The 57,671-nt window shown below is 49.0% G+C and carries 52 protein-coding genes and 2 pseudogenes (1 of these 54 running past the window's edge); 5 read left to right on the forward strand and 49 right to left on the reverse strand.

What is annotated here, in order from left to right:
• The 14 genes and pseudogenes from ACKTSG_RS01235 to ACKTSG_RS01300 all read right to left on the reverse strand — a co-directional run.
• A pseudogene (locus tag ACKTSG_RS01235) lies at window positions 1–239 on the reverse strand (ISL3 family transposase); the annotation flags it as partial.
• Between the two features lie 76 nt (window positions 240–315).
• Window positions 316–1,230: an IS3 family transposase gene (locus ACKTSG_RS01240; RefSeq protein ID WP_407891172.1), complete on the reverse strand. Its 915-nt coding sequence runs from the start codon at window positions 1,228–1,230 to the stop codon at window positions 316–318.
• Window positions 1,227–1,901, reverse strand: a complete 675-nt coding sequence (locus tag ACKTSG_RS01245) for a helix-turn-helix domain-containing protein (RefSeq protein WP_057707346.1) — start codon at window positions 1,899–1,901, stop codon at window positions 1,227–1,229. The genes ACKTSG_RS01240 and ACKTSG_RS01245 overlap by 4 nt, the downstream gene beginning before the upstream one ends.
• A gap of 142 nt (window positions 1,902–2,043) precedes the next feature.
• Window positions 2,044–2,886: a hypothetical protein gene (locus ACKTSG_RS01250; RefSeq protein ID WP_407891174.1), complete on the reverse strand. Its 843-nt coding sequence runs from the start codon at window positions 2,884–2,886 to the stop codon at window positions 2,044–2,046.
• Between the two features lie 81 nt (window positions 2,887–2,967).
• Window positions 2,968–4,512 carry a bifunctional metallophosphatase/5'-nucleotidase gene (locus ACKTSG_RS01255; RefSeq protein ID WP_407891176.1) on the reverse strand — a complete coding sequence of 515 codons (1,545 nt, stop codon included), beginning with the start codon at window positions 4,510–4,512 and terminating at the stop codon, window positions 2,968–2,970.
• 1 nt (window position 4,513) lies between these two features.
• Window positions 4,514–5,062: a DUF1836 domain-containing protein gene (locus tag ACKTSG_RS01260; protein WP_407891178.1), complete on the reverse strand. Its 549-nt coding sequence runs from the start codon at window positions 5,060–5,062 to the stop codon at window positions 4,514–4,516.
• A 142-nt stretch (window positions 5,063–5,204) separates the two neighbouring features.
• Window positions 5,205–5,390 (reverse strand): 50S ribosomal protein L32, encoded by a 186-nt coding sequence (gene rpmF, locus ACKTSG_RS01265; protein WP_125706895.1) that lies wholly within the window; start codon window positions 5,388–5,390, stop codon window positions 5,205–5,207.
• A 170-nt stretch (window positions 5,391–5,560) separates the two neighbouring features.
• Entirely contained in the window at window positions 5,561–8,167 is a 2,607-nt protein-coding gene (clpB, locus tag ACKTSG_RS01270) for an ATP-dependent chaperone ClpB (protein WP_407891180.1), read from the reverse strand.
• A gap of 198 nt (window positions 8,168–8,365) precedes the next feature.
• Window positions 8,366–8,551 (reverse strand): annotated as a pseudogene (locus tag ACKTSG_RS01275) (lipopolysaccharide assembly protein LapA domain-containing protein); the annotation flags it as partial.
• An 8-nt stretch (window positions 8,552–8,559) separates the two neighbouring features.
• Window positions 8,560–9,342 (reverse strand): SDR family NAD(P)-dependent oxidoreductase, encoded by a 783-nt coding sequence (locus ACKTSG_RS01280; RefSeq protein ID WP_407891182.1) that lies wholly within the window; start codon window positions 9,340–9,342, stop codon window positions 8,560–8,562.
• On the reverse strand, window positions 9,329–10,279 hold the full coding sequence (gene rnz / locus ACKTSG_RS01285; RefSeq protein ID WP_407891184.1) for a ribonuclease Z: 951 nt from the start codon (window positions 10,277–10,279) through the stop codon (window positions 9,329–9,331). The genes ACKTSG_RS01280 and rnz overlap by 14 nt, the downstream gene beginning before the upstream one ends.
• Window positions 10,280–10,577: 298 nt before the next feature.
• Window positions 10,578–12,527 (reverse strand): acyltransferase family protein, encoded by a 1,950-nt coding sequence (locus tag ACKTSG_RS01290; protein ID WP_407891186.1) that lies wholly within the window; start codon window positions 12,525–12,527, stop codon window positions 10,578–10,580.
• Between the two features lie 25 nt (window positions 12,528–12,552).
• Window positions 12,553–13,836: a GTPase ObgE gene (obgE, locus tag ACKTSG_RS01295; RefSeq protein ID WP_407891188.1), complete on the reverse strand. Its 1,284-nt coding sequence runs from the start codon at window positions 13,834–13,836 to the stop codon at window positions 12,553–12,555.
• Between the two features lie 198 nt (window positions 13,837–14,034).
• Window positions 14,035–15,123, reverse strand: a complete 1,089-nt coding sequence (locus tag ACKTSG_RS01300; RefSeq protein ID WP_407891190.1) for a DUF871 domain-containing protein — start codon at window positions 15,121–15,123, stop codon at window positions 14,035–14,037.
• 184 nt (window positions 15,124–15,307) lie between these two features.
• On the opposite strand from ACKTSG_RS01300, the gene ACKTSG_RS01305 reads away from it, so the two are divergent.
• The 3 genes from ACKTSG_RS01305 to ACKTSG_RS01315 are packed head-to-tail and all read left to right on the forward strand — an operon-like array spanning window position 15,308 to window position 18,923.
• Entirely contained in the window at window positions 15,308–16,051 is a 744-nt protein-coding gene (locus ACKTSG_RS01305) for a DeoR/GlpR family DNA-binding transcription regulator (RefSeq protein ID WP_407891192.1), read from the forward strand.
• A gap of 1 nt (window position 16,052) precedes the next feature.
• The gene (gene pfkB, locus ACKTSG_RS01310; RefSeq protein WP_407891194.1) at window positions 16,053–16,970 is read left to right on the forward strand and encodes a 1-phosphofructokinase; all 918 of its coding nucleotides are present in this window, start codon (window positions 16,053–16,055) and stop codon (window positions 16,968–16,970) included.
• 9 nt (window positions 16,971–16,979) lie between these two features.
• Window positions 16,980–18,923 (forward strand): PTS fructose transporter subunit IIABC, encoded by a 1,944-nt coding sequence (locus ACKTSG_RS01315; protein ID WP_407891196.1) that lies wholly within the window; start codon window positions 16,980–16,982, stop codon window positions 18,921–18,923.
• 50 nt (window positions 18,924–18,973) lie between these two features.
• On the opposite strand, the gene ACKTSG_RS01320 is transcribed toward ACKTSG_RS01315, so the two are convergent.
• The 22 genes from ACKTSG_RS01320 to ACKTSG_RS01425 form a co-directional block, all read right to left on the reverse strand.
• Window positions 18,974–19,861 (reverse strand): TMEM175 family protein, encoded by an 888-nt coding sequence (locus ACKTSG_RS01320; RefSeq protein WP_407891198.1) that lies wholly within the window; start codon window positions 19,859–19,861, stop codon window positions 18,974–18,976.
• A gap of 113 nt (window positions 19,862–19,974) precedes the next feature.
• Window positions 19,975–21,762: an excinuclease ABC subunit UvrC gene (uvrC, locus tag ACKTSG_RS01325; protein WP_407891200.1), complete on the reverse strand. Its 1,788-nt coding sequence runs from the start codon at window positions 21,760–21,762 to the stop codon at window positions 19,975–19,977.
• Between the two features lie 46 nt (window positions 21,763–21,808).
• Window positions 21,809–22,900: an MFS transporter gene (locus ACKTSG_RS01330; protein WP_407891202.1), complete on the reverse strand. Its 1,092-nt coding sequence runs from the start codon at window positions 22,898–22,900 to the stop codon at window positions 21,809–21,811.
• A 118-nt stretch (window positions 22,901–23,018) separates the two neighbouring features.
• On the reverse strand, window positions 23,019–23,762 hold the full coding sequence (locus ACKTSG_RS01335; protein WP_407891204.1) for an amino acid ABC transporter ATP-binding protein: 744 nt from the start codon (window positions 23,760–23,762) through the stop codon (window positions 23,019–23,021).
• A complete protein-coding gene (locus ACKTSG_RS01340; protein ID WP_407891205.1) occupies window positions 23,755–25,212 on the reverse strand; it encodes an ABC transporter substrate-binding protein/permease in 1,458 nt (485 codons plus the stop codon). The genes ACKTSG_RS01335 and ACKTSG_RS01340 overlap by 8 nt, the downstream gene beginning before the upstream one ends.
• A gap of 831 nt (window positions 25,213–26,043) precedes the next feature.
• Window positions 26,044–27,828: an ABC transporter ATP-binding protein gene (locus tag ACKTSG_RS01345; RefSeq protein WP_407891207.1), complete on the reverse strand. Its 1,785-nt coding sequence runs from the start codon at window positions 27,826–27,828 to the stop codon at window positions 26,044–26,046.
• Entirely contained in the window at window positions 27,821–29,575 is a 1,755-nt protein-coding gene (locus ACKTSG_RS01350; RefSeq protein WP_407891209.1) for an ABC transporter ATP-binding protein, read from the reverse strand. Before ACKTSG_RS01350 ends, ACKTSG_RS01345 begins: the two co-directional genes overlap by 8 nt.
• 156 nt (window positions 29,576–29,731) lie before the next feature.
• A complete protein-coding gene (locus ACKTSG_RS01355; RefSeq protein ID WP_407891211.1) occupies window positions 29,732–29,950 on the reverse strand; it encodes a YneF family protein in 219 nt (72 codons plus the stop codon).
• Window positions 29,951–30,034: 84 nt separating this feature from the next.
• A complete protein-coding gene (locus ACKTSG_RS01360) occupies window positions 30,035–30,277 on the reverse strand; it encodes a DUF896 domain-containing protein (protein ID WP_407891213.1) in 243 nt (80 codons plus the stop codon).
• Window positions 30,278–30,289: 12 nt separating this feature from the next.
• Window positions 30,290–30,463 (reverse strand): hypothetical protein, encoded by a 174-nt coding sequence (locus ACKTSG_RS01365; RefSeq protein WP_407891215.1) that lies wholly within the window; start codon window positions 30,461–30,463, stop codon window positions 30,290–30,292.
• Window positions 30,464–30,515: 52 nt separating this feature from the next.
• Window positions 30,516–30,872: a 50S ribosomal protein L19 gene (rplS, locus tag ACKTSG_RS01370; protein ID WP_407891217.1), complete on the reverse strand. Its 357-nt coding sequence runs from the start codon at window positions 30,870–30,872 to the stop codon at window positions 30,516–30,518.
• 159 nt (window positions 30,873–31,031) lie between these two features.
• Window positions 31,032–31,439 carry a hypothetical protein gene (locus ACKTSG_RS01375; protein ID WP_407891219.1) on the reverse strand — a complete coding sequence of 136 codons (408 nt, stop codon included), beginning with the start codon at window positions 31,437–31,439 and terminating at the stop codon, window positions 31,032–31,034.
• A 58-nt stretch (window positions 31,440–31,497) separates the two neighbouring features.
• A complete protein-coding gene (locus ACKTSG_RS01380; RefSeq protein WP_407891391.1) occupies window positions 31,498–32,841 on the reverse strand; it encodes a glycosyltransferase family 2 protein in 1,344 nt (447 codons plus the stop codon).
• Window positions 32,841–33,347, reverse strand: coding sequence for a hypothetical protein (locus tag ACKTSG_RS01385; protein ID WP_407891220.1), 507 nt, complete (start codon window positions 33,345–33,347; stop codon window positions 32,841–32,843). Before ACKTSG_RS01385 ends, ACKTSG_RS01380 begins: the two co-directional genes overlap by 1 nt.
• Window positions 33,325–34,161: an EAL domain-containing protein gene (locus ACKTSG_RS01390; RefSeq protein ID WP_407891222.1), complete on the reverse strand. Its 837-nt coding sequence runs from the start codon at window positions 34,159–34,161 to the stop codon at window positions 33,325–33,327. The genes ACKTSG_RS01385 and ACKTSG_RS01390 overlap by 23 nt, the downstream gene beginning before the upstream one ends.
• Entirely contained in the window at window positions 34,161–36,371 is a 2,211-nt protein-coding gene (locus ACKTSG_RS01395) for a DUF3329 domain-containing protein (protein WP_407891224.1), read from the reverse strand. Before ACKTSG_RS01395 ends, ACKTSG_RS01390 begins: the two co-directional genes overlap by 1 nt.
• A gap of 212 nt (window positions 36,372–36,583) precedes the next feature.
• Entirely contained in the window at window positions 36,584–37,363 is a 780-nt protein-coding gene (gene trmD / locus ACKTSG_RS01400; protein WP_407891226.1) for a tRNA (guanosine(37)-N1)-methyltransferase TrmD, read from the reverse strand.
• Complete coding sequence (rimM, locus tag ACKTSG_RS01405) at window positions 37,353–37,871, reverse strand: ribosome maturation factor RimM (RefSeq protein WP_407891228.1); 519 nt, start codon at window positions 37,869–37,871, stop codon at window positions 37,353–37,355. The genes trmD and rimM overlap by 11 nt, the downstream gene beginning before the upstream one ends.
• Before the next feature lie 54 nt (window positions 37,872–37,925).
• Entirely contained in the window at window positions 37,926–38,180 is a 255-nt protein-coding gene (locus ACKTSG_RS01410) for a KH domain-containing protein (RefSeq protein WP_407891230.1), read from the reverse strand.
• An 8-nt stretch (window positions 38,181–38,188) separates the two neighbouring features.
• Window positions 38,189–38,464, reverse strand: coding sequence for a 30S ribosomal protein S16 (gene rpsP, locus ACKTSG_RS01415; RefSeq protein ID WP_054713737.1), 276 nt, complete (start codon window positions 38,462–38,464; stop codon window positions 38,189–38,191).
• 101 nt (window positions 38,465–38,565) lie between these two features.
• A complete protein-coding gene (ffh, locus tag ACKTSG_RS01420) occupies window positions 38,566–40,002 on the reverse strand; it encodes a signal recognition particle protein (RefSeq protein ID WP_407891232.1) in 1,437 nt (478 codons plus the stop codon).
• Between the two features lie 44 nt (window positions 40,003–40,046).
• Window positions 40,047–40,388 (reverse strand): putative DNA-binding protein, encoded by a 342-nt coding sequence (locus ACKTSG_RS01425; protein ID WP_407891234.1) that lies wholly within the window; start codon window positions 40,386–40,388, stop codon window positions 40,047–40,049.
• Between the two features lie 147 nt (window positions 40,389–40,535).
• Between ACKTSG_RS01425 and ACKTSG_RS01430 the strand changes: the two genes are divergently transcribed.
• Window positions 40,536–40,853: a hypothetical protein gene (locus ACKTSG_RS01430; protein ID WP_407891236.1), complete on the forward strand. Its 318-nt coding sequence runs from the start codon at window positions 40,536–40,538 to the stop codon at window positions 40,851–40,853.
• Window positions 40,854–40,936: 83 nt separating this feature from the next.
• Here ACKTSG_RS01430 and ftsY read toward each other — a convergent pair whose 3' ends face one another.
• The 8 genes from ftsY to ACKTSG_RS01470 form a co-directional block, all read right to left on the reverse strand.
• Entirely contained in the window at window positions 40,937–41,932 is a 996-nt protein-coding gene (ftsY, locus tag ACKTSG_RS01435) for a signal recognition particle-docking protein FtsY (RefSeq protein WP_407891238.1), read from the reverse strand.
• 12 nt (window positions 41,933–41,944) lie between these two features.
• The gene (gene smc / locus ACKTSG_RS01440) at window positions 41,945–45,487 is read right to left on the reverse strand and encodes a chromosome segregation protein SMC (protein WP_407891240.1); all 3,543 of its coding nucleotides are present in this window, start codon (window positions 45,485–45,487) and stop codon (window positions 41,945–41,947) included.
• Window positions 45,488–45,498: 11 nt separating this feature from the next.
• A complete protein-coding gene (rnc, locus tag ACKTSG_RS01445; protein ID WP_407891242.1) occupies window positions 45,499–46,203 on the reverse strand; it encodes a ribonuclease III in 705 nt (234 codons plus the stop codon).
• A 158-nt stretch (window positions 46,204–46,361) separates the two neighbouring features.
• Complete coding sequence (gene acpP / locus ACKTSG_RS01450) at window positions 46,362–46,607, reverse strand: acyl carrier protein (protein WP_407891244.1); 246 nt, start codon at window positions 46,605–46,607, stop codon at window positions 46,362–46,364.
• Window positions 46,608–46,663: 56 nt separating this feature from the next.
• Window positions 46,664–47,668 (reverse strand): phosphate acyltransferase PlsX, encoded by a 1,005-nt coding sequence (gene plsX, locus ACKTSG_RS01455; protein WP_407891246.1) that lies wholly within the window; start codon window positions 47,666–47,668, stop codon window positions 46,664–46,666.
• An 11-nt stretch (window positions 47,669–47,679) separates the two neighbouring features.
• The gene (gene recG / locus ACKTSG_RS01460; RefSeq protein ID WP_407891247.1) at window positions 47,680–49,719 is read right to left on the reverse strand and encodes an ATP-dependent DNA helicase RecG; all 2,040 of its coding nucleotides are present in this window, start codon (window positions 49,717–49,719) and stop codon (window positions 47,680–47,682) included.
• A gap of 89 nt (window positions 49,720–49,808) precedes the next feature.
• Window positions 49,809–51,485 (reverse strand): DAK2 domain-containing protein, encoded by a 1,677-nt coding sequence (locus tag ACKTSG_RS01465; protein WP_407891249.1) that lies wholly within the window; start codon window positions 51,483–51,485, stop codon window positions 49,809–49,811.
• A 52-nt stretch (window positions 51,486–51,537) separates the two neighbouring features.
• Window positions 51,538–51,900: an Asp23/Gls24 family envelope stress response protein gene (locus ACKTSG_RS01470; RefSeq protein ID WP_407891251.1), complete on the reverse strand. Its 363-nt coding sequence runs from the start codon at window positions 51,898–51,900 to the stop codon at window positions 51,538–51,540.
• 227 nt (window positions 51,901–52,127) lie between these two features.
• Here ACKTSG_RS01470 and rpmB point away from each other — a divergent pair, with 227 nt between their 5' ends.
• The gene (gene rpmB / locus ACKTSG_RS01475; protein WP_054713751.1) at window positions 52,128–52,313 is read left to right on the forward strand and encodes a 50S ribosomal protein L28; all 186 of its coding nucleotides are present in this window, start codon (window positions 52,128–52,130) and stop codon (window positions 52,311–52,313) included.
• A 50-nt stretch (window positions 52,314–52,363) separates the two neighbouring features.
• On the opposite strand, the gene ACKTSG_RS01480 is transcribed toward rpmB, so the two are convergent.
• The 5 genes from ACKTSG_RS01480 to pknB form a co-directional block, all read right to left on the reverse strand.
• On the reverse strand, window positions 52,364–54,166 hold the full coding sequence (locus tag ACKTSG_RS01480; RefSeq protein WP_407891253.1) for a UvrD-helicase domain-containing protein: 1,803 nt from the start codon (window positions 54,164–54,166) through the stop codon (window positions 52,364–52,366).
• Window positions 54,167–54,349: 183 nt separating this feature from the next.
• The gene (locus tag ACKTSG_RS01485; RefSeq protein ID WP_407891255.1) at window positions 54,350–55,018 is read right to left on the reverse strand and encodes a thiamine diphosphokinase; all 669 of its coding nucleotides are present in this window, start codon (window positions 55,016–55,018) and stop codon (window positions 54,350–54,352) included.
• A complete protein-coding gene (rpe, locus tag ACKTSG_RS01490) occupies window positions 55,015–55,659 on the reverse strand; it encodes a ribulose-phosphate 3-epimerase (RefSeq protein WP_407891257.1) in 645 nt (214 codons plus the stop codon). Before rpe ends, ACKTSG_RS01485 begins: the two co-directional genes overlap by 4 nt.
• 9 nt (window positions 55,660–55,668) lie before the next feature.
• On the reverse strand, window positions 55,669–56,574 hold the full coding sequence (rsgA, locus tag ACKTSG_RS01495; RefSeq protein WP_407891258.1) for a ribosome small subunit-dependent GTPase A: 906 nt from the start codon (window positions 56,572–56,574) through the stop codon (window positions 55,669–55,671).
• A 2-nt stretch (window positions 56,575–56,576) separates the two neighbouring features.
• Window positions 56,577–57,671 carry the 3' portion of a Stk1 family PASTA domain-containing Ser/Thr kinase gene (pknB, locus tag ACKTSG_RS01500; protein WP_407891259.1) on the reverse strand. Its footprint extends 756 nt past the window's final position, so 1,095 of the gene's 1,851 nt are visible here — the last part of the coding sequence; its start codon lies beyond the right edge, outside the window; the stop codon is at window positions 56,577–56,579.

The raw sequence follows: 57,671 nt of genomic DNA on the forward strand, positions 1-57,671 counted from the left end.
AGGACAGGTTGATCTGACGGGCCTTCAACGTGAATATGGGTGAGCTTGTGTCCGTTCTTGTGAAGATCGGGGAAACCGCACTGCGGGCAGTTTGTGAGCGTGTACGTGAGTTCGGCGTGGATCACCATGTATTTCTTGCGGCCAGACCCTTTGCCGTGAAAATCTTCTCGAACGTCTTGAATATTAATATTTGTATCTGTAATTCCAAGCAATTTGCGTGTACCCTCTAATTGAGACATCTATTCCAACCTCGTTTATCTTTTGGTTTGGTCGCTTAAAGCATAACACTGGAGGGAGTAGGTGTTTTTGTGTTATCTAAAAAGGCCTAAAACTTCCAGCGTTGAAGTACTCTTCAACACCAAAAATTTTAGACCCGTTTCTTTGTGCTGAACGATTGTGGCAATTGAAGTATTCAATACCTTCTTCAACCAGTTTCTCGAGTTCTTGGAGAGTCTTAGGCATCGAATGACGATCCATCCAGCGCAATTTGAACTCATTCCACCAACGTTCCATTGGCGCATTATCGAATGGCGTGCCCGGACGAGACATGCTACGAGTTACATCGTAACGTGCAAGAAAATTATTGAAGGCGCCAGAAGTGTAAGCTGAGCCGCGATCCGTATGAATCAATGGATGAACGGCTCCGACACTATCAAATGCACGTTGGAACACTTCGATTTCCGCAGCTGAAGTTTCAGTGACGCTAAGATGGTGTGACAAGAGAAGTCGTCCATAGAGATCAAGAACGCCACTCAACCGAATTTTATATTCGCCGTTTGGACCAAATCTCAGTTCGGTCGAGTCGGACAACCAGACTTTATTAGGCGCATCCGTATCAAAATTTTGGTTTAAGGCATTGTCTTGGATGTATTGCTCACTAGCTTTTTGGCGACTGTGTTTTTTAACTCGAATTTGGCATTTCAATCCAAGTTCTCGCATCACTCGTCGAACCATTTTATGAGTAACTTCAAAAGTAATTGACTCGTCATGCTGAAGGTTGACTAACAGATTTCCAGCACCAATACCTTGATGATGGAAATCAAACCAGTGTTGTGTCCGTTCCTTGAGCCGACGATCGCGGGCTTCCCAAGCCGTTTCTTCTCGCTTTAATCCTTTGTAGTAAGCCTGCCGGCTTACTCCGACAACAGCTAATAACTTGGTAACTGCACCGCGCTTGCCTTGACTGGTCTCTTTAATTGCGAGGTAGGCCTGTCGATGTTGTTTATTCACCCCTTGCGCTGGAGTTCCAGCAATTTTTTTGCGAATTGTTCCACCAATTCTTTGTCTTTGAGCTCAGCTTCGAGCTGGCGAATACGAAGGTTTGCTTTATCGAGATCAGTTAGTTCTGACTCATCTTTGTGGTGGCCACGATTATCAACGAGAGCCTCATAACCGCCATTCTTTGCCTTAAGCACCCAAGACCGTGCTTGTTGATATGAAACTTGAAAATGCTTAGCGGCTTCAGTGTATGAGTGCTTGTGTTTTACCACATACTCAACGACTTCGATTCGCTCTTCGAAAGTTGTCTTCTTACGCATAGTGGGGACCTGCTTTCTGGACGGCGATGCCGTCAAAGGTTTGTCTCCATTATACGTATCAAGCCACGTCTTTGCTTGAGCAACGTTGCGTAATCCATACTTGTTTGCCAAGTTCTCTAGCGTACCTTCGCCATTCAGATAGGCAAAGACAACAGTTTCCTTTAATTCCTTGCTGTAGTGAATATTCTTCCTTGCTTCCTCCAATCCTTCAAGGCCATCTCGTTCGTAACGCAGCGACCAACGTTTAAGTGAGTCCTTACCAATGCCATGTTGTCTTTCAAAAGTGGCTCTGGGTAAATCCGACTCCTTAAATTCCTCGAGCAATTTAAGTTTCTCAAGAGCCGTGAACTTAGATCTGGACATACAAAAATCCCTCCATAATCATCAGATGAATTATTGTATTTCATCTGACAACCATAAAGGGATTATCGCAGTCATCCATCATGACGGTTATTTTTTTTGCGCAACTCACAAAAATAGGACCACAACGGGCCCTATCACGTATTTATTTAGTCACGTAAATAAAGAGATCACTGGTGGAAAAGCCAATATTGAATTTCACGCCATTGCTGGTAATGGTGTCGATGGTCGTCGACCCTTTACCCGCTTTTTTGATCGCTTTGCTAAAGGCTTTGCCGACTTTTTTGGCATCGGCGCCAGTGGCATTGGCGATCAGGCCAAACTGGGTGCCAAAAGCAGTTTTGGCTTTTTTGTTTTTCATGGCTTTAACTGATACCACATCCGTGATCGCGATCAATTGACCATTTTGCACGTTCAAGCGTAATTTACCGCCATTAGTCGACAACACTTGCTTCAACCCATCAACGCTGGTTGGCAATTGGCTGGACTTGGTCGCTTGTTGGGCTTTCACCATCGCCGCTTGCAGGGCTTGTTGTTGCTTGGCATAAGCGGCTTTTTGCGCTGGGGTCATCGTGGCTACGGCATTCGGATCCGCTTTTTGCGCCGCGGCGAGTTGGGCTTGGATATTTTTGGGTAAGGCCATGCCCACAATGGCTTGGTTATATTTGGCCGCGATCGTTTTGTACGTACCAAGCGGTTTTGCCGCTTTGACGCTGACGGATTTGCTTTGCCCATTTGCGCTTAATTTAACCGTTTGTTTTTGGTCGCTCATTGGCACTGTGACCACATAAGACCCAGAGTTGACCTTGCTGGTGCCACTTGTGGTCGGGGCTTGATACTTCACCGTTTTGCTACCGGCTTCGCCTTTGATCACAGCCACCATGCCAGTGGCTTTGTAAGTCGTTTTGTTCGTGGTCAATTGCTTGCCGCAAGCACTTAAGCCGAGCAATGCGGACATCGCAATGGCCAAAAATGCGATTTTTTTCATGTTTCAAACACCTTTCATCGTCAATCTGAATTCAACCATACACTTGTGAATGAAAGTTTTCAATTCAAATGTGACTAGGTGTCACATTTTGGCGACCACCTGAAAATTGTGATCAACAGTCGCCTCGATCACCGGATGTGCCCGTAAATAATCAGCGATCAATTCCGTCATGTCTTTTTGGTTTTCACGGATCACTTTACTTTGGCCAAACATGGCAAAATTGCCACCGCCACCAGCGCGATATTGATTGGCGACGACTTCATAGCTGGCTTGCGGCTGAATCGCTTGGCCGTGATAAGTGAGTGCCACCACCCGCTGCCCTACTGGCCGGCTGATATCCAACACATAATCGATTCCTTGATACATATCATAGTTATAATGTTGCGGCTTGGGATGTTCAAAGCGTGGCGTCACCATCAACTGCCCATTGGCATCCAAGGAGAAATATTCAGCGTTTTGTTCCAAGGCCGCTTTCAGATCCGTACCGGATAACTTCAACACGGCTAGCGTATTGGGATACACATAATTAGTCACCACATCGCGCATGGTGATCGTTTGGTTGAACCCGCGCCCATCATTCGTAAACAGCGCTGTGCCCGAAATATCCGTGCCAGTCGCCGCCATTTGCACTTTGTTGATGAACTCAACATAAGCAGACTCGTGGATGCGCGCTTGCCACGCTGACGTCAGTGACATATCACCATTGACATGACCCAGAGGTGAATCCAGCCAGTTTTCAACCGCATCATTGGTGCCAGCGACTGCTTGTTCAACCGCCGCATGCAAAGGCGCAGTCCCGGTTTTAAGCAATCGAGCGGTGCTGTTGATCACTTGCCAGCCATCAGCGCTGGCTGCAAGATCCAACCCGATCTCCCCAACATTGGCGCCGCGATAACCTGGTTGCGTCACTGGCACGCCATTGACCACCCCAGCTAACTCGCGATGCTGATGGCCGGTGACTAAGGCATCGACGCCTTTGATCTGCGTCAGCTGATAGCCGACATTTTCACCAGTCAGCTTTTCGGTTGGTTGACCAGTCGTCAAGTCCCGTTCAAACCCACCGTGATACGCGATCACCACCACGTCGGCGAGCTGATGCAGTTTCGGCACCCAAGTTTTGGCCGTCTCGACCGCTGAAGCAAACTCGAGTCCTTGAATATTGCTGGGACTTTCCCAATGGGGAATGTAGCTTGTGGTCAACCCCAACACCGCAATTTTGACGCCGCTTTTTTCAAACAACTGATAGGCTTGACCAAAAGCCGGCTGGCCATCACGCAAAATATTGGCACACACGATGGGATAATTCAGTTGCGAAATCGCTTGTTGCAAATATTCGGCACCATAGTTGAACTCGTGATTGCCTAATACCCCAGCGTCATAGCCGACTGCATTATAAGCGGCGGTCAATTTTGTTGGGTCTTGGGCAATGCGCGCGGCATAATAAGCCAGCGGTGAGCCTTGTAGCCAATCACCGTTTTCAATGGTCAATGTGTTGGCATCACGATGTTTTGCCAACACATTGGCGGCTCGCGTCAAGCCAAACGGCTGATGTTGATCACGTTGCGCATAATTTGTCGGCAAGATAAAACCATGAGTGTCACTAGTCGAAAAAATCGTCAGTCGCATGTTATGCCTTCTTTTTGGCCGTTGGCGTCGGGGCAACCGCCGCAACCATTGATTCCACTAACAGTTTCTCTAAGACAGCATTGATCGCCAAGCTGACCATCGCACTTTGGATCTTGGTGGTATCTTCTTTGTTGACTTGATTGATGGTCACGTCACCAGTGAAGTCGGAATTGGCTTGTTGCACTGCGGCAATAAAGGCCAAAATAAACGCATCGAAGGCTTGTGGCACTTGGCGGTCGACTAGTTGGTAATTGATCCCATTGGCAATGGTATCCAAGCTAAACACTGGCTTGAGCATGGCGATCACTAAAATGTTGGCCAGCTGAGCTTTTTGATATTTCTTTTTGATCGGCGCTTTGATCACGCCTTTTTTGACATAGTTATTGACCATGGTCGGCGTTAGCGCATCCAGACCTAATGGCACAATGGCTTCATTGACGAATTGCACCACTTGATCCATATACAGATCAAATTGCGGCAGATCAGACCAGCGTGGTAAGCGCGCTTGTTGCAGCTTCGCTAAATACTCTTGAAATTGCGGTTCAGACATTTGATCACCCTCCGCATTCAGTATACCATGACAACTGGTTTTTGAAACTACCTCCCACACGATTGAAGACACATTAGCCTGAAATGACCCATTTCAGTTTGACGGCACAAAAAAATACCAACCGGCTGGCTGGCATTTTTAATTAAGCGTTAGCGTTGTCGCTTTTGACCACTTGGGCACCTTTGTAGTAACCCTTTGGAGAAACGTGGTGAGAAACGCGATATTCGCCGGTCGTGGCATCAAATTGTAAGTTAGGAACGTTCAACTTGATATGGCCGCGGCGCATACGCTTTTTGGTCTTAGATGTTCTGCGTGCTGGAACTGCCATGGCGGAAAACCCCTTTGTATTAGATTTCTTTTCTACTATACCGGACTAGCCGAAATTTGCAAGACAAAATTCAGCCTCCGATGCATTGGATAGTATGAGACTATCACAGCAACATTTATCTTACTAGAAAATGGCCGTCAAGGCAAGACCTTAACAGCACATTTTCAAGATTACGCCTCAACTGACGGATTGACCTGACTAGAAAACGTTAATTGGCCGGCATCAACGCCTAAGGTCACGGTACTGTTTGGCAAAATATCCCCGGCGATCAACTGCTTCGCCAGTGGCGTTTCGACCACATTGGTGATCAAGCGTTGCAACGGCCGCGCGCCGTATGCCGGTTCATAGCCTTTATCCGCCAGCCATTCTTGCGCCGCTGGTGTCACCGTCAACGTGATGTCTTGGTCTTGCAAGCGAGTATTCAAGTGATCCAAGTCTTTCATGACGATTTTTTCAATGTCAGCCAATTGCAAGGGGTTGAACATGATAATGTCGTCGATCCGGTTCAAAAATTCTGGTTTGAAATGACTTTGGATCATTTGCATCACTTGTTGCCGGCGCGCATCGGTGATCTTGCCATCTTGTTGCATGCCATCAAGTAAGGCTTCAGACCCTAAATTAGAGGTCATGATGATAATGGTGTTTTTAAAGTTCACGGTGCGGCCTTGACTGTCAGTTAAGCGGCCATCATCTAGGACTTGCAGCAAAATGTTGAACACATCTGGATGGGCTTTTTCGATTTCATCTAATAAAACGATGGTATACGGGTTGCGGCGCACCGCTTCAGTCAGCTGCCCGCCTTCTTCATAGCCGACATACCCAGGCGCGGCGCCGACTAAGCGTGAGACGGAGATCTTGTCCATATATTCAGACATATCGATACGCACCATGTGTTTTTCTGAATCAAACAAGCTATCAGCTAAAGTTTTGGCTAATTCGGTTTTCCCGACGCCAGTGGGACCTAAGAATAAGAAACTCCCTAGCGGCCGGCTTGGGTCTTGCAACCCCGCCCGCGAACGCAACACGGCATCAGCAACGGCTTGTACTGCGGTATCTTGGCCAATGACGCGTTGATGCAAGTTGTCGGCTAAGTGGATCAACTTTTCGCGATCGCCTTGCACCAACTTGGCCACTGGGATCCCAGTTTGCCGCGAGATCACCGCCGCGATCTCTTGTTCAGTGACAGATTCTTGCACCAACCAAGCGTCTGGGCGATCGGCTTTTTCCAAGTCTTTCAATTCTTGTTCCAATTGCGGGATCGTACCGTGTTGCAGACGCGCCGCAGTTTCGAGATCATATTTGGCTTGGGCATCCTCCAGCTCGTGTTTGGCTTTGTCAATTTCAGATTTCTTGGCGTTGACTGCGTTGATGTCTTTTTTCTCAGCGTCCCATTGGGCTTTAAGGCGATTGGTTTCTTCTTTCAAGTCAGCCAATTCATGTTGTAATTGGGCCAAGCGCTTCAACGACGCAGGATCGGATTCTTTGGATAAAGCTTGCGCTTCGATCTCCAGTTGCATTTGTCGCCGTTCGGCCACATCTAACTCCGTCGGGCGCGAATTCATTTCCACATTGATATTGGCGCTGGCTTCATCTACCAAGTCGATGGCTTTATCTGGCAAAAAGCGATCAGTGATGTAGCGATCAGATAACGTGGCCGCTGCCACCAAGGCCGCGTCGTGAATGCGCACGCCATGGAAAATTTCAAAGCGCTCTTTCAGGCCACGCAAAATCGAGATCGTGTCTTCGACCGTTGGCTCTTGCACCAGCACTTTTTGAAAACGGCGTTCAAGAGCTTTGTCTTTTTCAATGTTTTCACGGTATTCGTCTAACGTGGTGGCGCCGATCAAATGTAATTCACCGCGCGCCAGCATCGGCTTCAACAAATTACCAGCGTCCATGGCGCCTTCCGCTTTACCAGCGCCGACGATGGTATGGATCTCATCGATAAACAACAAGATCTGCCCTTGTGATTGTTGGACTTCTTTGAGCACTGCTTTAAAGCGTTCTTCAAATTCGCCGCGATACTTAGCCCCAGCCAACAAGCTGCCCATATCCAACGAAATAATGGTTTTGTCTTTAAGGTTATCAGGGACATCTTGGCGCACGATGCGTTGGGCCAAGCCTTCAACAATAGCCGTTTTACCGACCCCAGGCTCACCGATCAGCACTGGGTTGTTTTTAGTTTTACGCGACAAAATGCGGATCACATTGCGAATTTCCTCATCGCGGCCAATGATCGGATCCATTTTGCCAGAACGCGCTTGCTTGACCAAATCAGTGCCATATTTCTTCAAGCTTTGATAGTTGTTTTCGGCATTTTTGCTGGTGACTTTGGCCCCACCGCGCAACTTTTCGACGATTTGGCGTAACTTCTTTTCGGTTACGCCATTATCAGTCAAGTATTTGGTGATCGGCGAATATTTTTGATCGAATAACGCCAAGATCACGGCTTCCGTGGCGATATACTCATCACCTAATTCACCGCGAATGCGATCTGCTGCTTGCATCAACTGATACAAGTTTTGACTCATATTTTGCCCATATTGGGTGTTGCCTTCCACCACGGGTTCATCGTCTAAGGCTTTGTCAATGGTGGCATTTAAGCCGTCCAGGTTCACGCCAGCCGTTTGGAAAACTTGCGTGGCAAAGGCGTTGGGCTGCACTAAGCTTTTGAACAATTCTGGAATATCGATTTCTTGGTGATGGCGCACTTGCGCGACTTGTTGGGCTTGGGCAATGGCTTCAGTCACCGCTTGGGTGAATTTATCTGGGTTCATAACGTTGCTCCTTTACTGTGATTGGCTAGCTTCATTATACCAAGAATCAATTGGTCAAAAAAGGTCAAAAATAGCAAACTTGCTTGTGCCTGCGACTGATTTTAGGCTGAGACTTTAGCCTGAGCATCAAAAAAGCTCAAGCGACAGCCGCTTGAGCTTTGGTCATTAATGTTTGGAAGCATCGTCTTTGTGGCCCCAACTTTTTGATCCCAGCCATGCGATCACCGCGCCGATCAAAACCGATACCACGATCACCACGATCAGCGGCCAATGCACCATCGCCCCAAAAAAGTTGACGGTGACGGTTTGCCCATTTAACAAAGCAAAAATGATCAACACCAAAGTCAATACGATCCCGACGATCAAACGCTGTTGTTGTTTCATTCCATTGCCTACTTTCGATTAAACACGCCACCAGCCAACAGATCTCCGACATGTGGCATCAAGGTATAGCCTTTGGCCGCCAGCGCCATGAACCAAGGTGCATTGATCTCGCGCACTGAATGCCCCATCACCTGCACGATCCGCCAAGCCAAGCGGTTAGGGTCTAAGGCGATCGCTTGCACGCGATGTTGATAAGCAGTGGCTTTGGCCACGTTGAAGAAATTGGTATTGATCGGGCCAGGATTGACCGTCGTCACTTTGACGCCAAAAGGTTTTAATTCCAAGCGCAGCCCATTATCAAATCCGACCACGGCAAATTTCGTCGCCGCATAAACAGCAGATTTTGGCGTGGCCATCAAGCCTGCCATCGACGCGACATTGATGATGTGCCCAGCATGCTGATCGATCATCAATCGTCCAACAACTTGAGTCAAGTACATCAACCCTAACACATTGGTGGCAAACATTTGTTGGATCACCTTAAAGTCGGTGTCTAAGGCATTTTCAAATCGACCAAACCCAGCAGCATTAACCAACACATCCGGCACCCCGACTTGCGCTTGGAGGCGTTTGATCATCGCATCGATACTGGTGGAATCGGCGACATCCACGGCATACGCAAAAGCGGGCCGGCCAGATAACGCCGACGCTTGCGCTTGCACGGCGCGCAACGCGTCAAGCCGCCTGGCCAATACCACCACAGTGGCGTGCTTGCGCGCAGCTTGCAAGGCGATGGCTTTGCCTAAACCTGAAGAGCCGCCGGTGACCACCACGATTTTATTTGTCAGCATGGCCAGACTCCTTAGCAAACGGCACATCGATAGCTTCTAAATCATGCACCACATGGGTATTGGCGAACACTTTTTGCGCGGATTTCTCCAACATCGTCACGCCTTTGCCTAAATACCGCGCTGAAATATGGTTCAGCAACAGTTTCTTGGCCCCAGCATCTTGCGCCAAATGCGCCGCTTGCAAATTCGTTGCATGGTAATATTGCCGCGCAAGCTTGGCTTCATCAGGTCCAAAGGTACTTTCGTGCACCAACACATCCACGTCTTTGGCCAAACTCAAGGTGTGAGGCGTTTTGCGGGTGTCGCCTAAAATAGCTAAGGTACGCCCAGGTTGCGCTGGGCCGATGAAGTCTTGCCCATTGATCTCACGACCATCTGGCAACGTGACGGTTTTGCCAGCTTTCAGTTGACCATAGATCGGCCCGCTGGGGATCCCAGCAGCTTTGACTTTGTCGACTAACAACACCCCTTCATGGGCTTTTTCTTCGATGCGGTAGCCAAAACTCAAGATCCGATGATCCAACGTATCAAAGGAAACTTTGAAGGTGTCGTCTTCAAAAATCACCCCAGGGTTGGACAGCAGCTTGAAATTCAATTTATATGGCAAGCGCGTTTGGGTGACTTGCAAGCTAGTGCGCACGAAACGTTCGATGCCTTCAGGGCCATAGATCGTCAGCGCTTCTTCGCCGCCTTGATTGGCCCGACTCGCCAAAAACCCTGGCAAGCCGAAAATGTGATCACCATGTAAATGGGTGATAAAGATCTTGGTGACTTTCCGCGGGCGGATCGCCGTTTTTAAGATCTGGTGCTGCGTGCCTTCGCCGCAATCAAATAACCATACCTCATTGCGTTCATCTAGAAGCTTCAAGGCTAAGCTTGAAACATTGCGCGTTTTGCTTGGTGAACCAGCGCCGGTCCCTAAGAATTCGATTTCCATGGTGTCCTTCCTTCATAAGTACTTTGATTCTGTATTTGCGTTCATCGATGCCGATTTGAAGCCCTGTGAGCCCAACACCTGTTGGAACCCCCGCCAGCGCGCTTTGGTTGCGCATCCCATGCACTCACCTCGCGGATGCCAAGATGCTCACTGGGCAGGTTGCCGCTAATAGGTATTGCATACTAGTCCCAAGGGTTAACGCCGGCACCGTTTTGTGATCTTCATTACAACAAATCAGTATACCATACCCACCCAAGGCACAAGAAAACGGGACCTGAAAAGCTGTCCCGTTTTGGCATTATTGGACCAAAGATTTCACGATCAAGCTGGCGTAATAAGGATTACCGGTTGGATTCATGTGCACTTGATCGCGGTAAAACCACTCTGGATGGCCGTTGGCGGTATCATACCAATCGATCACATGCAAATTATGATATTGTCCGGCTTTTTGCTTTAACAAAGCGTTGACTTGGTTTTGCCAAGTGCGCGTTGGCACATGCACATTGACCCAATAAACTTGCCGTTGGTCACCAATGATCTGCATCATTTTGTCAAAGTCACCGCCAGAAAACGGGCCATTGGTCCCTAACCCGATCACCACATCACGGGCTAATACCCCAGTATTGGCATAGTGCTGCACCGTGCTGATGGTGGCAACCATTTGCCGAGAAACGCCAGCATCCACAAACGCGTGCGGCATCAATTTTTGTAGCAATGGTTTGCCGTCAAGCATCACCGAATCCCCGATTGCAGTGACTTGCAAGGTTTGCGCGCGTTGCAATTGCACTTGCGTCAACCCATAGCGTTCAAACTCAGCATTGACTGGGTGCGTTTTGGCTTTGGATTCAGCCGCGGCGCTTTGGGATTGCGACAAACTCAGCGACTGTGACCGGTTTTGGGCCGCTTTTAAGCTGGCAGAGTTTTGCTGGCGCGCCTTTTTTTCGGCGGCTTGTTGTTGCTTGGCGTCTGCTTTATTTTTTTGTAGCTGTTTGGCTAAAGGCGACGCATCAGCAGTCGATTTGGCCGACGGGGCCATCACGATGCCCACACTACCAAGCACCAAGATCAATGCCGAAAAAATCGGCACGATGCGCTTGGCCCCATGGGTGCGGCCATGCACCAGATCCGCCAAAAATGCCCCAGTCTGGCGATAGTCAAAATGAGCCAGCGGCGTTTCAATATAGCGATAGCTCAACTCGCTGATCACCAAGATCAACAAGGCTTCAACCACCGGATAGACAAACGGGTGATCGGCGATATTGCGAAACCGTGATTCAAAAAAGATCATCACCGGAAACTGGTACAAATACAAGCCATATGAGCGCTTGCCGATCCAAGAAAACAGCGGATTAGACAACAAGCGATCAAAATGTGCCCCAGGATGAGCCACAACGGCAACCAGCAACGTCGCCAGCAAGGAAAATAAGAACATCCCGCCTTGATACAAAAAGGCCGATTGCGCATCCAACGTCATGACCAACACGATCATTCCGATCCCAGCAACAGTGCCGATGCCGTCAAGCAGGCGACTTTGTTGTTGACCGATATGTTCTGACAGGTGCATCGAAGGCCAAATGAAAGCCAACGCCGCCCCGAGCAAAATCGAAAAAGCACGGGTATCCGTCCCATAATACAACCGGCTAGGATCCGCTTGCGGTCCAGTCATGGTGAGATGATACAAAATAAACATCCACATGGCCGATACCACTGCCGTGAGCATCACAATATTGAAAATGCGCCCACGGTTTTTGACCAATAGCACCAATCCTAACACGACCAGCGGCCAGACCAAGTAATACTGCCCTTCGATCGACAACGTCCACAAATGCGTAAACGGGGACTCATTGTTGGCAAAGCGGGTGAAATACGACTCGCCATGCGCGATTTGAAACCAGTTGTACACGTAAAACAAGTTGGACAACACCATTAAGTGCAAATTATGCAACAAGTTATGTGCAAATAGCGCAATATACGCACTGGTCGCAAACAACACCGCGATTAAGCCTAGATATAGCCGCCGGATCCGCTTGAGGAAAAAGGCCTTAAAGTCGATCGAACCGGTTCGATCCAGTTGCATCAACAGGCCATCGGTGATCAAATACCCAGACACCACCATAAAGATCGGCACCCCGAGATACCCGCCGCGAAAAATATCCGGCCGCAAGTGATACAAGATCACCATTAATACGCCAAGTGTTCGCAACCCATCAAAGCCTGTGATGTAACGCCTTGGTTTACTGCGTTTCATCGCCAAATCAACACCCCATTACGATTTACTCCACAAATTCAAAGGTGAAATCATCAATGGCGACCAAATCACCTTGTTGTGCCCCTGCTTCACGCAAAGCGTCATCAACACCCAAACGCCGTAATTGCCGCGCGAAGCGAACCACACCATCATCATGATCAAGGTTTGCCATGGCAAAGGCCCGTTCAAGCGCTTTGCCTGACAAAATGAACGTCCCATCTTCATCGCGTTGTACCTTGATTTTATCCGCATCAGCAATGAACTGGTAATCCACTGGTGTTTCAGATTTCGGTGCAAACGCTGGTGCAGATTGCAAAGCGACACTAGTTGCATGCATCAGGTCTTGCACCCCAGTATGGGTGATACTGGAGATCTCAAAAATATCTGCGGCTTTGACGCCTTCTTCAAGCAATTGCGCTTTAAACGTGTCAAAGCGTTCTTGAGCACCTGGCAGATCCAATTTCGTCGCCACGACCAATTGTGGCCGTTGCAAGATCGTGTCATCATAAGTGGCCAATTCTTGGCGGATCTGATGATAATCATCGATCGGCTCACGTCCATCATCTGGATCCATTTCAACTAAATGCAAAATGACCCGCGTGCGTTCCACGTGGCGTAAGAATTGCAGCCCTAAGCCGACGCCAGTTGACGCCCCTTCGATCAAGCCAGGCAAGTCCGCCATCACAAAATCGTTGCCATCATCGAGCTTGACCATGCCTAAGTTTGGCACCAACGTGGTGAATTGGTACGCGGCGATCTTCGGCTTGGCTGAAGTGACGACTGACAGTAAAGTGGATTTCCCAACCGATGGGAAGCCCACTAACCCAACATCAGCCAATACTTTCAATTCCAGTTGGACATAACGGTGCACCCCTGGTTCGCCATTTTCAGCGATTTCTGGGGCGGTATTTTTTGGTGAAACAAAGTGGATATTACCACGCCCACCGCGACCACCACGGGCGACGACTAATTCTTGACCAGGTGCGGTCAAATCACCGATCACTTCATGCGTGTCCGCATCAGTCACAGTCGTGCCAGCAGGTACCGCGACGCGCAAGTCTTCGGCTTTGCGCCCATACATTTGCTTGCCTTGGCCGTTGCCACCGGACTTGGCTTTGAAGTGGCGTTGATAACGAAAATCCATCAACGTGCGCAAGCCTTCATCGACATAAAAAACAATACTCCCGCCACGGCCGCCATCGCCACCTGCAGGCCCGCCAAAAGGCACGAACTTTTCATGACGGAACGCGACCATTCCGTCGCCACCTTTTCCGGCTTGTACTTCAACTGTTACCTGATCGACAAACATTTAGATCCTCCCGGGATGCCTTTTGCGACAATCCATTCATCTTATCCGAAATACGCCAACGTTGCAATGTTGGCATGCTGTCATTAGTATACCAGAAAACCCGAACGCGGCAAGGGAAGGAAAAACCAACCAAGCACCTGGCGTCATAAAAAAAGCTCGCCACGTTAACCATCACGTCGCGAGCCAAGAAAATATTGGTTAAGCTTCAACCATGCGAAAACCACTCCATGGTTTCAAATAACTTAATAAGAACAATTCATCTGGATGCACATGGCCGACGACATTGACGCGGCCATCATTAGGCATGGCTTGTAAGGCGATTTGGGTTTCGCCTTTGTATTGACCATAGCCGTTGTTGTCGATCAGCACATCCCCGCGCTTGATTGCCACGGTGTGATGCGGCGCAAAATCGCGGTCAGCATACTTGACCCGTGTTTGGGTCGAACGCAGTAAATATTCAGACGCATCCCCACGATAAGCATGCGGATTGTCAAACAACAACTCTTTATCTAACGCTGTGGCTTGCGCATCTGGCACCACTTTTAATACCGGATAAGGCGCCGTAAACGCCGCATGCGCGGCTTGCAATTCGGCTTCGCTGGCATAAGCGTTGCCAATGATAATGTCATCGATCGTGCCTAATAATAGGTAATGTTTCACCTGAGTGGCGATCGGCAATTCCCGATGTGCTTCCAGCGAACACAAGCCGTCTTGCGTTGGCCATGGTCCAAACGTCGCGGCTTGTGAGTTGATGAAAGCCGCCGTATTCAAGTTATAATCGGTGAACATTTTTGTGGCGCGATCAAAAAAGGCTTGCCCTAAACCGGAAAAACGATGCGGATAAAAATTATGCGAGCCTAATAAATTCTCCCGGTTAGGATTGAAGCTCATGATGTTATCGATATAATGCGTGCCTTGCGACATGTTGACTTCGATTTTGATGCCAAACGCATTGCGCGTCATCGCTGCTTCTTCAGCACCGGTGAATCCCAGATCCAAGCGAACCCCGTAAGCGCCAAGATCATGGAAGAATTGTAAGTTGTCATAAGAAACCCCGAGTTGTTTGAACAAATCGGGATTGATGTCGACCATCACTTCCATGCCTAATGCATTGGCTTTGGTGATCACCTTCTTAAAGCCGGCGACGACTTGATCTTGGTCCCCTTTGATTTCGAGTAATGACGTGAATACGCGTTTAAAGCCGTTTGCCGCAGCCAGTTCAAGATACGCTGCGTCTTTTTCATATGTGGACCGTTCGGGATAAACCGAAACACCTAATTTGCCCATAAAGCATTCCCCCTTAATACCAGTAGCGTACCATATTTGTACCCACAAATGAAAGGGGTTGCAGTAATTTGTGGGTACAAAAATATAATTGAACGTTTGTGAACGACTTTTTGAACGTTTTTGAAAGAAAAGGCTTGCTTTTGACCGTTCAGCGCGTATACTAATGGTTGTGAGGTGAATGGAAATGCTTACAGAAGAACGACAGCGCTTTATCTTGGAACAGCTCGAACAAACCCCAGTCGTGAAATTAAAAGATCTCATGACGGCCCTTGGCGCTTCTGAGTCGACGATCCGCCGAGACTTAGGTGAACTCGAAGATGCCGGTAAATTACGCCGGATCCATGGCGGTGCTGAACGATTAGCCAAAATGCAAAGTGAACCTAGCGTCCATGAAAAAGCGGCCCAACACTTAGCTGATAAAGCGGTGATCGCCAAGTCTGCTGCCGCAATGGTCCCAGCTCATGCTTGTATTTTCTTAGATGCTGGCACCACCACGGCGCAAATGATCCCAATGCTTGCTGGCCGCGACATCACCGTGGTGACCACCGGCGTGGATAACGCCTCGGCATTAGCAGATGCTAACATCGAAGCTTATATCCTTGGCGGCAAGATCAAATCGGCCACCAAAGCGACAGTTGGCGCCGAAACCGTCAACAGCTTGCAAAAACGCCATTTTGATTTCGCCTTCTTAGGCACTAACGGCATTCACCCGAAATTTGGCTTGACCACCCCTGACGCTGAAGAAGCAGTGGTGAAAACCACTGCGATCAACCAAGCCCACACTGCTGTGGTATTGGCTGACGCGAGCAAATTCGGTGAAGTTTCCAACGCCTTATTTGCCAAAATCAATCAAGTAGTGATCTTAACGCCATCACTTGCACAATTATCTCCGGTTTACGCCGATTATCCCAATATTCAGGAGGCATAACATGCTTTACTCCATTACTTTAAATCCTTCCATCGATTACGTCATCGGCTTATCGAAGTTGAAACTTGGCTTAGTCAATCGCTTGGCCACTGATCACAAGCTGCCAGGCGGCAAAGGCATCAACGTGTCGCGCATCTTGCAACAACTGGGGCTGCCTTCTGTCGCCTTAGGCTTTGCCGGCGGGTTTACCGGCAAATTTTTACAAGCGCGACTGCAAACTTTAGGGGTCGCCACTGACTTCACGAAAGTCGCCGATGACACCCGGATCAATGTCAAACTCAAAGCCGATCAAGAAACTGAACTTAACGCCGCTGGCCCCACGATTCGCCCAGATGAAGCCAAAGCATTTGCGTCAAAGCTCAAACATCGCCTGCAAAAAGGTGATGTTGTGGTGATGGCAGGTTCCTTACCAGCTGGATTGCCAGAAACCTTCTACCGCGATTTGATTCCAGATATTCAAGCTGCTGGCGCCGATTTTGTCATCGACACCACTGGCCAAGCGTTGCGAGACACCTTAGCGGATCACCCTTATGTGGTCAAACCTAACCATCACGAATTAGCAGACTTGTTCGGGGATGCCGAATACCAAAGCTTAGCGGAAATCGCAGAAGCTGGCCGCCGATTGCTGGACCTCGGCGCCCAGCATGTGCTGGTGTCAATGGCAGGCAAAGGGGCGCTGATGATCACCAAAGACGCCGCATATCATGGTTTTTGCGAACCGGGCGTTGTGAAAAACTCCGTTGGCGCTGGGGATTCCATGTTAGCGGGTTTTACCGGCACCTTGGCGCAAAGCGGCTCTGCCATTGAAGCTTTCAAAATGGCGTTAGCTTGCGGATCAGCGACTGCGTTTTCAATCGATTTAGCCGACAAAGCCAAGATCGACGCGGTTTATCAAACGATTACCATCGAAAAACTCTAGGAGGACCTCATGGACATTCGAGAATTACTACTAAAAGACGTCATGATCATGGATCTCAAAGCCACTGATAAAGCTGGCGTGATCGATGAAATGACAGCCAAATACCAAGAACAAGGCATTATCGATGATTTGGACCTTTACCGCGCCGACATTTTAAAGCGCGAAAGCGAATCCACCACGGGTATCGGCGATGGCATTGCCATGCCCCATGCCAAAGACGCGGCAGTCAAACGCGCCACGGTCTTGTTTGCCAAAAGTGACGCCGGTGTTGATTTTAATGCCTTAGACGGCCAACCGGTGCATTTGTTCTTTATGATTGCGGCTCCCGAAGGCGCCAACAACACCCACTTACAAGCCTTAGCCGCTTTAAGCAGCTTGTTGATCAATCCTGATTTGGTGGCGGCTTTGAAACAAGCCAAAACGCCTGATGACGTCCAAAAGCTCTTTGCTGATGCCCAAGCGGCAAAAGACGCCAAAGAAAAAGCACAAGCGCAAGCCGAAGCGGACAAAACCCAACCAGCCGCAACTGTGGCCACGCCAGCAGATCGTCCCTACATCGTGGCAGTCACGGCTTGCCCAACTGGTATCGCCCACACTTACATGGCTGAAGCGGCTTTGAAGGAAACCGCCGAAAAAATGGGTGTGGACATCAAAGTCGAAACCAACGGCTCTGAAGGCGTCAAGCACTTATTGTCCAGTAGCGAAATCGCCAAAGCCAAAGGCGTTATTGTCGCTGCCGACAAAAAAGTTGAAATGGCGCGTTTTGATGGGAAGCATTTGTTGAATCGCCCAGTCATCGACGGCATCAAAAAGCCTGAAGAACTGATCCAAGCCACTTTGGATGAAAAAGGCGCGATCTATCACGCTGAAGGCGGCGCCATTGCTGCTAGCGATGACGGCGAACAAAAAAGCACTTGGAACAAGATCTACGAAGATCTGATGAATGGTGTTTCCAACATGTTGCCCTTTGTCGTTGGCGGCGGGATCATCATGGCCTTGAGTTTCTTATTTGAAAACTGGTTTGGCGCCCACTCCATGGCGTTCACCTTCACCAACAACTTGGGTAACTACGCCTTTTCCTTCTTGGTGCCAGTATTAGCCGCATATATCGCGGTTTCCATCGGCGATCGTCCGGCGTTGATGCCAGGGTTTGTCGGCGGGTACATGGCCACATTAGCCGCCGCTTCAGTGGTCAAAGCCCAAAATCCTGCTGGGTTTATCGGTGGGTTAGCCGCCGGGTTCATTGCCGGTTGGATGATCGTCGGTTTGAAAAAAGCCTTTGCCAACTTGCCGCATTCCTTGGATGGGTTAAAAACCATTTTGATCTATCCAGTGATCGGCTTGGCTTTAATGGGCTTGATCATGTTCTTCATTGTCAACCCGATTTTTGCGGCGCTTAATGGCGCGTTGATCGGCTTTTTGGAAGGCATGGGCACTGGCAATGCGATCATCGTCGGGGTGATCTTAGCCGCGATGATGTCCATCGACATGGGCGGTCCTTTCAACAAAGCGGCTTACACCTTTGCCATTGGGATCTATCAAGCTTCTAACTTCAAAGATGGGCGCTGGATGGCTGCCGTCATGATCGGTGGGATGATCCCACCGTTGGCCATTGCCATCGCTTCAACCTTCTTCCCAAAGAAGTTTACCGCCACTGAACGCAACTCTGGTTTAACGAACTATGTGTTAGGTTTGACCTTCATCACTGAAGGCGCGATCCCATTTGCTGCCACTGATCCGGTGCACATCATCGGCTCTTCTGTGATCGGCTCGGCCATTGCCGGCGGGTTGACGCAATTGTGGCATGTCAACGTGCCTGCCCCTCATGGTGGCATCGTGGCGTTGGCGTTGACCAATCAAAAGTTCGGCTTCATTATGTCCTTAGTGATCGGGGCAGTGATCGCCGGAGTCATCTTAGGTATTTGGCGTCCTGTTGCCAAAGAAAATGCCTGATTTGATCAACACGAAAAATCCACCTTCAACGAGGTGGATTTTTTTCGTGCTCAGTGATGATCATGCTGATCGCGGTGGCTGTGGCGCTGGCCGCGATGATGATCGGCAAACCATTCTTGCAGTCGGGCTTGTTGCTCAGGCGTGGCGCGCCCATAACGTTGCAAAAGCCGCTCACGCTTTTTCGGGTCGATACTTTGATCTAACCAGCGTTGCCAATTCACTGCTGAAGTGGCGTCTGCATCCCCTGGCGCAGAGGGGTTCATGATCGCTTGTTGGGCTTTGCGGAAGTCTTTCATTTCGCTAGTGTTGAAGCTGGCAACATCTTCTTGCTCCGCTTCAGGCAAGGTTTCCACGTCATACATTTCTTGGCGCGCTCGCGCATTCAACAAAAACATCAAAATCGGATAAGCCAAGTAAAACACCAATGCGACTCTAGGAAAGACCCATGCCACGACCAACGCCAAGGTCGCCAAAGCATCCAACCACAAATTGGCATTGCCATAGATCTTGCGATAAACCTTTTGCATCGCGGATTTGTCTGTATATTGCAAGTGCACGATCAGTTTGGACAAATGGCGAAACATCAAGTTGACTAACAGTTGCAAAGCCCCATACGCGAGCACCGTGATCTTTGTGGTATTGGCAGTCATCATATTGGTAAACAGCGGGATCAATGCCAAAAAGGCCAAAAATAGCAAATCGCTGATCACGATACGGTAAGTCATGGTTTCAATTTCTGAAAACACTGCCGCATGCTGATACCAAATATTAGCCACAAAGATGAAGCTGATCAAAAAAATACCGATATGTTTGCCTAAGATCAAATAATTTGCCCAAGAATCATGTAACACCGGTTCAATGCTCAAGACCATAATGGTGATGATCACCGCCATGATCGCATCGGCAAATGCATCGAGGCGATTTTTAAGTTTTTCCATGTCCATACTCCTAATTTCTATCACGGGGTATTCTACGCGCAAAACCCATGGCGCGCAAGCCATCAGCAAAACCGCCACGATTTCAATCAAACGAAATCGTGGCGGTTTTGGTTTTATTCCCCTTGCAGCGAAACTTTCACGGCTTGCGCCACAGCTTTCGAGATCCCTAATGCTTGAATGTCTGCCACACTGGCGGCTTTGATGTGGTTGAGGGTCTTGAATTCTTTGAGCAACTTGACACGCGTGCGCGGCCCAACGCCATTGATGGTTTCCAACCGCGACGCTAACGAATTCTTGTTGCGCAACTGCCGATGGAAGGTGATGGCAAAACGGTGGACTTCTTCTTGGATCCGCTCCAACAAATAAAAGCCTTGCGACTTAGGATCCAAGTCGCGGGGTTCATCCCAATCGCCAAATAGCAACGCGGCCGTTTTATGCTTGTTGTTTTTCACCATGCCAGCGACAGGAATATCCAAATTCAACTCGTTTTCCAAGACATCTTTGGCCGCATTCATTTCGACGGTGCCACCATCCATTAAGATCAGATCTGGCAAAGCAGCATGTTCTTTCAGCAAGCGGGTATAACGCCGGCGGATCACTTCGCGGGTGTTGGCATCTTCATTGGCAGAATGGTCGCCTTCATCTTGGGCCAGTTTATATTTGCGATAGTTGTTTTTTTCCGCTTGCCCGTCGACATATTGCACCATCGCCGATACCGGGTCAGCCCCTTGAATATGTGAATGGTCAAAGGCTTCGATCACATGCCCATGAGGCAACCCCAGCGCATCAAAGATCTCGTTGTTGGCGCCAACGGTGGTGCGATTGTCTAATTCCAGCAAACGGAATTTCTCTTCCAGTTTCAGTTGGGCATTCTTATGGGCCAGATCCATCAGCGACTTTTTTTCGCCACGCTTGGGTACGCGCACTGGCACATCCAGCGTCGACTCTAACAGATCAGCGTCAATGCCTGCTGGGACCAACACTTCTTTGGGTTGCACCGCATTTTTGCGCTGATAAAACTGCAAAATAAACGATTCGAATTCTTCGTCAGCCTCACCAGTGATGGGAAACAGTCGGCTTTCGCGTTTCATCAGCCGTGCCTGGCGAATAAAGAAGATCTGAATGGACATCCAGCCTTTGTCCATATAAAAATTGAAAATATCGCGCTGAGTCTTATCGTTGGAAATGATCTTTTGCTTTTCAACGGTGATGTCGATATATTTCAGCTGGTCGCGAATTTCGGCAGCGCGCTCGAACTCAAGGTTTTCAGCGGCTTGCGTCATCCGATGGGTCAATTGCTTCACCACTTTGGCGGTGTTACCGTCTAAGAAACTTTTGATCTTGGCGATTTGCGCATCATATTCGGCTTGCGGCACTTCTCGCCAGCACGCCCCGAGGCATTGCCCCATGTGATAATACAAACATGGCCGACCTTGATACCCATTACAGCGCCTTAAGGGATACACTTTTTGCAAAAAATGCATGGTTTCTTGGGCGGCGTAAACATTGGGGTATGGGCCAAAGTAATACGCGCCGTCTTTTTTGATATCTCCAGTGATCTCCATTTTGGGATCGCGCTCATTGGTGATCTTGATATACGGATAGCCGGTGCCTTTTTTCAACTTGATGTTGTAGTAAGGTTGCCACTTTTGGATCAAGGTGATTTCCAGCAAAAACGCTTCTTTATCACTAGATGTCACAATATAATCAAAATCGGCAATATTGGCCACTAATTGCGCCGTTTTGCCGTCGTGTGAGGACTTGAAATAACTGCGAACGCGGTTTTTCAAGTTCTTGGCTTTGCCCACATAAATGATCTTGCCATTGAGATCTTTCATTTGATAACTGCCCGGCAGATCTGGCAACAAAGCTAATTTGTGTTCAATGTGTTCTGACGCCATAGTTCCTCCCACAAACAATTGTTTGCTTACTATTGTACTCAATTCCTCAAGCTGCCGCAACCTGCAGGCGCCACGCCAACAGCGCCAAGGCAAAGCTGACGATGGTGATCCCCCACAAGCGCCATTCAATGTTTAAGCCACTAAAAAGCAGCGGTGACACCAATTGACCAGCAAATACCATTGCGTAGCCAACATTTAATGCATGGTCGCGGTCAATCGGACGCGCCTGAGCGATCACTTGCTCATTGAATACTGGCATCGCCAACGCCACGCCAACACCGGCAAAAATCATCGCTAGCCATGGTTGCCGAGCCAACAGCAACCCACCACCGATCGTCAAGACGACAAAAACACTGACTAATTTAGCGGTTGGCGACCAATGGATGCGCGCATAATTCATCCCCACCACCAACCCCACCGTTGCCACCCCTGCCATTAAATAACCGGCATGGGTGGCATCAAGATCATGTAGCCAGCTTTGAAAGTAAAATGGCACCGTGGTAGGAAGCACAAAGTATAGCGCGTTCCAACTGAGATTCAAGCCATAACTAGCCACCAAAGCCCGCGTCAACCGAAACGGGGCCGTTGCCTTAGCTGCCTCATGTGAGCGTTCAGGCAACCAACGCCAGATCAGCGCCAGTGGGATCACTGCCATGCTGTAAAGACCAAACACCCAATGCCAATCCGCTACCTGCAGCCACCCAGCCAGCGTCACGGCACTAATGGTCCCAGCAGACGTCACGGCTGAAGCCCACCCCAGCATTTGCCGGCGCGTTTGAGTATCAGGATAATGTTCGCCGATCAAGCTGATCGCCGGGCCTGCAAACAAACTCAACCCTAATCCCGAAACTAAGCGAGCCATTGCCAAGCCCACAAATGGCATCGGCACCATTGGGCTCAACCCCCCAGCTAAATAAATCAATAAGCCCACTAGCACTTGTTGCTTTTTATTTCCTGGCAACTTGCGCATAACCGCCAACATGATCAACAAGGTCAAAGACGGCAATGTCAACAGTGATTGCAGCCAAAATGCTGACACCTGCGGGTAACTTTGTTGGATCGCCGGTAACGCCGGTGCCAGTATCGCCCCAGTCAACACCGTGAAAAACGATAACGACAAAATGGCAACTTTTTTCATGAGACCCTCCGAATCCCTGCTCCCCCAAGCTTTTGGGTTTATTGTAGCGGCAATTGCCATTTTTGCCGAATTTGGCGCATCAAAAAACCGACGATCAAGCGATCGTCGGCTGAGATCATTATTGGGCAAGCACTTTGGATAAGAAATCTTTGGTGCGGTCATGCTTGGGCGCGGTGAAGATATCTTCTGGCTTGCCTTTTTCAGCGATCACACCTTGGTCCATAAACCAAACTTGATCCGCCGCTTCACGGGCAAAGCCCATTTCATGGGTGACGATCACCATCGTCATCCCTGATTTGGCAAGGTCTTGCATGACTTTCAACACTTCGCCGACCATTTCTGGATCAAGCGCAGACGTTGGTTCATCAAACAACATGACATCAGGTTCCATGGCCAAAGCTCGCGCAATGGCGACACGTTGCATTTGACCACCAGATAAGCTAGCAGGATAAGCGTCCGCTTTTTCATCCAAGCCAACTTGGGCCAACAGCTCATGGGCTTTTTTTGTGGCAGCAGCGTCATCTAAAGATTTCACTTTCATTGGCGCTAATTTGATGTTTTCAAGCACAGTCATGTTTGGGAACAAGTTGAATTGTTGGAACACCATGCCCATTTTTTCACGCACAGCATCTAATTGCTTTTCTGACAAGCCCACCAAGTTGGTGCCTTCAAATTCGATTTCACCGCTAGTCGGTTGGTTCAACAAATTCAAGCTGCGCAAGAAGGTGGATTTGCCACCACCAGAAGCCCCGATCACGACGATCACATCGCCTTGGTTGATGGTTTCAGTGATGTCGTTTAACACCACGTTGTCCCCGAATTTCTTGACCAAATGGTTGATTTGAATTAATGGTTTAGTCATGTTGCATCTTCCTTTCAAAATGCCCCAAGATCTTCGACAAGGTGAAGGTCAGGACGAAATAGATCACCATAGCAACAAAGATCGGTGCGACCCCTTTATAAGTAGCGGTTTGAACGACCTTCAATTGATAAATCAGATCCGTCACCCCAATAATGGATACGATGGACGATTCCTTGATCAACGAAATGAATTCATTGCCTAATGCGGGCCAAATGTTGCGGATCGCTTGTGGCAATACCACACTGGTCATGGTTTGGCGCGTCGATAAGCCAAGTGAGCGCGCAGCTTCTGATTGCCCAGTCGGGATCGAATCGATCCCACTGCGGATGATCTCAGCGACATACGCGGCTGAGTTCAAGGAAACCGCGATGATCCCAGCAGTCAACGCTGGGACATCAACGAACAACCCGATCCCAAAGTACACGAACATCACTTGGATCATCAATGGCGTGCCGCGGACAAATTCGATGTAAGCCACGGCGATGGTGTGCAAGACTTTGTTTTTACCTAAGCGCATCAACGCCATCAACGTCCCGATCAATACCCCAAACACTACCGACACCGCGGTGATCAACAAGGTATATTCGATCCCCTTGGCAAAATACTTCCAATAATGGAACATCGAAGTATTGGCCGTGTTTTTGGTCATATAATCGCCAGCAGTCTTGGTATATGACTTGATCAAGCCTTGTTGCTTGATCTCATTGATCGATTTATTGGCCGCAGCCACCAAAGTATCAGAACCTTTGGCAAACCCGATGGCTTGTCCGTTTGACTCAGGATCTAGCGACCAGCCGGATTTAACGATCGCCAGTTGCGGGTCATGATCCACATAAGCTTGCGCCACTGGGTGTTCTGCAACCACGCCTTCGACTTTATGAGACTTTAAGGCCAAGATCAAATCAGTGACTTTGGTCAAACCCAATAATTTCGAATCGGTCATTTTTTGCTTGACCAAGTCTGCTTGAAGCGAACCGGTTTGGGCGCCAACTTTCTTACCGACAAAGCTTTCCGCATTCTTGTAGACATGCGCATCGGCTTTGTTGACGATAATGTCTTGGCTGGCAGTGTAATAGATCTGCGAGAAATCAACACTTTGTTTGCGGGCAGCCGTTGGCGTCATCGCTGACAACACCATATCGACTTTATGGGTTTCCAATCCGACTAACAAGGAGTCAAAATCCATTTGCTTGATCACAAGCTTAACGCCAAGATCTGAAGCGATTTTCTTGGCGATTTCGACGTCGATGCCGACGACTTGGTTCTTCCCGTTGCTGTTCACCAGGAACTCATAAGGGGCGTAGTCTGGACTGGTACCCATCACTAAGGTACCTTTGGCTTTCACCTTGGCCAAACTGTCATCTGCGGCATGGACCGGAGCAGCAGTAACCCCCATAAAGGCGATCATGGCAACGGCGATGGCCATCAGCCAACGCATTAACTTTTTCAAAACTGAATTCCTCCCCAAATTTCTATAAGCCACACTATACACTAGTTTTGATTTTTATTCAACGAATATTCATACTTCTTGCAAAAAAAACCACGGTTCTGTGCCTGCTTCGTGGTATCGTCGAAGATTAAGGCATCCGCTGTTACCAAAATCTGATTTTGGACAAAAAAATAGGCACTGATTCAACGTTTGGTTGAAAAAGTGCCTACTAACCCAATTTAGGTGCCTTCAAATTCGTTTGTGAAGTGTGACCCTCGAGTGATTCAAGGTCACACGTTGTCATGCCCGTGGGCACTCGAACAGCCACAGTCCAAAATTCACTGTGGGTAAAACGGTGGCGCAGGTGGATCCCGATTTTTGCACAATCCGACGCGTCGTGATGAGGCTGTTGCGACGAAGATCAGAGAGCCATCGGACGAAACTGGGCGACAGTTGTCTCGATGTTCCACTTTGATCAGTCGCGAAACGTTCAAACACGGCGGGCCGCTTCTGTGACTCACTTTTGTCGAAGTGATAGTTGACCATTTTCTTCGGTACGCCAACGCTCTTCTGCCCACGGGAATGCCCATCGCCACGCTTCGACGCCACGGTGATGTTTGCTGCCACAAAGCGCAGACGATGTACCTAACCGCGCGGCTTTGCTTAGTGCTTTTTCGCCAACAAAAGTAAGTCCCTGACACTTACTTTTAGTTGGTGAACGAAGCATAACACCTTTGGTCTAAAAATGCAAGCGCTTTTTTAAACAACTCACGAAAAGCCAAATCGGTCTTTCAACCCATTTGACGCAGCCACAAAAATACGCGCTGCGATTATCGCAACGCGTCCTTTGCATTAATCGCTCATCCCAGTTTGCAAGCGATACATATCATAATAACGCCCATGTTGGGCCAATAATGAATCATGAGTGCCACGCTCCACGATTTTGCCAGCATCCAGCACCAAGATCAAATTGGCATCTTTGATTGTTGACAACCGATGCGCGATCGCAATCGTGGTGCGGCCTTGGCGAATGCGCTTCAAGCCTTCTTGGATCACGGCTTCAGTTTCCGTGTCGATATTGGCGGTGGCTTCATCTAACACCAAGATCTTCGGATCAGTCACCACCGTGCGCGCAAAACTGATCAATTGCCGCTCACCGCTAGAAAACTGCGCCCCACCTTCGATCACTTTGGCGTCATATTGCCCAGGCAGTTGGTCGATAAAGCGATCAGCTTGGACAAATTGTGCCGCTTTTTTGATTTGGGCGTCCGAGATGTTGTCATTAAACAAGCGAATATTTGAAGCGATGGTGCCATAAAACATAAATGAATCTTGCAACACCAACCCAAGTTTGGCGCGTAATTCAGGCATTGGATACTCGCGAATATCAACATCATCAAGTAAGATCTCGCCTTGACCAAATTCATAAAAGCGCATCATTACATTGATGATCGACGATTTACCAGAACCGGTGTGCCCCACTAACGCCACCGTTTCCCCAGGATTGGCCACAAAGGAAATATCATGCAAGATCTCATGTTTGCCGTCGTATGCAAACGACACATGGCGAAATTCGATTTTGCCATGTGTAAGCGTGGCCCTCGCACCAGGGTTGGCTTTCGGCGCAAATTCTTGATTATCCAAGATCCGAAAGATCCGCGAACCAGCCACGATCCCGTCTTGAAAATTCGACAGTGAATCCATCATGTTAGTCATGGGATTAAAGAAATTCGAGACATAAGTGGTAAACGCATATACCACCCCAGCGGCCACGAATGCATGCATCGACATGATCCCAAATGCCGCCAACACTGCCACTAACGCGAAGCTATACAATAAGTTGATGATCGGGCTGAGCAACAGCGAGTTGACACGGATCATCGCCGTGCGGGTGCGCAGATACTCTTGATTGGTGGCTTCAAATTCTTGCGCGATGCGATTTTCTTGGCGGAATTGTTGAATGATCCCGATGCCTTCAATGGATTCATTCAACTTGGTATTCAGCTCAGACAGCTTTTCGCGCATGTGCCGATAAACTTTGCTGGAGTAATGGCTGTAATACCAAATCGCAAAAAGCAATAAAGGCAAAAACGCCAGCACCATCAAGGCGATCTTGGCATTCACCACATACATCGTGACAAAGCTAGACACCACTGAAAACAAGCCGACCAATACAGACAACAACACATTCCAAAAATCTGACAACGTTGCCGTATCATTGGTCACCCGCGACACGATCGAACCAGCTGGGGTTTGATCAAAGTAGCGCATCCCCAGCTTGTGGAGTTGGGCAAAGAGGTCTCGGCGCACATCCTCTAAGCCGCGCTCTGAACCCATGGCAAATAAAAAGGATTGGAAAAACTGAAACAAGGCTTTTAAGATCGTCCCAAATGCATATAAGCCGGCAAAACCCAAAATAATTTGGGTCGTGGCATTTTGATGGGTCAAATACCGATCCATAAATTCTTGCAACAACCAAGGCAAGGCAACATTCACGCCAGCTAATAACGCCGCTGCCACGATCGCGCCGCCAAATTGGCGTTTGTAAGGCTTGGTGTAACGCATCAACCGACCAACGATATGCCACTGCTCTTTCATCGGGAGGCTACGCGCCCAAGCGGATTCATATTTAGGCATTGCCGTCACCTCCAAGCTTGGCTTCTAGTTCTTGTTTGGCCCACATTTTGGCATACCAACCGGCATTGGCCAATAACTGGGCATGCGTGCCGCGCTCTAAGATATGGCCATTTTCTAGCACAATGATCTCATCGGCATGCATCACCGAAGACAACCGGTGGGCAGCGATGATCGTGGTTTTATCAGCGCGTTGGTCATGCAAGTTGTGCAAGATCGCCGCTTCGGTTTTGGCATCCACCGCCGACAAAGCATCATCTAAGATCAACAACTCTGGACTGGTGATCACCGCCCGAGCGATCGCCAAACGTTGCTTTTGCCCACCAGATAATGACACGCCGCGTTCACCGACTAAGGTTTGATACCCAGCAGTGAATTTCAAAATGTCGTCATGCACTGCCGATTCAGCCGCGGCAGCTTCAACAGCTTGCGCATCTTTGTCAAAACTGGCAAAACGGATATTATCCGCGACGGTGGTTGAAAACAAGAAATTATCTTGCGGCACATAGCCGATGGCATCTAGCAACGCATCCAAGCTGTATTGGCGAATATTGATGCCACCAAATTCGATCTCACCGTCATAGCGATCAAATTCGCGCAACAACAACTTGAAAATGGTACTTTTCCCAGCGCCGACGCGACCCACGATGCCGAGCGTTTTACCTGCTGGCAAGGTGAAGTGGACATTCACTAACGCCGCCGTATCTGCGTCTGGATAGGAAAATTGATTGATCTTAAAGCGAATATCGCCATGAGCTGGCGTTTGGATCGCTTGTGAGGCGACGTGGATACTGCTGGTTTCAGCCAGCAACTTGTCGATGCGATCATAAGAGGCATTACCGCGCTCTAACACGTTAAACAAGCGACCGATGGCAAACATTGGCCACACCAAAGCCGCCACATAGGCAATAAATGACACCAGCTGACCGATGGTGATCTGACTGGTCATCACCAAATGCGCCCCGTAAATGATCGTGATCACATACACCAAGCCCATGATCAAGCTAGTCGTAGGATCAAACAACCCATCAAAAAAGTTGACGCGTTTGTTGATGGCGACGGTTTGATCGACCAACTGATTAAAATCAGCCGTATCTTCTTGGCCTTGACCAAAGGTTTTGATCACTTTGATGCCAGACACCGACTCTTGGGTTTTATCATTCAGCCGTGAAAAAGCCGCCTGCGCTTTGCCAAAAGCTTGATGCAACCGCATGCCAAGTTGGCGGGCCATCAGCGCTAACAGTGGCATCGGCAAAATTGCCAGTAGCGTCAAGCGCCAGTCCACAAAAAAGATCATGGCCACAATGGTCGTGCCACCAGTGATCACTGAATCAAATAACGTTAAGATCCCAGCGCCAGCAACATTTTGGATCGCATTTAAGTCGTTGGTGGCATGCGCCATCAAGTCCCCAGTGCGATGCTTTTGATAAAACGTCGCATCCATTTTCATAAAGTGCCAAAATAAGCGCGTCCGCAACGTTTTTTCGAGTTTCGCCGCGCCACCCCAAATGGCATTGCGCCAACCGTAGCGAAACAAATATTGCCCGACGCCAGCAAATAACAGCGCGATCAAAAACAACAATAAGCGATCGACAGTTAGATCCCGTTTGGCCATGGTATCGACTAACGCGCCGATCACTTTTGGCGGGATCAAATTGACTAATGCCACCAACAACAAACACAACACCCCGATCAAGTAGCGTTTGTATTCTTGGCGGAAGTACCAGCCGAGTTTTTTAAAAATTCCCACAAGTTCACCTCGTTTGTTTGTCTCGCAATGCCTAGCCACACTCACCTGCTCGCGGATCCTGACACCATGCTTTCAGACGATTATGAATAAATTCATATTATCTGAAGGCAAAACAAAGACCCGGTGAATGCTCACCGGGTCGCTTGCGCGTTAAGCCTACTTAGACTTTTTTTGCGCTTGCTTCATTTGCGCCATCATCTGATTGAGCTTTTTAGTGCTAGGCTTTTGGCCCATTTGCATCATCATGGTGCGCAACATGTCTTCGTTGATCGGTGGGTTATCTTGGAAATATTTTTTCATGTAATAACGGGCACCGAAGAAACCGCCGATAACACCCAGCGCGGCCCCGATCACAAATACGAGTACATATGTCATAACGAAAACTGCCTCCTCTTATTAGACAATAACCATTGTACAAAACGTCGACCGGCATTGAAAGCCCGATCTTTAAAAAAGCCTTTAGTCTTGCCGCCAGCCGTTGTCGCGTTGGACCTTTTTGATCTTCTTAGGCGTGATTTCGTGACCTTGTTTATCAAAATATTGGGTCGTTTCCAAGCGTTGCTTGAAACCAGCGCGAAAATCAGCCAAATACGCTTTGCGTAATTCGGCGCGTTCGGCGATCTCGGCGTCTGTCAGCCCTTGTGCTTTGGCTTTGTGCGCCAATTCATTGATCCGATCTAATCTTGCTTGTGGTTGTGACATGGTCGTTTCTCCTTAGTTCAAGTGAATGCTAGCATATGTGTAGCCACCAGGGTCTTCGCCTGGAAATGGCGCGTTCATCAACATCCCCACATATTCTTTGGCTCGGGTCAGCGAGCGGAACGCCTTGATCACGCGTACTGGTGTGCCAGGATGCGCGTAGTACACAATATAAATCAAATCATCCATTCAATAAACTCCTTGCATAAAAAAAGGCCGCAGTGGCGACCTTTTCAGTGGATTAACGGCGCTTTTCTTTGATACGCGCAGCTTTACCACGTAATGCCCGCAAGTAGTACAACTTGGCACGGCGTACTTGACCATGACGGGTAACTTCGATCTTTTCAACACGTGGTGTGTGTAATGGGAAAGTCCGTTCAACACCAACGCCGCTGGAGATCTTACGAACGGTGTAGGTCGCAGAAACGCCAGTACCGTGGCGCTTAATTACAACGCCTTCGAATAACTGGACACGTTCGCGTTCGCCTTCGACGATTTTAGCGTAAACTTTAACGCTGTCGCCAGGGCGGAAGTCCGGAATATCGTCACGCAATTGTGACTTGGTGATTTCTTGGATCAATGGGTTTTGCTTGGTCATAATGTAACTTCTCCTTATACCGACATTCATTCACCCACCTTGAGCCAGCGGAACATCGTTGTTATGTGACTAATCACAATAGTGTAGTATACCAGACAAACCTCGACGTGACAAGCACACATCTGCCTTCCGGTGAGAAAAACTTCGAATACCTCGCGTTTAGTTTGCCGGCTTAACAAGCAATAACAGTCCCACTACCAATAACGGTGACAGCAATTGAACCAGCAGTTTAAGGGCAAAATACCCCACGCTTTGCATCACCTGATCCAACGACCCAGATTCAAACCATAAACTCGGGCCAGTCGCAAAGCCATTGACGAAATCTTGATAGAGCTGATTGTTGTGCGCCATTTGTTGATACAAATTGCGACGCGCTTTAACAGTTTTGTCTGCCTCGTGCTTCAGTTGCGTCAACAAGCCCATGCACATTGGCGCAAATACCAGCCAGCTCATGAACAGATAAACATCAAACCAATGCCACGACCAATCAAGCCCATGCGTTTGCGCCAAATGCGTGACTACCCACAAGCCAATCGTACTCGGTAAAAAGGCCAACCGATACCGCATGCGCCCATCTTCTTTCAACCACTCGACGTCAATATATCACAAATACGCTGCCAGCGGGCTATTTGGGCTGCTTAGGCACCTGCTTATCTTTCAATAATGCCCGGCGTTCAGGACTGACCCAAGTGCCTGAGCCATAGCCTAAAATCGTTTTTAACGCCGGGATAAAGGTGATGGCGATGGTAATGGGATTCACCATCCAAAAAAACAGCATGTATAGCGGCGCAAACCCTAAATATTTCAGCTTGGCCGCATGATGATCCAAGATCAAAGCGGCCAACAGTTGCAAGAATCCCGCTAGCATTTCAAAGGTCACAAAGATAAACGACATGGCAAAGGCATGCCACAAGCGCTCATAATTGCCAGTGACGAGAAAATACCAACACGTCATCAAAAACAACACCGTGGTCAAAATGAAGAAAAACGACCAAATAATCGACAAGGTCGAATCCACAAACATCGAAAGTTGATACCGGTGACGAATGGGATGCTTGACGAATTTTTTAATATTGGTCAGCCAAACTTCGGTGCCACCTTGCGCCCAGCGCTTACGTTGCTTAAACAGATCTCCGATCGTTTCCGGCACATTCATATGAAACACGATGTTGGGTGCAAATCGCGGCACCGCACCGATCATTTGGTGATCCCAGGCAATCGAAATGTCTTCAGTTGCCCGATTTTGGCGAAACCCACCGACTGACACCAAAAAACGTTTGCGATACATGGTGTTGGCGCCAGAATAGGCATACATGGAATCGTTCACCGCAGCTTGACTGCGCTTGATGACGCCAACGATACTGGAGAATTCAACGGTTTGGGATTTGCAGATCAACTTGGTGCGATTTTGCACATCCATATTCGCCGTTACCGCACTGGTATTCATATCGCGGTCATGAATGAAGTAGTTCATATACTTCATTAACGCATCTGGTTCCGGCACCGTATCCGCATCGTTGCTTAAAATATATTCGCCTTTGGCAAAATACATCCCGATATTAAATGCGTGCGCTTTGCCTTTATTGGCTTCAATGGTGATCACCCGCAAGCGCGGATACTCCCCTTGAAGGCGTTGCAGAATGTCTTCAGTGCCATCAGTCGAGCCGTCATTCATCACCAAGATCTCAAAGTTGTCGTAGTTGAGTTGATCAAATAAATAGCGAATAGTCGATTCGATCATCACTTCTTCATTATGTGCTGGGATCATGATGGTGATCAAAGGCTGCTTGGCCAAAGGCAATGGTTGCCAATCATTATCTTCAGTGTTAGGACGCAACCAGCGATAACTCAACGACCCAAAAAACCAAAAAAACGACCCGATGATCGGATACAAGCATAAGATCAACACTGCGATATTGATGACTGATGCCACAGTCGTGCTTTCAAATAAATGATCGATCAACCGAATCACTCCTTTTGCTGCAAATGCTGAGCTTCAAACAATCGCCGAAACTCATCAGTATCCAAATTTTTGTCTGGCGTTACCCGATACGTGCGGACATTTTCCCGAAATTCCGGATCGCCAAAACGCTTGTCCATGAATTTTTCCAATTCAGTTTCGCGGGCCTTTTGATTGATCGGGTCATAAGTCGGCCACTGTTCAACCAAGCGGTCGCGTTTGCGGACTTGGATGATCGTCATCGACACGGTGAAGATCAACGATACGGCGGCCAAAAACAATAAGATCACCCCAATAAAGTGGATCTCAAAAATGCCTTCACCATAGGACCAAAAAGGCTTAACGTGGCCAGTTTCCACACCATAAAAACTCCAGGCCGTGATCACCATTGGCACGATCACACAAACCCAGCCGATGATGGCGACCAAGGTTTGGCGAATCTTAAGGAGCCAATGGCCTTTTTCAAAATATTCATCTGTATATAATTGTTGTTTAGCGGATCTTGGTGCTGCCATCGGCGCCTACCTCCTTGTGTTTAGTCGGATCGCTTGGCCGCGCAAATTTATACCCTTGGCGCAACCCGATATTCAATTGTTCAGCGAGCGCTTCATCTTGATCATTTTCGATGCCAGTCAACACCAGTTGCATGTGCTGGGTATCGGCGAATTGATGCCAAGCTTGCAAGTTCAGATCCAGCCATTCATTGGGATCGGTTTTGCGAAAAGCTTTCATGGAGCACTTTAAGGTGTCGATCACCCCTACCATCCAGTTGATACATTTCATATCAGCTGAATCTGCCCCAATGTTATCGACTTCCAACTTCATGCCATAGATCTTGGCATTTTTAATGTGGCGAATAAAGGTGGGCCGATGTAAGTAGCGTTCATGTGGATCCACACTTAATTCAACCGCCAAAGTCATCGGTGCGATGTTAGCGATCGCCCAACGGACAAAATAATCAAATTCTGGGCTGATGATCTGTTCATAAGCTAAATTAATCGACAATTGGTAATGTTGCTTGGGCAATGACTTAAAGGTCACTTCCAATAACGAGATCACCCGCTGCAGCGGCAACGTGTCCAATTGTTGCGGCAAGCGCCAACTGCCATCAGGTTGGCGTTGACGCAACAAGCATTCGTAACCGGTGATGACTTGATTTTGGTCGACAGTCGGTTGAACAAAATACCGCAATTCAAACTCTTTTTTGCCTAAGTAATTATTCGAGCGCCGTCGCGAATGGTAATAATAGATCACAACGACCACTGCCGCCAGCACAAACAACGCAATGGCGATCCAAAACAGCCAAAATTTCAAGGTTTTCAGTGCCATTACGCCTCATGCTCCTTTCGCTTTAGTTTGGTAAAGAGTTTAAAGTCGCGATATTTGCGTAACGCTGCCAGCTGATCCCAGATCACCACGATCAGCCCTGCGATGACCAACTTGAGCGGTATTGATGCTTTCAGCGCCAAGACGCCATGTACCCGCTCAATCGGTACTTTCAGCGTCGCTATGCCGCTAGCAGGCATCACTGAAACCTGTTTTGGCGCGCTCAAGCGATACCCCAGTGGCGCCTTCAACTTGATCGGCTGACCGGTTTTGGTGGTTTGATAAACTTTTAACACGACTTGGTGGCCACTGATGTATTCAACGGTGGTCCCTAAGCGTTGCGCAGCTACTGGCACGATCACCTTTTGGCTAGGCGCCCCAGTCAATCGATACGACTTAGGTGAATCAGCTTGGGTGGTATAACCAGGGGTACTGGCATGCGTCAAATCGATGGTTTGGCCCACAACGCCGCTAATGGGTTCAGTGGCAACTTGGTGGCCATCGCGGGTTTGATACACCAGCAAGGCTTTGGCATTGGCGGCTTGTTTTGTCACCTGGATCACCACGCTTTGACGCGCTGCTGCGATAAACGTATACGCTTTGGGATTGCCCGGTTGCGTGGTGTAGCCAGCCACTGAGGCATGCGAAATGTCAAAAGTGGTCCCCACGTTGCCAGAAATCGGCTCGATGCCCACTTGTTTGCCAGTCGTGTCCACATACACCAAATAGGCGGTACGCATGGCAGTCGCAGCATGAACTTTTTGAGCGGTTAGGTGAACATCGGCAAATAGCCGGCTGAAGAATTGATAAAAGCCCCACTCTGGCGTCTTTTGGTAAGCCGTCATCGATTTTAACTTGATCGTATTATCGACAGTCACCGTTTTGACCCCATAATAAGCAGCCATCCATTCATTGAACCATTGCTTCTTCGGGTCGCCATGCCCCACATAAGTTGATTGCCAATATTGATTGCGATCGGTATAAACAGGTATCATGCCTGGCACTGCGGCATGCTGAACGCCAATTTTGGCATCATGACGGACGATTGCATCGCCGGTGGCCCAAATGCGATAAGTCAACGCATTAGATCGCACTGCCGCTTGATACCCAGGAAAAGCCGCGATCGCCAAGATCAAGGCGATCAAACCCGGCAATAATTTGGCAATGTAGGTGCCAGCGCGCAACTGGTCATGATCATGCAACAACATCAGCAAAGCGATCAGTAAATATAAATTAGGGCCAAAAAATACCCGACTGAGGATCTGGGGCGATACGATCAACGCGACGATCCCCAATACTGCCCCTAACGTATACAAGCAAGCCGCCAAATAATCCCGATCACGTGACCACAGCAATTGGTGACCAAAATTGTGATGTTGCCACCACATATACAACAAGATCACCGCCACCAAGCCCAACCACAAACCAGAATAGGTCATGGTTTTGGTGAGCAATTGGTTCAATTCGAATTGCTTGCCGCGAACGGAGATCTGATTCACCCCGGAAACGACGACGACATAAAAACCAAAACATGCGGCGATCCCACCAGTCCACTTCCAAGCTAACTGCGATTGATGCCAATCAAACAGCGTCAAAGCAAACGCAATAAATAGCGTCAATGGCGCTGTATTTTCGTTGGTTGCCCCAGCTAACACCCCTAAGATCGCCATGGCAGCCGTCATTAAGCGTGGATGTTTGGCATGATAGTTGAACCGATAGGGCAATAAAAACGTTAAATAGATCAATGCCACCCACAAATAGTTGAATGCACCCGATAACCATAGCACTGTCGTCCCATAATCTGGTAAAGCAAACCACATCAACACGTAGGTCAAACCTAAATAAGCTACGCGCACACGCTGGCGACCAAAAACATGCAGATCGATCAGCCACCCGAGTAGCACAAAAACAGCTGCTGACGCCGCATTAAACACCGCTTTAGGCAACTGCATCGCCAACATCACCCCAGTATGGGCAACGAAGCGACCATTATAGATCCGGGTATGATTTTGAACAGAGCGGATCAGATCCCACAAATTGTTGATCCCGCGTAGCTGCCCGTGCGGCAGTTCCCCTTGATAAAAGAAATGATAGAGGTAATCGTCTCCTGAATACCCACTGAGGTCATACAATAATTTAATAAATAAAAAGACGCCAATGGTCACTGTAATGATGCCCACCGCCCATACGCCTTTGTTGACTTTCCGATTCATGGATCGTCCCCCAAGTTCGTCAACATCTATACTTTTATTCCAAAAACAGCATACCATATATTTCAGATTTTGACGATATAAGCCGCGTCATGATGGGGTTCATCATAAATTGGTTCACTGCAAGAAAGCTTGGTTTCTCGTGTTGACGCGTCGTCAACATTTATTGGTCTATAACAAAAAAACGCCTGATGATTTTATCAAGCGTCATTTGATCAATTCTTTTTAAACCGTTCAGCAGCTAAATCAGCTTCCCGAACTTTGCTGGCTTCTTCTGTTTTTACTTCGCGCAGCAGCTTTTGGGCCGCTTTGTCCAGATCCAGCGTGGCCAGCAAATCCGGCCGGCGCTGATACGTCCGCCGTAGCGATTCTTTTAACCGCCACTTGGCGATCAATTGATGATTCCCGCTTTGCAACACCTCAGGTACGTCCATGCCGCGGTATGTGGCTGGACGGGTATATTCAGGATAATTCAACAATCCGTTTTCAAAACTATCCGTCGCAGCTGACTCCGCATTGCCTAACACCCCTGGGACAAAGCGTACTGTGGCATCGATCATCATCATCGCTGGTAATTCGCCGCCAGTCAACACAAAGTCGCCTAATGAAAATTCATCCGTCACCAAGCTGCGGATCCGTTCGTCATACCCTTCATAATGCCCGCAAATAAACACCAAGTGCTCTTCTTGCGCCAATTCTTTAGCCGCCACATGGTCAAACTTGCGCCCTGCTGGGTCTAACAAGATCACCCGCTTAGGGCCTGGGGCTTTGGCGTTCAACGCGTCCATGGCCTCAAACAGCGGTTCTGGCTTAAGCAACATCCCAGCGCCGCCACCATAAGGCGTGTCATCGACATGATGGTGCTTGTCATGGGAATATTGGCGAAAATCCACGGCATTGAATTCAACAGTGCCTTTGTCTAAGGCTTTGCCGATCATGCTTTGTGTCATTGGCGCAAACATATCTGGAAAAAGCGTCAACACATCAATTTTCATCGTCGATCAGCCCTTCTGGTACATCGACATGAGCAACTTTGTTGGCGACATCGATGCTTAATACCACGCTTTTAATGAATGGCAACAACACATCAGCTTTGCCAGGACGGGGAATCACCCAAACGTCATTGGCGCCAGGACTTAAGATCTCTGACACCATGCCGAGTTTTTGATCATGTTGATCGATCACCGTTAAGCCGATGATATCACGATAATAATATTCGCCATCGTCTAAGTCTTGTTGTTCCGCTTGCGTCACGTTCAAGCTGTGACCTTTGAAGCGTTCCACATCATTGATGTTATCCAGACCCACGAATTTAACTAAGGTAAAGCCTTTGTGCTTGCGGCTGGATTCAACCGTGACGGGCGTTTGCGGGGTGGTATCGATGATCAACTTAGCGTTTTTGGCAAAGCGTTCTTCAGGAAAATCGGTAGTCGCGATCACCCGCACTTCCCCGCGAATACCATGGGTGTTGACGATATTGCCAACATGAAAAAGTTCTGGCAAGGTGGTTCCTCCTTTTGTGATAAAAAAAGGACCGACATCAGCCGGCCCCAATTTTTATTTACTTGGTTGTTTGGCATCCAAGATATTTAACCGTACCCGTTTGGGGTATGGCGACTTAACGGCGTAAACGATAGTGCGCACAGCTTGCGCCACACGCCCTTGTTTCCCAATGACCCGGCCGACATCGTCCGGCGCCACGGTTAAGTCGAAAGCCATGTATTCTTCCGTCTCATGAGGACGGATCTCAATGGCCTCTGGGTGAGCAACTAAGGGTGTCACAATGGCTCGAATGAGCCCAGCGATATCCATGTGATCCCCTATTTCTTAGCGAAGCGCGCTTCGTGATACTTTTGCATCAAACCTTTGCTAGAAAGCAAGGTCCGTACAGTATCGGAAGGTTGTGCGCCTTTTTGGAGCCAATCAAGAATTGAATCTTCATCCAGTTTTAAGTCAACTGGTTCGGTTAATGGGTTGTAGTAACCGACGGATTCGATAAACCGGCCGTCACGTGGGGAGCGAGAATCTGCAACCACGACACGGTAGAACGGCTTACGCTTTGAACCCATCCGCTTTAAACGAATTTTAACTGCCATTAAGTCCACCTCCTGTAAATTTCTCAACTTCAAAATAATAGCAAAGATTCAGCGGCGTGTAAAGAGTTTTTTCTTTACAACGGCATTTTCGCCGAAAAAGCCTAGGATTTAAAGTTTTTCGCGTGTTTTAGGCGCTTTTTCTTGTTTTTCTTTTGCTTCTTGATCATGGAGTTCATGGCCATTTTGCCCAAGCGCCCTTTGACGCCGCCGCCCATCAACCCTTCCATGCCTTGGAAATTGCCTTTATACATTTGGCTCATCATTTTCTTGGAGGCATTGAATTGTTTGATCATGCGGTTGACTTCTACGATCGGCCGCCCTGACCCCGCTGCCAAGCGGCGACGCCGAGACGGGTTCAACAGATCCGGTTGCTCGCGTTCTTGCGGCGTCATCGAATAAACGATCGCCTTCATGTGGGCAATGTCTTTGGGATCCATTTTGAAGTTCTTCAAGGCTGGGTTATTGGCCATGCCTGGGATCATCTTCATAATGTCTTCCATCGGGCCCATATTTTGCACTTGGGCCATTTGATCCAAGAAATCGTTGAAGTCAAAGGTGTTTTCTTTGATCTTATCAGCCATTTCATTGGCTTGTTTTTCATCAAAGTTCTGTTGGGCCTTGTCGATCAAGGTCAACATGTCGCCCATGCCTAAGATCCGGTTGGCCATGCGATCAGGATAAAAGACATCCAAGGCATCCATTTTTTCGCCTTGCCCGATAAACTTGATCGGCTTGCCGGTGACTTTGCGGATCGACAGCGCCGCCCCACCACGGGTATCACCATCTAACTTAGTCAATACCACACCGGTGATATCCAAGCGCTCATCAAAGCCTTTGGCAACATCTGTGGCCGCTTGGCCAGTCATGGAATCGACCACCAGCAAAATTTCATTGGGCTTGGCAATGTCTTTGATGTCGGCTAATTCCGTCATCAGTTTTTCGTCGATCTGCAAACGCCCAGCAGTATCGATGATCACATAGTCGTTATGTTGCAAGTTAGCTTGGGCCAACCCTTGGCGCACGATCTCGCGTGGATCGGTATCCGTGCCCATTTCAAAAACAGGCACGCCAACGGATTTGCCGACCACTTGCAATTGATCAATGGCCGCGGGGCGATAAACGTCAGCGGCGATCAATAATGGGCGCGCTTTTTCTTGTTCGATCAAGCGCTTGGATAATTTCCCGACTGTGGTGGTTTTACCAGCACCTTGCAACCCGACCATCATAATGATCGTTGGGATATGTGGTGCCTTGTTCAATGGCACTGCCGCATCCCCCATCGTCGCCGTCAATTCGTCATTGACGATTTTGATGATCTGTTGGGCTGGTGACAGTGATTCTAAGACTTCTGCGCCAACTGCTTTTTCGCGAACATTCTTGACGAATTCTTTGACCACGCCGAAGTTTACGTCGGCTTCCAATAATGCCAAGCGGATCTCGCGCATGGAATCGCGAACATCTGCTTCAGTCACTTTGCCTTTACGGCGTAGGCCAGAGAACGCTTTTTGTAACCGTTCGGATAAACCTTCAAATGCCATTATTTTCTCCTATCAACCTTAAATTTCAGTTTTTCGGCTGCTGATCAGCGGGCAGCTTGATCGGCGACGCGTGTTAACAGTTCACTGAGTTGTTCATCGTTTGGATACTGTTTGCGCACATAGCGCACCAACGCGTCAACGCTTTGGTTTTGCGCTTGATAATTCGCCAACAAGTGAAGTTTGCTTTCATATTCTTCCAAGCTGGCTTCGGTGCGGCGAATGTTGTCATACACCGCTTGGCGCGATACATCAAATTCAGTGGCGATTTCACCTAAAGAGTAGTCGTCGCCATAATAAAGCTCCAAATAGCTATGTTGTTTATCCGTCAAAAGCGCGCCGTAAAATTCAAACAGCGAGTTCATGCGGTTGTTTTTTTTGATTTCCATTTTATCTACCTCATATACTCTATACAGGATACCGATATGGCGGCGTTTCGTCAATCTCAAAGCGTTCACGTTAGTTTTTTCACAAAATCGGCGTATTGCGCTTTCATTCGTGGTAAAATAAAGCGAAATGAATTGGAGGGAATTATTATGGTCGCAACCATTCTTTATTGGGGCGTTGTCGCTGCCTTATGCGGCTGGTGGGCTTGGACCGCGGTATTCAGCGCGATCTATGTGGCTAACCACGAAAATGGCAACTTGTGGTTCTTCGCCATTTTGAACACGTTAGGCCTGATCGCGGCTGGCATTTTCTACTGGATCATGTCCAACACCGCTTGGCAAAAATACTGGTTCACTGATACGGTGAAAACCGGCAACTGGTTGCTTTACGTCATCATCGCTTACGTGGTGTTGATCGTCTTGCAAGTGATTTTAGGCCGTACACCTAAAGAACAAGCCACAGCTTAAATGAAATTTCCCGCTAGCGCTTTGATCGCTGGCGGGATTTTTTTGTCAAAAAAGCCGCCTGCGATCAGGCGACTTTTCAACAGTTATTTGGCTGGGTCTTCGATCAAACCTTTGAACAACCCATAAGCAAATTTCGTTGGATCAAATGCTTGTAAGTCGTCCATGCCTTCACCCAAGCCTGCCAACTTCACTGGTACATGCAACTCATTGCGGATTGCCAACACGATGCCACCTTTGCCAGTACCATCGAGTTTGGTCAACACAATACCAGAAATATCAGTGGTTTCGTTGAATTGTTTGGCTTGGCTCAACGCGTTTTGGCCGGTAGTCGCATCCAACACCAGCAACACTTCTTGAGGCGCTTGCGGCAATTCGCGTACGATCACGCGCTTGATCTTGTCGAGTTCTTTCATCAAGTTGACTTTGTTTTGCAAACGCCCAGCGGTATCGACTAATAACACATCGACACCGTCAGCTTTGGCTTGCTTCACGGCGTCAAAAGCGACACTAGCAGGGTCTGAACCGGCAGCTTTGGCGACGACTGGTACACCATCGCGGCGGCCCCATTCTTGCAACTGCTCAATGGCCCCAGCGCGAAACGTATCACAAGCGGCTAGCAGCACGGATTTGCCTTGGTCTTTGAGCTGATGGGCGAGTTTGCCCACCGTGGTGGTTTTGCCAGCGCCATTGACGCCGACAAATAAGAATACCGTTGGCCCAACATCCGCATAATGCAAGGTGTTGTCTTCATGCTCGCCAGCTTCACCATAAAGATCGACTAACTTTTGAACGATAACTTGAGCCACCGCTTGCGGCTGCTTAACGTTTTTGAGTTTGACTTCATCACGTAAGGAATCCGTCAGATCCACGGCAGTTTGAAAGCCGACATCCGCTTCGATCAACATTTCTTCAAGATCGTCAAAGAAATCTTCATCTACCGTCCGGAAATTGGCAAATAAGGCATTTAAGCGTTCAGAAAATGTGGTGCGCGACTTTTCCAAGCCGGCATCATATTTCTCGGTTTCTGGCGTTTCAGGTTCGCCAGTGAATGCCTTTTTAATGCGATCAAATAATCCCATGAGGGCCTCCTTTTAATCTGCTTGTGCTTGGTCTAATGACACGGCCATCATGCGGCTGACGCCGGATTCTTGCATGGTGACGCCATATAACACGTCTGCGGCTAACATCGTGCCACGACGGTGCGTGATGACGATGAATTGAGTGTCTGAAGAATAATGCCGCAAGAACTCGCCAAAGCGATTGACATTGACATCATCCAACGCTGCTTCGACTTCATCTAAAATGCTAAATGGGACTGGACGCACTTGTAAAATCGCAAATAACAACACGATCGCCGTCAACGCGCGTTCCCCACCAGACAATAGTGACATATGCGACAGCTTTTTGCCAGGCGGCTGAGCCTCGATTTCAAGGCCAGTGTTCAACAAGTCATTGGGGTCCGTCAAGCTTAAATGGGCATGCCCGCCGCCAAACATTTTGGGAAAAATCTCTTGAAAGGCGGCATCAGTGGCGTCAAACATGGCTTTAAAGCGGGTTTTGACTTCTTCGTCCAGCTCGTTCATCGTTTCCAACAGGTCTGCTTTGGCCGCCAATAAGTCGGCTTGTTGCTTGGTCAAAAAGTCATAACGGGTTTTAATGTTGTCATATTCAGCAATGGCATTGGGGTTGACGGGCCCTAAGTCATCCAAGCCGCGCTTTAATAATTTCACGCGACTTTTCAACATTGGCAACGCGGCGTCGTCTTCATCCACGGCTTTGATCGCTGCTTCATAGGTCAATTGATAATCTTCGGACAACGTGTTTAAGCGACTATCCAAATTCAACTTGATGCGATTCAAGCTGACGGCTTGTTGCGACGCTTGCGCTTGCGCGTCATCACGTTGGCGATTGGCGGTGGTGATCTCTGCTGACACCAAACTCAGCGCATGACGATTGGCCGCTTTGTCAGCGGTCAGTTGCGCTTGTTGTTTTTTGAGCTTGGCCACTGACGCTTTCAATTGCTTGATCTGCGCTTGGCGACTGGAACTTGACGCCACATCAGCTTTGGCAGAAGCTTCAATGTTTTTGATCCGAGTTTGTAAAGCCTGTTGCCGCGCGATACCTGTGTCGCGGCTTTGTTGCCACTGCGCCAATTGATTGGCCGTGGTTTGTTGGGCACTTTTTAACACGGCGACTTGGGCTTTGAGCTCACTGATATGGGCTTGTTGATCCGCTGCTGCAGTAGTCGCAGAATTCAACGCCTCTTTGGTGGTGTCGATTTGCGCTTGCGCGTCAGCCAGTTTTGCCTTTAAACTGGCGGCTTGGCTTTGTAGTTGCGCGATCAAAACGTCAAAATCGGTGGTTGCTTGGGCATCCAAGCCTAACGCTTTGAGTTGGCGTGTCAATGCCGTTAGACGCTCTTGTTGCGGCGCCAATTGGGCTTGGATCGCTTTGAGATCTGCAGCTTGTTGGTTGACGGTAGCTTGCGCTTGGGTTTTGGCTTCATTGGCAGTGGCCAATTGACTGGCGATGCCTGAGATCTCATCATGTTTGGCTTGCAAGGCACTCGTCATGGTTTTCAAGTTCGCCGCCAAAGTTTGCACTTCTTGGGTGCGCGCTAATGGCGAGCTGCCTTTGCTACGGACTTGCCCACCTGACATTGAGCCGCCAACATTCAACAGATCCCCGTCAAGGGTGACGATGCGATAGCGGTGGCCAGTGGCATTGGCCATGGCGATCCCATGATCCAAATCATCTGCCACCACTAATAACCCAGCCAAGTTGGCCATGATGTTCGCCGCTTTTGGCGCATAGCGGATCAAATCGACCCCGACGCCTAAAAAGCCTGGCTGCTGCTGCAAGGTATGTAACACATTGGCAGGGATCTGGCGCGGTTTGATCACACTGATCGGCAAAAACGTGGCCCGACCAGCGCGCGTTTGTTTCAAGTAGCTGATGGCGGCTTTGGCGGCTTGTTCATCATCCGTCACGATCGACTGTAAACTGCCACCTAAGGCAATATCAAACGCTTGTTGGTATTGTTTGGGAACCGTGATCAACTCCGCGACAGCGCCAACCACGCCGTTGAGTTGGGCTTTATGCTGCAACACGGCTTTGACGCCAGCAAAAAAGCCGTTGTAATCTTCTTTGAGTTCTTTTAAGGTGTCAAATCGCGATTTAGTGGCTTGAAAGATCCCCAGCGCTTTTTGATAACCGGCAGTCAGTTGCTCATGTTGAGTCTGCAACTTCTCAGCGGTTTCACTGGTTTGGCTCAAAGTCGCTTGGGCGTTGGCCAAGGCGGCTTTAGCTTGCGTCTCTTGTCGGACCAGATCGTCACATGTGGCTTGTTGGTTTTTGACTTGTTTGGTCAACTCATGGGCACGGGTGGATTGTGCCGCCATTTGACTGGCTTGGACTTGTTGATCTTTTTTGGCTGCCGCCAGCTGATTGTTGCAATCAGCTTGTTCTTGCAGCAAGCGAATATAAGCGGCTTGATGGGCATCCAATTGGCGATTCAACGCTTGCGGATCGCTGGCTGCACTTTGCGCCGCGGCATATTCCGCGTTGGCTTGGGTCAATTGCTTGGCTTGGGCGGCTTGCTTTTCATTGAGCACTTGCAGCTGTTTTTCAGCTTCTGCCGCTTGCAAGGTGGCATCATCCAGTTGGGCTTGCAGATCTGCCAATGTGGCTTGCGCGTTGGTCACGCGTTCAGATGACACCCGCGTTTCACCAGTCAAGTTCTCCAAATGCATGGAGTCGGCCAATAACGCATCATTGGTTTGCGCCACTTGTTGATCGAAATCAACGTCTTTGGCAGTCAGGCTTTCTGAACGGGCTTCTAAGCCAGCAAGTTTTTCTTTTAACCCAGATAATAGCTTGGTGGTGACACTCGCTTGCGTCGCGGTCGCAGTTTGTTCAGCTGCTAGCTGCTTGATCTCAAGTGCCAATACCGCTTTGTGGGATTTTTGGTAATCAGCCATTTGCCGCTCGTAATCGCGAGCGATCGAGGCTTGTTCTTCCAAAGGCGCCAATTGGTGGTGCAACTCATGAATGATGTCGTTGACCCGATCAAGGTTATCATCGGATTCAGCCAATTGTTTGTTGGCTTTGGCTTTTTGTTGTTTGTATTTCAAGACGCCGGCAGCTTCTTCTAAAATGCCCCGGCGATCTTCTGGTTTACTATTAAAAATGGCTTCAACGCGGCCTTGGGAAATAAAAGAAAAGCTTTCCTTGCCTAACCCAGAGTCCATAAAGAGATCGATGATATCTTTGAGCCGCACCGCTTGGTTGTTGATCAAAAAATCTGATTCCCCATCACGATAAAGCCGGCGACACACACTGACTGTCGCCGGCTGATCAGCCAAATACCAATCAGAATTGTCAAACGTCAACACCACTTCAGCGCGGTTTAATGGCGGCCGATTGGCGGTGCCAGCGAAGATAATGTCCCCCATTTTTTCGCCGCGTAGGCTTTTGGCACTTTGCTCACCTAACGCCCAGCGGATCGCTTCAGTAATATTACTTTTCCCAGAACCATTGGGACCCACGATCCCAGTCAGTCCTGGCACGAACTCGATTTGCGTCTTGTCAGCAAAAGACTTAAAGCCATTGATCGTTAATGCTTTTAACTGCATGCGTCCACATCCTACTTGTCAGCGTCGTCCAACTTCTCCAAAGCGGCTAGCGCAGCTGCTTGTTCGGCGGCTTTCTTGTTTTTGCCTACCCCAGTGCCTAACACTTTTCCAGCAGCCGTCACATCTACTTCAAATTGGCGTGCATGCGCCGGACCGGATTCGGATAATAAGTGATAGGCAATATCCACTTCACCATCTTTTTGCAGGTATTCTTGCAAGGCGGTTTTATGATCACGGTTGGCATCAAATTGGCCTGCCGCAATTTTAGGGAAGATCATTTTTTCACAAAATTCGATCACAGACTGGCGGCCTTGGTCTAAATACAAGGCGCCATTAAAGGCTTCAAATAAATCTTCCAGTAAGGTCTTGCGTTTGCGGGCACCGGCATTTTCTTCACCTTTGCCCAAGCGGATATATTGATCAAAATGCGCTTCTTTGGAAAATGCCGAAAAACTGCGCGTTTGCACGATCGCAGCGCGCATGCGGGTCAGCTTGCCTTCTGGTAATTCAGGATAATGCCGGTATAAATAGTCACTGACCGTTAATTCCAACACGGCATCCCCTAAAAATTCGAGGCGTTCGTTGTCTTTGAGCCCTAGTTCTTGATGCTCGTTGACGTAAGAGGAATGCGTAAATGCTTCATCAAGAATGGAAAGGTCATGAAACTCGATGCCATAGCGATTCCTTAGTTCCGATACAAATTCTGAAGCGACCATATGCCAAACTCCTCCTTATATTCTCTAGTCTATTATACAAGAGCCACACCAAAATAACACCTGCACTTGCTTGAGTTTTCGGCGAATCTCAAGGGCTGGACAACCCAAATAAAAAACCGAGGCATTCAACGAATGTCTCGGCAACTCATTTACACTGTTTACTTGGTTTGATGGGCCATGACGTAACTCACAGCGTCGCCAACAGTCACAATGTTTTCCGCATCTTCATCTGGGATCTCGGCGCCAAAGGTATCTTCGAGTTCCAAAACGAATTCAACGATATCGATCGAATCAGCATCTAGATCCTTTTTGAAGTTCAAGTCGCTGGTGATCTTATCTTCCGGGGTTTGGAAGTGATCTTGGATGAGACTTGAAATTTTTGCGAATACTTCTTGCTCAGTCATGACGGTCCTCCGTTTCTTAACACGCCATCTAATATAGCCGACTTTCGCCTACTTGTCTATGCCAAGTCGTCAGCTTGTCGCGCGAAATACCCGCTGACTTTGCCAACGGTGTCATTTTGCACCATTTCATGGATCTGCTTAATGGTGTAATACACCGCATCAGCGTCTGCGCCGCCATGGGCTTTGACTACCGGGGCTTTTAACCCCAACAATACCGCGCCACCATAGCTGGACACATCAAAGGTGCTGGCAATGCCTTTGATCCCGTCTTTTAACAATAACCCGCCGAGCTTGCCTTTGATGCCAGTGTCATAGATCGCGGATTTCACCAGTTTCAAAATGGTTTTGGCCGTGCCTTCAATGGCTTTAAGCGCGGCGTTGCCAGTAAAACCATCCGTGACCACAACATCAGCGACGCCTTTGAGCAATTGATCAGCTTCGATATTGCCGATAAAGTTGATGCTGTCAAGTTGTGACAACAACTGGTAGGTTTCTTGATGCAAAGGATCGCCTTTATGCGCTTCACTGCCATTGTTCAACAGCGCCACGCGAGGATTTTTCAACCCACGCAAGTCTCGGGCATAAAAATCGCCCATCACCGCATAATTGACCAATTGCTGAGCTTTGCCTTCTGCATTGGCGCCGACATCCAACATGATGAACCCTTTGCCATCTACAGTTGGCAAAGTCGGCATCAGCCCTGGACGATCGATGCCTTTGATGCGCCCCACGATAAATAACCCAGCTGCCAGTAACGCGCCAGTTGATCCTAGTGAAAATACCGCATCCGCTTCGCCATTTTTAACGGCTTGCGCAGCCAACACCATCGACGCTTGTTTCTTGCGGCGCACTGCTTTGACAGGCTCGTCATTGCCATCGATTTGTTCATCGGTGTGCACCAACGTGATGCGTGTTTCATCTGTGATCAACGGCTTCACTTGCGCGGTATCGCCATAAACCAGAAATTCCAAGTCAGGGTATTCATCTCGTGCCCGTAATAACCCGTTGATCACCACTTCCGGGGCGTGATCGCCACCCATGGCATCCACTGCAATTTTCATCAAAAAGCCTCCTAATCAAGTGTGCCGACTAACTGTTGTTGTCGGGCTAAGTAAGCGCGCAAAGGCGCAAATTCTGGCGCCGACAAACTTGGGTCGGCTTTGAATAAACTGGCAGCAACTTGTTGCGCTGCGGCCAATGTGGCAAAATCCGCCACCGGATCAGCCACCCGAAATTCTGGCAAGCCGCTTTGCTTGTCACCAAAAATATCACCCGAGCCGCGCAATTCCAGATCCTTTTGCGCTAATTTAAAACCGTCAGTGGTGGTGACCATCGTTTGCATGCGCTCAACGCCCATGTCGTTTTTCGGATCAGCCACTAAAATACAATAAGCCGCCGATTTGCCACGGCCAACGCGCCCACGCAATTGATGCAGTTGCGCTAAGCCAAAGCGATCAGCATCCATGATCAACATCACCGTGGCATTAGGAACATCTACACCGACTTCAACGACAGTCGTGGATACCAATAGATCGATCTCCCCAGCAGAAAATGCCCGCATGATGGCGTCTTTTTCGTCTGGCTTCATTTGGCCATGCAACAACGCGACTTTCGCCGTTTTGCCAAAGACTTGTTGCATTTCAGCATAAAGTTGCTCCGCATTTTGCAAATCGATTTTTTCTGATTCGGCGATCAGCGGGGTAATGGCAAAGATCTGATGATGCGCCTGGAGTTCTTGTTGCATGCGTTGCAAGGCGTCGCGCATTTGGTTATGACGCACCCACGTGGTCGTGATGGGCTGCCGGCCTGCAGGCAACTCGTCGATGGTGGACACGTCCATTTCCCCATAAGTGGTAATGGCCAAAGTCCGCGGGATCGGCGTGGCAGTCATTGCCAACAAGTCCGGTTTTAAGCCTTTGTCTTGCAAGATCTGACGTTGTTTGACCCCAAAGCGATGCTGCTCATCAATGATCGCCAAGCCTAAGTTGGCATAATCGACCGCTTTTTGGATCAGCGCATGTGTGCCGATCACGATATCGATCTCACCGCTGGCCAAACCTGCTAACGTCGCTTGACGCTGTTTGCCTTTGGTGGTGCCAGTCAGTAAGGCTAATTTTACCGGAAAATCGGCAAACAGTTTGGTCAATTTGGCAAAATGCTGCTCAGCTAGCACTTCTGTTGGTACCATCAACGCAGCTTGAAACCGCGCCGTCACCGCAGCGTATAAGGCGATCGCTGCCACAATGGTTTTACCAGAGCCGACATCCCCTTGCAGCAAACGATTCATGTGTTTTGGACTGCGCATGTCCGCACAGATCTCATTGACCACCCGCTTTTGCGCGGCAGTTAAAGCAAACGGTAGGGTTTGGATCAGCGCGCGTACTTGCTGGTTATCAAAAGGGATCGCCAACCCATTGGCCGCCAGTTGGTTGTCTTCACGCAGCGCTTGAATTTGGCATTCAAACAAGAAGAATTCGCGAAAAATCGCCGTGCGTCGCGCGGCTTTGGCCGCTTGCGGCGTATCTGGCCAATGCATGCCTTGGATCAGTTGTTCATCTGTGAGTAAGCGCAACTTTTGGCGGATCACTGCCGGCACAATATCAGGGATATGCCCTTTTTCACGGGCAAACGCCGCTTTGGCCAATTCTGCCAAGGTGCTTTGGCGAATATTTTTGTTGGCTGGATAGATCGCCGCCATGGAAGGCGCGTCATCTGTTTGCGTGGCTAAGACTTTCATGCCAGTCATCGTGTGGCGCTTGGCATCCCATTTACCATAGATTGCCGCTTGCATACCTTGGGTGAATTTGTCTTTTAACCAAGGTTGATTGAAAAACGTCACCATCACCACTGCGCGATCGACTTGCACCCGCACGTTCAAACGATTTTTCCGCGGGCCAAAGCGTGACACCACGGGGTCGGCGACGACGATGCCTTTGATCGTGAGCTTTTCTTGATCGGCCGCTTCGTCTAAGGATTTCACTTGCAGATCATCATAACGAAACGGAAAGTAAAACAACACATCGCCAACGGTGTGAATATCCAAACTTGCTAACGCTTCAGCGCGTTTGGGACCAACGCCAGGTAGTGTGGTTGCAGGGTCATTTAAAGCCACAAGCGTCCTCCTTTCATCAATAATTTAGTCGTCACTGTCAAGAAATAACGAAGAGGTCAGCCCAATAACGGTCTGGCCTCTCAGCAATTTTATTCAACTGAAACCAAGTAAGGGTAAACCGGTTGATCCCCTTGATGGATCTCAACTTCAAGCTCATCATCATAGCTTTCGACCGCCGCTTGGATCGCTTCAGCTTCGGCTTTGGTGCCATCAGCACCGATGATCAAGGTGATGATCTCAGAATCTTCATCCAACATGGCTTTGATCATGTCAACAGTTGCTTGGACGCGATCAACATTGGTGATCTTGATGGCCCCGTCGATGATCCCCATCCAGTCATCAGTGTGGATGGCCAACCCATCGATGGTGGTATCGCGAATCGCCCGAGTGACTGAGCCAGACACGACATTGGCTAATTCACTGGTCATCATGGCTTGGTTATCGCTTAAGCTAGCTTCTGGGTTATAGCCCAACATGGCTGTCAAACCTTGGTTGATGGTTTTGGTTTTAACGATCGCCACTTGGACATCACTGGCTTTGGCTGCTTCTTGCGCCGCCATGAAAATGTTCGAGTTATTCGGCAAAACCAACACATTTTTGGCATGGGCGGCTTTGATGGCTTCTAAAATGTCGTTAGTTGATGGGTTCATGGTTTGCCCACCATTTAAGACATACGCGACCCCTAAGCTCTGGAACAATTCGCCTAACCCAGCGCCAGCAGCAATGGCAATGACGCCAGATTCCGCTAATGGTTGTGGCTTTTGTTCAGCAGCAATGGCGTCTTCGCGTTCAATGATCGATTCATGTTGTAAGCGCATGTTATCGACTTTGATTTTGGCTAAAGCCCCAAACTGTTGACCATATTTGAAGATGGTTCCAGGATGTTCTGTGTGCACGTGCACTTTGACCACTTCATCGTCAGCCACGACTAAAGTCGAATCGCCAAGTTCATTCAAATAGTTACGGAAAGGTTCGTAATCAAAGGGCTTCTTGGGTCCGTCGCCAACACCTAATTCAACCATCATTTCAGTGCAGTAGCCATAAACGATGTCATCTGGGTTCAATTTGGCTTGCGCCCCTTGGTGATGGGTCGCATTGACCATTTCGTTCATTTCCGCTTCGTCTGGCACGAAATCATCATCAGACGCTTCGCCGGCTAGTCCTTCGCGGAAGCCTTCGTAAATAAAGCACAAGCCTTGGCCACCTGAATCGACTACGCCGACTTCTTTTAACACCGGCAACAAATCAGGAGTTTTGGCTAAGGCCCGTTTTGAAGCTTTGACCACTGCAGACATCACGACGACAGCATCTGAGCTTTGTTGGGCTGCTTTTAAGCCCGCCTTAGCGCCTTCTCGAGCCACCGTTAAAATGGTGCCTTCAACAGGCTTCATCACCGCTTTATAGGCGGTTTCCACCCCACTGGCAAACGCATCAGCGAGATCTTGAGCCGTTAAGGTTTCTTTGGCTTCCACACTTTTGGCAAAACCGCGGAACAATTGGGAACTGATGACCCCAGAGTTACCGCGGGCGCCCATCAGCAAGCCTTTGCCTAATTTCTTGGCTAATTGACCGACATGTTCATCATTGGCTTCCAAAACTGCTTTGGCGCCAGTGGCAAACGTTAAGTTCATGTTGGTCCCGGTGTCACCATCAGGAACTGGGAAAACATTCAAAGAGTTGACGAATTCTGCATTTTTCGCTAAGCGATGCGCCGCTACACGAATCATTTCTTGGAATTTCGCCGCATTAATTTCAGATACTTCCACTACTGATCCTCCAAACAAGGACTATGCCTATCGTTTATTCAAGCCACTCAACTTAATCGCCGAGGACACGCACACCTTGTACAATCACGTTCACTGCACTGGCAGTGACGCCTAACATCGATTCAAGATTATATTTCACTTTATCTTGGACGTTGCGGCACACTTCTGAGATCTTGGTGCCGTAACCGACCACAATGTTAACTTCAACAGACACGCCGTTGTCCAATTGCCGAACCACAACACCGCGAGCATAATTTTCACGATTTAAAATATCGTTGAGATTATCGCGGATCTGATTACGGCTCGCCATCCCGACGATGCCGTAAATGTCTGTTGCCGCGCCGCCAACTACTGTCGCAATGACATTGTTGGAAATATCGATGGTCCCATATTTGGTCTTGATTTTGACCGCCATGTTATAACCTCCTAAAATGCGCAATCACTACCCCAGGGTAGTATTTCCCAATAAGTTTAGCATAGGGCATGCGTTTTGTCACCAAAGCTGTTTTTCGCAAACGTAGCCGAAAAAAATCACTGTCAAGTAATTTTCCTTTGCAAAAAATCTTGCATACACCGCGAGATTATGATAAGTTGGTCTAGTGAAAAATTCGCAGATGGCGAATAAGCAAGGAGGTCAGCATTTTGGCAAAAGACGTAATCACCGGGCGCCACACCGTATTTGGTAACAAGCGTTCCCACGCTTTGAACTCCAGCCGGCGCGCTTGGAAAGCAAATCTCCAAAAGGTTCGCATTTTAGTTGATGGTAAGCCAAAGCGCGTTTGGGTTTCCGCTCGCGCACTGAAATCAGGTAAAGTGACCCGGGTCTAATCCGGAGAGTTAAAAAAGCTTCAACCAAGTGGTTGAAGCTTTTTTTGTCGTCAATTTTCAACCAACACTAATTGCTTGCTGCCGCGCGAAGTGGCAACATAACGCCGCTGTGAGCCAAATTCAGGATCTTGGTAATAGTCACTTGACCAAGCCCACACCACCACAAAATCAAATTCCAACCCTTTAGCAACCGTCAGCGGCATAATATTCACACCAGCACTGACCGTTTTTTGACCATTCGCAACCAACAGTTGCCCATCGCACATTTGGGCTAACTGCTTTGCTTGCGTTGAATCTGGGGTGATCACCGCAATGCTTTGCGTGGCCGCAGCATGAAAGTCAGTTAATGCTTGCGCCAATTGTGCCGCTGTGATCGTTTGAGGACGCACGCCAGGCGCTTGCACCGCTTTGATCTTATTGGCCCAAGTAGCACCTGCATATTGGGCAAAAGTCGCCGTAATGGCACCTGTGGCCCGATAACTGGTGGTCAGTTGCCGCAAGATCACCGAACGTGAGGCAAAATAACCGGCGATCTCAACTGGCTTGCCGATCAATTTTTGTTGTGGGTCACCCACAATGGTCAACTCGCTTTTGGCAAAAATGCTACGGATCACCCGCCACATGCCATCATCATAATCTTGCGCTTCATCGATAAACACAGCTTTGAGGTCACTTTGTTGATAGTTTGTGATCTGCAACCACACATATAACTGATCCAAACTGCTCAATGCTGGCACCTGGCAAGCTTCTGCCAAGGCCTCAATGTCAAGCCAGCCAGACTTATCTGTTGGCACTTGCTTTGTGGCTTGCAACCACCGCCAAACTCGCTGAAGGCGCGATAACGCGCTTTGTTTTCGATCAGTTTGTTGCCAGGCTCGTTGCCCACTGCGCCCGACAAAGCGCGTCCAGCGCCTAGCTAAAGCCGCATCAATGGCGGCCTGGTGTTCATCGTTGACATCAACATCCCCGATGCCAAACCGCTTAGCCAGTTGCGCTAACAGCCGCGGATACGTCACGCTCATCGCTTCAGCTTCCCCTAACGCGGGCAACACCCCTTTGAGATAATGACCAAGCGCCACATTAGGCGTGATGATCAAGATCTGATCGGCCGTCCAATCCTCCCGATGTTGAAATAATTGATAAGCGATGCGTTGCAACATGACTGACGTTTTGCCTGAACCAGCTACACCTGACACCAATAACACCGGATGCGTCGCTTCACGAATGATGGCATTTTGTTCTTGTTGGATCGTCGCAGTAATCTCTTGCAAACCACCGCTGCGATCTTGCGCCAATACCTCCAGCAATAACGGATCGCCAACGGCTGTTTGGCTGTCGATAGCTCGGATCAATTGGTCATGATCGATCACAAATTGGGTCCGTCCCACCACCTTGACTGGAATTTGGCGCCCATTGGCTAGATAAGCTGTGGCGCCGTTGCGATTAGCGTAATACGCATCAGCGACTGGCGCCCGCCAATCGTAGATCAGATCTTGGGCATTGGCATCGGCATACCCGACTTTACCCAAATAAAAGGCTTCTGGGCCTTCACCATAATCCAGCAAAATTTTGGCAAAATAAGCTTGCGGGATCAACAACTGGGCATGAGCTAAGCGCACTGCTGCCGCATCATGGCGGCTATTTAAGGTGTCGATCTGGCGATTATTGGCTTCAATATTGGCAAATGTATCCAAAGTCTCGCTCATTGACCCCAGATCCAAATGGCCTTCACTAGCCAGTTGTTGCTTCACTGCGCGGCCTTCCGCTTGAATATCTGCTAGTTGCAGAGTCAGTTGTCTCGCATCGCTGGTCAATTGTCGATAGCTCTCACTTAAGTGTCTTGCTTCGTTCATCAGTCATCACCTCGGCTTACCAGTGTACGCCAAACTGCAGTCATCACCAGTCTGTTTTTGACTGGACAGGCCATGGTATAATTGGCATGGAAAAAGGTGGTGGCCAGTGATCGGTCAAGACCCTTCTTCATGAAAAACGGCAGGCTAGCGATCATATGACCGCTAGCCTGCCGTTTTTGTGGCTTAATTATCTTGTTGTTGCCCGTTTCGATCGCGGCTTTGGATCACCGCCACCACCCCACTGCTCCAGCTGATCACCGTCTTTTGGCCGGGCAAAAACTCATTTGACGCCCAAGAAAAAGGCGTGGGGTTGGACCAATCGTGTAGCGGGTATTTTGCCCCTTGGATCTCCAAATGAGCGATACCCGTCAGCGGCACGATGCCTAAATATCGAAATCCTGGTAGCGCCTGCAGCTGATAGCGCCCAGGTTGATAAAACTGGATATGATTTTGGGCATCGACCATGGTGATGTGATTGGTATAAGCTGCAAAGCGCGGCTGGGTCGGCAATAATAAATTCGCCAATAAATGATCAATGCGCCCGCCAGTAGCCCCGACCACGCAGATCTGGGTGGCATGATGGGCGACAAAAGCCAACCGTACCGCCATTTCGGTATCGGTTTCGTCTTTTTCCGGCTTGGCTGAATGAACTTCGGCAACCTGTTGTAACACTTGACGATGTTCAGCTTCCGTCAAGGAATCAAAATCACCCACAGCAAACAAAGGCTTGATCCCAGCTTCAAGCAAATGCCAAGTACCGCGGTCAACCCCCACCCATGCGCCAGGAAATTGTTGCCAATCCGCTGGATATAACTGCTTTGGTCCGCCAACCAACAAGTTCAATCGCGTCATCGCAATGCCTGCAAGGTCGCCAAGCGCGCAGCCGGATCGCCATTATACACATAAGAGCCGGCCACAGCAATGTCAGCGCCGGCTTTGGCAACCACCGCGCCGGTTTGGTCATTGATCCCGCCATCGACTTCAATGGCAAAATGTAGTCCCAACGCTTCTCGGGCTTTCACCAAGCGTGCGACTTTATCCGCCATTGCAGGCAAAAAGCGTTGTCCACCAAAGCCTGGGTTGACTGTCATGATCAACACTTGATCAAGCATTGGCAATAATTCTTCTAAAGCACTTAATGGCGTGCCAGGGTTCAACACTACCCCAGCTTTCACACCGTTGGCATGCATCAATTGGATCGCCCGAGCAATGTGTGGCGTCGCTTCAACATGCACCAACAAGGTGTCAGCCCCAGCTTGCGCAAATAACGGGATCCAAAATTCCGGATCGGATACCATCAAATGCACATCCAAAGGCAAGTTCGTGATCGGGCGCAATGCCGACACCACGCCTGGGCCAAAGGATAGATTCGGCACAAAATGCCCATCCATGATATCCACATGCAACAGATCAGCACCAGCGGTCTCCACTAGCTGGACATCATGTTGTAAATTGGCAAAATCAGCACTTAAAATCGAAGGTGCAATTTTCATGAAAGCCTCCTATTTCCGATATGTCGGGCGCAGGCCCGCTAATTCGGTATGAAATTGAACATAGTCATCATAACGGCTGGTCATGATCTCACCGGCAGCAAGCGCGGCTTTCACCGCACATTTTGGCTCATTGAGATGCTGGCAACCGCGGAATTTACACCCGCCAGCCAAAGCGACAAACTCAGGAAAGCGGTCACGCAAGTCATCTAAGGTCACATCCAACAACCCTAGCGACGAAAACCCTGGCGTATCTGCCACCAAGCCGCCATCAGTGGCAAACAACTCCGTGGTGCGGGTGGTGTGTTTGCCGCGGTTCAAGGCTTTGGAGATCTCGCCTGTGGCTAAGCTTAACCCTGGTACCAAATGATTGATCAAGGTGGATTTACCGGCCCCGGTTTGTCCAGTAAAAATGGTCAACCGCTTGGCAAAAGTGGCTTTAACGCTGGCCAACAAAGCGGCATCAAATGGCGGCGTTGAGGCAAACACCCGATAACCGATCGCTTCATAACCGGCCAAGGTGGTTTGGATCTGTGCTAAGCGCTCAGGTGATACCAAATCAGTTTTGGTCACATAGATCTCCGCATGGATGGACTTGCCTTCCAAATACACCAAAAAGCGATCCAGCAAATTCTCAGAAAAATCCGGTTGCGCCGCGGCCACCACCAAAATGGCTTGGTCGATATTCGCGACTGGCGGGCGCACCAAGGCATTTAAACGCGGTTTGACTTTCAACAAATAACCGCCTGATGCTGGCGTGTCGCCAGGCGTGAACTCGGCGAAATCTCCGACTAACGGGGTGATTTTTTGTTGACGCATTTTGCCGCGCCCGCGGGTGCGATACACGGTATCGCCAACTTGAATATCATAAAAGCCACTGATCTGTCTGATCACGCGGCCAACTAGGTTTTCTGGCATGTTTACTCCTGTGTGGTGGTGCTGCTTGAGGAACTTGAACTTGACGCTGAAGCCGCTGGACCGCTGGACACAATGATCGTGACGGAATCACCGTGACTGGCAGAACTGCCAGCTGCTGGGCTTTGCGAGATCACTTGCCCTTTGGCCACAGATTCTGAAGCTTGTTGCTGAGACGATACCCCTAAACCGGCTGCTTGTAAGGCGGCGCTAGCGGTAGCTTCATCTTGGCCAGTGACTGCTGGAATGCTGATGCCGCTAGAAGTTTGCTCGTCAGGATGGCTGCTAGTTGCTGAGCTAGAGGTGTCGTTTGGCTGGGAGCTAGCAGTTTGTTGATCTGGTGGCATCGATGGGTTGCTATCAGTGTTCGGATCGCCTTTAGAAACGGTGAAAATGATCGTGGTGTTAGACGGCACCACTTTCTTGCCTGCTTTGACATCTTGATCTAAGATCTCGCCTTTGGCCACGGCAGTGCTAGCTTCTTTGACTTGATGCACCGTGAAGCCTTTTTTGCGCAGGTCCTTGGCCACATCATTGTATGTTTCACCGGTGTAATCATCCAACGTAAAGCGCTTTGGGCCGCTAGATAACACGATATCCACTGAACTATCTGCCGCGACTTCCGCTTGTTGGGTCGGGTCGCTGGAAATAATGCGGTTTTTATCGACACTGTCAGAATGGGCTTTGGCAATTTGGCCAAGCTTCAAGTTGGCGTTTTGTAACGCCGATTCCGCTTGCGATTGCGACATGCCGCGCAGATCAGGGACCGTGACGTCATTATTGCCGCCAGACAAGGCCACTACGATGCCGATGACGATCAGTGCCACCGCCACAGCTGCCGCAATAAACGGCCAGCGGGTTTTCAACCAGGCCCAACGCGACTTTAGTTTGGCAGGTGGTTTCACCGGTGTCGCCGGCTTTTCAGCTTTAGCCGCTGGTTTTGCCGCTTGAGTTTGGTCGATTACAGGCAAGACTTTGGTTTCATCCAAATCATCTTCTGCATTCGGGACGAATTTGGCTTCATGTGCCCGTGCCGGTGACAACGCGGTTTTAAGATCTGAATTCATCGCATCTGCTGACGAATAGCGATTGTTGGGATT

The sequence above is a fragment of the Lacticaseibacillus salsurae genome, assembly GCF_045862175.1.
Taxonomy (GTDB): domain Bacteria; phylum Bacillota; class Bacilli; order Lactobacillales; family Lactobacillaceae; genus Lacticaseibacillus; species Lacticaseibacillus salsurae.

What these genes read in the sequence shown, in the direction of transcription:
- ACKTSG_RS01245 (WP_057707346.1), bottom strand. Translation starts at nt 1,901, where the DNA reads ATGTCCAGATCTAAGTTCACGGCTCTTGAGAAACTTAAATTGCTCGAG.
- ACKTSG_RS01250 (WP_407891174.1), bottom strand. Translation starts at nt 2,886, where the DNA reads ATGAAAAAAATCGCATTTTTGGCCATTGCGATGTCCGCATTGCTCGGC.
- ACKTSG_RS01255 (WP_407891176.1), bottom strand. Translation starts at nt 4,512, where the DNA reads ATGCGACTGACGATTTTTTCGACTAGTGACACTCATGGTTTTATCTTG.
- ACKTSG_RS01260 (WP_407891178.1), bottom strand. Translation starts at nt 5,062, where the DNA reads ATGTCTGAACCGCAATTTCAAGAGTATTTAGCGAAGCTGCAACAAGCG.
- rpmF (WP_125706895.1), bottom strand. Translation starts at nt 5,390, where the DNA reads ATGGCAGTTCCAGCACGCAGAACATCTAAGACCAAAAAGCGTATGCGC.
- clpB (WP_407891180.1), bottom strand. Translation starts at nt 8,167, where the DNA reads ATGAACCCAGATAAATTCACCCAAGCGGTGACTGAAGCCATTGCCCAA.
- ACKTSG_RS01280 (WP_407891182.1), bottom strand. Translation starts at nt 9,342, where the DNA reads ATGCTGACAAATAAAATCGTGGTGGTCACCGGCGGCTCTTCAGGTTTA.
- rnz (WP_407891184.1), bottom strand. Translation starts at nt 10,279, where the DNA reads ATGGAAATCGAATTCTTAGGGACCGGCGCTGGTTCACCAAGCAAAACG.
- ACKTSG_RS01290 (WP_407891186.1), bottom strand. Translation starts at nt 12,527, where the DNA reads ATGAAACGCAGTAAACCAAGGCGTTACATCACAGGCTTTGATGGGTTG.
- obgE (WP_407891188.1), bottom strand. Translation starts at nt 13,836, where the DNA reads ATGTTTGTCGATCAGGTAACAGTTGAAGTACAAGCCGGAAAAGGTGGC.
- ACKTSG_RS01300 (WP_407891190.1), bottom strand. Translation starts at nt 15,123, where the DNA reads ATGGGCAAATTAGGTGTTTCGGTTTATCCCGAACGGTCCACATATGAA.
- ACKTSG_RS01305 (WP_407891192.1), top strand. Translation starts at nt 15,308, where the DNA reads ATGCTTACAGAAGAACGACAGCGCTTTATCTTGGAACAGCTCGAACAA.
- pfkB (WP_407891194.1), top strand. Translation starts at nt 16,053, where the DNA reads ATGCTTTACTCCATTACTTTAAATCCTTCCATCGATTACGTCATCGGC.
- ACKTSG_RS01315 (WP_407891196.1), top strand. Translation starts at nt 16,980, where the DNA reads ATGGACATTCGAGAATTACTACTAAAAGACGTCATGATCATGGATCTC.
- ACKTSG_RS01320 (WP_407891198.1), bottom strand. Translation starts at nt 19,861, where the DNA reads ATGGAAAAACTTAAAAATCGCCTCGATGCATTTGCCGATGCGATCATG.
- uvrC (WP_407891200.1), bottom strand. Translation starts at nt 21,762, where the DNA reads ATGGCGTCAGAACACATTGAACACAAATTAGCTTTGTTGCCAGATCTG.
- ACKTSG_RS01330 (WP_407891202.1), bottom strand. Translation starts at nt 22,900, where the DNA reads ATGAAAAAAGTTGCCATTTTGTCGTTATCGTTTTTCACGGTGTTGACT.
- ACKTSG_RS01335 (WP_407891204.1), bottom strand. Translation starts at nt 23,762, where the DNA reads ATGACTAAACCATTAATTCAAATCAACCATTTGGTCAAGAAATTCGGG.
- ACKTSG_RS01345 (WP_407891207.1), bottom strand. Translation starts at nt 27,828, where the DNA reads ATGCCTAAATATGAATCCGCTTGGGCGCGTAGCCTCCCGATGAAAGAG.
- ACKTSG_RS01355 (WP_407891211.1), bottom strand. Translation starts at nt 29,950, where the DNA reads ATGACATATGTACTCGTATTTGTGATCGGGGCCGCGCTGGGTGTTATC.
- ACKTSG_RS01360 (WP_407891213.1), bottom strand. Translation starts at nt 30,277, where the DNA reads ATGTCACAACCACAAGCAAGATTAGATCGGATCAATGAATTGGCGCAC.
- ACKTSG_RS01365 (WP_407891215.1), bottom strand. Translation starts at nt 30,463, where the DNA reads ATGGATGATTTGATTTATATTGTGTACTACGCGCATCCTGGCACACCA.
- rplS (WP_407891217.1), bottom strand. Translation starts at nt 30,872, where the DNA reads ATGACCAAGCAAAACCCATTGATCCAAGAAATCACCAAGTCACAATTG.
- ACKTSG_RS01375 (WP_407891219.1), bottom strand. Translation starts at nt 31,439, where the DNA reads ATGCGGTATCGGTTGGCCTTTTTACCGAGTACGATTGGCTTGTGGGTA.
- ACKTSG_RS01385 (WP_407891220.1), bottom strand. Translation starts at nt 33,347, where the DNA reads ATGGCAGCACCAAGATCCGCTAAACAACAATTATATACAGATGAATAT.
- ACKTSG_RS01390 (WP_407891222.1), bottom strand. Translation starts at nt 34,161, where the DNA reads ATGGCACTGAAAACCTTGAAATTTTGGCTGTTTTGGATCGCCATTGCG.
- ACKTSG_RS01395 (WP_407891224.1), bottom strand. Translation starts at nt 36,371, where the DNA reads ATGAATCGGAAAGTCAACAAAGGCGTATGGGCGGTGGGCATCATTACA.
- trmD (WP_407891226.1), bottom strand. Translation starts at nt 37,363, where the DNA reads ATGAAAATTGATGTGTTGACGCTTTTTCCAGATATGTTTGCGCCAATG.
- ACKTSG_RS01410 (WP_407891230.1), bottom strand. Translation starts at nt 38,180, where the DNA reads ATGGATATCGCTGGGCTCATTCGAGCCATTGTGACACCCTTAGTTGCT.
- rpsP (WP_054713737.1), bottom strand. Translation starts at nt 38,464, where the DNA reads ATGGCAGTTAAAATTCGTTTAAAGCGGATGGGTTCAAAGCGTAAGCCG.
- ffh (WP_407891232.1), bottom strand. Translation starts at nt 40,002, where the DNA reads ATGGCATTTGAAGGTTTATCCGAACGGTTACAAAAAGCGTTCTCTGGC.
- ACKTSG_RS01425 (WP_407891234.1), bottom strand. Translation starts at nt 40,388, where the DNA reads ATGGAAATCAAAAAAAACAACCGCATGAACTCGCTGTTTGAATTTTAC.
- ACKTSG_RS01430 (WP_407891236.1), top strand. Translation starts at nt 40,536, where the DNA reads ATGGTCGCAACCATTCTTTATTGGGGCGTTGTCGCTGCCTTATGCGGC.
- ftsY (WP_407891238.1), bottom strand. Translation starts at nt 41,932, where the DNA reads ATGGGATTATTTGATCGCATTAAAAAGGCATTCACTGGCGAACCTGAA.
- smc (WP_407891240.1), bottom strand. Translation starts at nt 45,487, where the DNA reads ATGCAGTTAAAAGCATTAACGATCAATGGCTTTAAGTCTTTTGCTGAC.
- rnc (WP_407891242.1), bottom strand. Translation starts at nt 46,203, where the DNA reads ATGGTCGCTTCAGAATTTGTATCGGAACTAAGGAATCGCTATGGCATC.
- acpP (WP_407891244.1), bottom strand. Translation starts at nt 46,607, where the DNA reads ATGACTGAGCAAGAAGTATTCGCAAAAATTTCAAGTCTCATCCAAGAT.
- plsX (WP_407891246.1), bottom strand. Translation starts at nt 47,668, where the DNA reads ATGAAAATTGCAGTGGATGCCATGGGTGGCGATCACGCCCCGGAAGTG.
- ACKTSG_RS01470 (WP_407891251.1), bottom strand. Translation starts at nt 51,900, where the DNA reads ATGGCGGTCAAAATCAAGACCAAATATGGGACCATCGATATTTCCAAC.
- ACKTSG_RS01480 (WP_407891253.1), bottom strand. Translation starts at nt 54,166, where the DNA reads ATGAACGAAGCAAGACACTTAAGTGAGAGCTATCGACAATTGACCAGC.
- ACKTSG_RS01485 (WP_407891255.1), bottom strand. Translation starts at nt 55,018, where the DNA reads ATGACGCGATTGAACTTGTTGGTTGGCGGACCAAAGCAGTTATATCCA.
- rpe (WP_407891257.1), bottom strand. Translation starts at nt 55,659, where the DNA reads ATGAAAATTGCACCTTCGATTTTAAGTGCTGATTTTGCCAATTTACAA.
- rsgA (WP_407891258.1), bottom strand. Translation starts at nt 56,574, where the DNA reads ATGCCAGAAAACCTAGTTGGCCGCGTGATCAGACAGATCAGTGGCTTT.